The following is a 57,671-nucleotide window of genomic DNA, read 5'->3' as shown; positions in this document are numbered from 1 at the left end:
TCCATGCCGATATGACAGCCATAACAGAACTGGTTCCTGTTGGTATAGTCCATCGTCCAGTGAAAGGCTGCCATTGCGCCTATACCCAGAACGAAAGCAATGAACGCCCCAACAGGGATGCCCCATAGCAATTTACGCCAGAGTGAGCTGCTGGGTTTGTTGGAATCTGTCACGGCCTGTCACTCCTGCTTATTGCTGGCTGGCATAAAACTCAACCAGTGCTGAAATATCATCAGCACTAAGGGCTTTGATTGCATCGACCATACCTTTGTCACCTTGGCGCTGGCCACCCTTGTACTCATTCATAGTGCGCAGGATGTAACCTTTTTGCTGGCCTGCGAGGATAGAGGCCTCGTCGAATGGGTCGCTGCCACCTTTCGAATGGCATTTGTCACAGCTGGCCATATGTACCTCTTTGCCCGCAGCCGCTTTGTTGCCATCGAACGTTTGTTTGGCTTTGACAAAAGGTTTGGATGAATAATAGTTGGCAAGATCGTTGATTTGATCCTCGCTCAGCCCTTCGACAACGGTTTTCATATTGCCACTTTTGCTGGTATCCCCAAGGACATGGTTAACGGTTTTGGCCGGGCGGCCATCGAGGTATTGCAGCATCTGATCGCTGAGGTTCCATTCGGCAATCCCGGCAATGGAAGGGATGTTGGTATTCTTACTGACTCCGTTAGTACCGTGGCAGGCATCGCAACTTTTCACTAGCTCATCACTGACCGCAGCAGCATGGCTGCAATAGCCACCGATAATAATGAGGCAGGATAGTGCAAAGGGTTGTTTCAACACTCTCATGATGTACTCCTTCGAACGCGACACTGTCACGATGGTTTTTTGTCATCAAAGATAGGACAGAAGCTCAAATCCCGCCAATGACTACAGAGAGTGAGAGTAAGGGGGAAGCTGAGAAAGCTGTTGCGATTAATGGATTGTTCTTAAAATTGAGTCAGGGTTATTTGTAATTTTTATCAGACACTTGCTTCTATTTTCGGGGGATTAACCCTGATGTCATCAAATTCTCAGCCAAACACACAGCGATAAATAGCTATATTTTTTATTTGCTTGCCAAGCCTTGCGAGAAGTTATGGACCCAGGCTATCTCCCATGGAGTGCAAGTTAACCCTTCAATCCGCTAGTGTGAGTTAATCTGATGATTGTTATAAGATTTATATTAGCTTTTATTTGTATCTGCCTGATTCAAGCTTGTGATAACCAAGGAAGCGATCAGAATTCTCCACCGCCGGATCCGAATGATATAACCATCGATGCCCAGACACCGGTTCTGGATGAGAACGGCATGCTGTCGGTTGAGTTTACAGCGACAGACGGTACGGGAGCGCCATTTGAACTCGACCCTGAAAGCGGTTTGAGTTTCGCCGTCCTCAAGGTCAGCGAGGGGCGTAGCACCGGTGACAATAGCTTTTGGCAAACCTTTATCTTTGGGAGCCAGTCTCCAGCAGCCGATGCCAAGCCAAACTTTGAATCCAGCGGGGTCTTTGAGGTGCTGGCGGCAGGCAGTTATCGCTATACCTTCTCGGTAGACGTTACCCAAGTGGTTGACCCCGCCCAACTGTCGGCAGAACCAGCACCCGCAGAAGCGGCAGTGATTGAGTGGGAGCCGGATGTTCTTCACCGCTTTGCCATTCGCTATGGCGATGCGCTCTCGGATATTCCTGTCATTAACTATACCCTGGACTGGGTTCCTTCCGGTGGCTCGGCACCGCTGTCGCGGGATATCCTGGATAATTCAAGCTGTACCACGTGCCACATGGGCGAGGCCCCTTTTCATGGCACTCGCGCGCCGGCAAACCGGGTAGAGCCGCAAATCTGTTCAGCCTGCCACAACGACAGTAACCCCAACTCAACCCGTCGCTCTTTAGCGGTCATTGTCCATGACAAGCACGGTAATGTGTTTGAGATCCCGGATGAGGGGGGCGAAGAGACTGAGCCAGAGCTGGTGGGCTCACCGTATCCGCAGGATGCCAGGAATTGCGATACCTGCCACAAGGATGTCTCCGATACAACGGCCGATGCCGATAACTGGTTCAATCATCCAACTGCTGAAGCCTGTGGGGCCTGCCATACGGTGCGCAACTCACATTCAAGTGCTTTCCCATCTAATGACCGCTGCGAAGGCTGCCACGGAGTTGATGCCGGTGGCAGGTCGGTGCAATCTGTCCATGGAGGCCGGCTGGCGGCGATGCAGGCAGGAAGGGATACCTTGGAATTGGCGATTAATTCGGCCCGCTACAGCGACCCGGACTTCGAAATAGAGATCACGCTGACGCGCAACGGGGAGGGCGTCGCGTCATTTGCAGATATCGCCCCGTTTATCCGCCACGGTTCTGCCTACTTGTTGGTTAACTGGAATAACGGCAACGGCCTTGAGATCAGCTATACCGCCAATCGCGTCCGGATCAATATGACCGAAGAATGTAGCGCGATGGGGGATGGACAGTTTCTCTGTAAGAAGGCCTTCCCGAACGGTGAAACAGCGCTTAAACCTGCCGCTGGCTCGGTATTGGTCGTGACAAATGCTGAAATGCCGCTGTGTACCGACAGAAAAGCCGAGCAACCGGCGCTGATCGCTTGTGATGACAGTTCGCTCGAGAATGACAGGGACACCGAGTACCTGCTAGCGGCCAATGCGGTCTGGGCCGCTTTTGATATCGGTGGCGGCGCCGTCAATGAAAAAACCGCGATTGGCGCAGATTTAGCATCGTGCAACGGTTGCCACAAGGATCTGACCGTACATCTCTATGGTCCGGCGGGACAAGCGCATTCAGCCAAGGACTTCGAGCAGTGTGCCAGCTGTCATAACGCCACACGAGCGGCATTCTACCCAGGGATCCCCGGCGATCTGAAATACCATGTCCATTCATTCCACGGATTTGGCTCGCAGCGCAGCGGGGAGTCTAGTTATCCCGGCAATCTCGCTAACTGCGAAGCGTGCCATACCGCCTCGCAGTACAACCTGCCGAATCAGGCAAACATCCGGCCTTCGGTTGCTAGCGTGGCGGCCGGTGATGCGAGAGAAAACAAGTTCTTCAGCCCTGCCTTGGTGGTATGCGGTAGTTGTCACTTGGCATCCAATTTGGGGGATGTCAATCCCGATAGTCCGGCTGAAGGCGATGGCGCGATTTCGCATATGCTAAGGAACGGTGCCGTGTTTGCCGCAGACAGTGCCGCTGATGCAACCGGCAGTGAGCAGTGTGCGACCTGTCACTCGGTCGGGCAGGATGTCGGTGTCGACGTTGTCCATGATGTCTACCGGTTCCGCCAGTAAACCAGATTCGCTGAGAACGCCTTGGAAGGATTATAAAATGAATAAGAGAAAGTGGTGGTCGTGGGCAGCAAGCGGGATCCTGATCATGCTGGTCAGCATGATGGCTTTTGCCGACACTGAAAGCCGAGATCCCCGTGAAGCCGTTGAGGCTGAGCTGGATAAAAAATTCCAGGATGGACGCTATTCACGCGATGGCTCTGAGACGTGTCTGCGTTGCCATGACAAGGATTCAGAGATCCCGGCGACGGGGATCTTCGACAATGTTCACGGCCGCCTGGGGGTTTCCCATGGCCCGATGAGCGATCGCCAGTGCGAAGCTTGCCATGGCCCGCTGGGAAACCATCACCGTAACCCGAGGGGGAATAATGCGCGTGAGCCCATGATCACCTTTGGTGACGATTCCCCCGTTCCTGCCAGCAAGCAAAACAGCGTTTGCCTGTCTTGCCACCAAGGTAGTGCTCAGAGGAACTGGCACTCGAGCGTGCATGCGTTCGAAGATGTCAGTTGCTCGAGCTGCCATAAGCTGCATCAGGCTGAAGACCCCATGTTTAACCAAGCAACGCAGGTAGAAACCTGTACCGGCTGCCATAGCCAGGTTAAAGCTCAGCTGCACAAGCGTTCCAGCCATCCGATACGGGATGGGGTCATGAGCTGTTCGAGCTGCCATGAGCCGCACCAATCAGTCAACGAAGCCAGTTTGAAGCAGGTGGATATCAACGAAAATTGCTATCAATGCCATGCGGAAAAACGCGGCCCCTTCCTGTGGGAGCATGAGCCGGTGTCTGAGGACTGCAGTTATTGCCATAACCCGCACGGCTCCATCAATAGTGCGATGTTGGACAAACGCATGCCTCAACTGTGTCAGGACTGCCATCGAGTGCCGCACGCTCAAGTGGACATTCCAGAAGGAGACCTGCGTGTGCGTGGCGGCAGCTGCATGAACTGCCATAGTCAGGTACACGGTACCAATCACCCTCGCGGCTTAACGTTGAGAAAATGAGAGCAGAGCAATGAAGATTGTATATCCAATTTATTGGCTGACTGCATCGATGACATTCTGTGGTTATGCCGAAGAAGAGAGCGTGCCCGCTGACAATCCGTACCAGGATTACTCACTCAAAGCGGCGAAAGAGGTCGATACATCCGGCTGGGAGTGTAAAGCCTGCTCAAGTGATGGGCAATGGCAGGGAAGTGCCGCATTGGGCGCGGGCTATTCAGATAATGGTGGCTCGACCCGGTTCAACAATTGGGTGCCGACCCACAGTGATGTAGGGGCCGTGGGAACACTCAATGCCGATTTAGGGCAAGTCAATGATGACGGGGAATACACGCGGTTTGAGGTCGAAGACCTTGGCTTGAAGCGGTTTCGGATCGGCACCGAGCTGGGTGATTACGACGGTGTGCGGGCAAGCCTTTACTACAGCCAGTCACCGTATTACTGGAACGATGATAGCCTTTCTGCATACCGTGGTGATGGCACGACATTGACCGAAGGGGATCTCAGGACTTTCGACAAGGAATCGATTCGGGAAAAAATCCAGATCGGGTTGAAGTATACGCCGCCAAGCCCCTGGCAGCCCTATGCGGACATGACGTTCGAGCAAAAAGAGGGGACATATTCCTTCTATGACAACCGGGTGCCTGGCGTGGGCAGTGTTCCCGGATATATTCAAAAACCGCTCTCGCATGAAACCCTCAATACTGCTGTTGGGGTGTCCTATCTCGAGGAAGACTGGCTTATCGATGCGGCATACCGGGCCTCGGTCTTTCGTAATGACAACCAGGCCTTGTATTTCGGCCCTGCCAGCGATCCCTTTGCCGACTCCCGGGCCTACGAGCCCGATAATGAATTTCACCAGGTTGCTGTCTCGGGAAATTACAGGATGGACAGGCAGACGATTGATGGCCGGGTACTTTGGCAGGAGTCGACATCTGACGGTGGGTTGAATGTCTTTCCGGGATCACCGAACCAAAAGGCCAAGTTCGACGGTAAGGTCAATACGGTTCAGGTCGATGCGGGCTACAGCAATCGGCTGACCAGCAAAGCTGCGCTGAAGGTGCGGGCAGATTACCGGGATCGCGATGACCGCTCGGATAAGGATGCCGTCATAGGCCAGACACGGCCAACAACCGACAGAACTCGAAGCGGTCTCGAAGTGGTGGGGGATTACCGTTATAACCGGTCATGGAAAATTCAGGGCGGATATGACTATCGCTATCGCTCGCGGGAAGAGGCGAACAGGAAGCGCACCAATGAAAGCACGCTGTATCTTTCAACACGCTACAAACCGGTCGATGACTGGAGTGCCGGTGCCAAAGTCTCATGGCAAGACAGAGACGGCTCGAGCTGGAGGAACGACAGTGCCAATAGCCCGAATTTGAGGCAGTATTATTTGGCCGATCGGGAAAGGCTGGAACTCCGTGGGGATATTCGCTATCAGCTTAATGATTCAACCCAATTGTCTGCCGCCGCTTGGTACGGCGATGAGGATTATCCCACCCCGGATATAGGCCGCAGCTCGGGTAAAGATTATGGCTATGATGCCACCGTTGATTACCAGCATGATGAAAATACCGTGGGCTATGCCTACCTGAATTATCAGCAAATTGAATCCAAGCAGCAGAGCGCCAACAGCAATTCCCCTGATTTTTCCCGATATACTTCAGAACTGACCGATGAAGCTGTGGTTGTCGGAGTTGGAGCCAACCGGAACAATCTGATGGATAAGCGGCTGGATATCGGGCTTGATTACAGTTATAGCTATGGCAAGGGAAAGACATCCACCACGTCAAATGCCGACTTTGATTATCCGGATAATCGCTCCCAGGGGCATCGTTTGGAGGTCAATGGTACCTATCGTGTCGATGACAGACAGAGTATCAAGCTCAATATCAGGTATGAAAACTATGATGAGGATGATTATCTGTTTGCCGCAGACGAGGATAGCCTAGGCCGTGTCAATCAAGACTATGATGGCTACTTCGGTATGGTGTCGTGGGAATATAAATACTGATAGCAGGTAAACCAGCAGGTTTGAGGGGGCTCAAACCTGCTGCTAGTGTTACTGGAGCAGTTCGTGATCCGGCGGTAATAGCCGGGTAATCCACAGGATGAGTCTGTGTTTCATATTCGGTCCGTCTTCCTTGTCTTCAGGAAGCGGGGTAATTTGCTTGAATTGAACCAGCAAGCGGTAAATACATTCGACCTTATCCTTCGACGAGACTGATTTGTCTAAATCATCAAATCCTTGCTTCTTGGCAAAGGCCATACCTAGCTCTAGCGCTTTTTTTAAGAGTTTTGCATCGTTTTTGTTCTTCTTCATATCAGCTCCAGCCAGATGGTTATTAATTCATCTTAGAGCCTGTTGTTATGCATTTATAGCAATACAGGGCAATTCTTTGCGCTGAGTCGGTGAATTAATAATACCAGGCGATAGATGGCCAAAGTTTAGGCTAACGGGTGCCGATTTTGATGTTGCACCGCTTGAACGTCCGTTGCCAGAACCCGACATGCTGGCGTGTCGCCTGCCTGAAGCGATTATGGAGCTTACCGTTGAGGTATTGCTCGACGTAGGGAGTGGTGGCTGATTTCCTGGCATGTTCCAGCGTGAGCAGTGTTGTTAGAGCAGGAGATATTTGGCGGTATTGGGAGTCGAGCTCGGCAAGGTAGGCCTGCAGCTCGCTGGCAAAGAATTTGTTGAAAACGTTACTGAGGTATTCGGCTTTCTGTTGGTTGCGGTTAGGGCCGCAGATGAGCCGCTGTTCATGTTGTTCCAGCATGTCGGTAATCGCTTCTAACCACAACGTCGCGAGGTGTATCGAATAGACCAGCTGGCCGAAGTAGTGGTGGGTATGTAGCTGCTCTTGATGCTTTATCAGCCGGTCAGCCTGTTTCTCTTCTACACTGGTGCCCTGAAGGATGTTTTTCTGAATAAAAGTTAGAAAGTTAAAGGCATTTAAGCTTTCATCAAAGCCATAGAATAGGCCTAGCTCGAAAGGTTGGTGGTATATGGTGAGTTGCTGCCGCCACTCCTTTTCTGTGGTGAGCATATTCCACAGGTGGCTGGCGAGCTGGGCTTGTTTCTGCTGCTTGAACCCTTCAAGCATCGGCAGGACCTCAGAGTCTTGCGGGAGTACCTGCTGGCAGTGGTTGAGGCCACTTAACAGGATGAGCTCATAACGCAGTTGGCGGGTTTTGTCCTGTACCTTGCCCAAAATGGAGTTGCGCTCGGCGATCAGGTTGAACAGTCCGCATTTTCTCAGTTCATAGGCATCGAGTAGATCAATTCGAATATCTTCGATAGGCTCTAGAAGCTCGCGGGGTTCTGGAAAGGCGATGAGATCTATGTCATCGACGGCCACTGGCGAAGTGTCGAGGACATTGGCGAGCCGCTCATTGTAGCTGTTGAAGCTGCGTGTAGCGGTGTTGGGCTCGCAGCCAGTCAGTACCAGGAGCAGCAGAAGTAGTAGAGGATGGCAAAACAGGTTCATATGATTAGTATATCCAAGTAACCTGGTGTCACTGGGTTTTATACGTCGCGAAACAAAAAGGCGACCAACGGCCGCCTTTTAATTCGCGCAAGCAAAATCACCGTAGTGACATCTGCAACTGTGAGTCATCATCTTGCTTCTGTACCCAGAGCAGGCGGTATGCCAGCATGATAGCGGCGGCGGTTAGGCCGACGATGTTCCCTATCCAGAAGCCGTGTGGGCCCATCGGGGAGACGATCCAGTCGGTGATCCCGAGGATATAACCGATTGGCAAGCCAAGGATCCAGTAAGCAATGAAAGTGCGAATAAATATAGCCCGCATGTCCTTATAGCCCCTGAGTGCTCCGGCTGCCACTACCTGGATAGCATCGGTACATTGGTAGATGGCTGCGAGGAAGAGCAGTTGTCCAGCGATGTAGATAACCTCGCGGTTATCGGTATACATCTCGGCAATAGGCTCGCGCAGTACCACTGTCATGACCGCCGTCACCGCTGCGATACAAAAAGCCACAATCAAACCACTGCGGCTGGCGATTTTGGCCTCGGTAAAGTCTTGGCGTCCTAGCAAGTGACCGACCCGGATACTCAGGGCGGCACCTAGGCTCATCGGGATCATGAAGATCAACGAAGAAAAGTTACTTGCGACCTGATGGGCGGCGACGATCGTCGAGCCTAACGGAGAGATCAGCAAGGCAATAACCGCAAAAAGCGAGACTTCGAAGAAGATCGAGGCTGCAACCGGGAAGCCGAGGCGAAATAGGCGAATAACCGCTTTCAGCTGGGGTGGGTGCCAACGGTCGAAAATACCAATAGCGCGCAGCTTTTTGTTGAAACGGATATAAACCAGCATCGAGAAGAACATCAGCCAGTAGACGATAGCGGTTGCTACACCGCAGCCGACCCCGCCGAGCGCTGGTGCGCCGAATTTGCCGTAGACGAAGATCCAATTGAGTGGAATATTGGCGGCAAGGCCGATAAAGCCAATCACCATCGACGGGACTGTCATCGATACGCCTTCAGAAAAACTCTTCAGGGTCTGGAAAAAAAGAAAGCCGGGAACGGCAAAGAGTACGGCATGAAGATACCCAGTGGTTTTTTCTGCCAACGCCGTTTCGACATCCATAAAATCAATCAGGGTGCCGGCATTGTACAGCACCCAAATGATCGGTACGGAAATCAACAGCGCCAGCAAGAAGCCATGTTGGACCTCAAACGGAATGTTATCACGCTTACCTGAACCATTCAGGGTGGCGACAATTGGAACCAGGGCAATCAGCAAACCGACACCAAAAAGGATCGCCGGTAACCAAATGCTTGCCGCTACAGATACCGCCGCCATATCCGTTGCACTGACGCCTCCGGCCATAACCGTATCTACAAACCCCATCGAGGTTTGGGCAACCGATGCAATCAGTACCGGGATCGCTAATTTGAGTAAGAGGCGGGTCTCGCGCCGATAGTTATGCACAGAAGTGCTCCTGGTTGAAGAGAGGAATGACGCGAGAATTATAACGGTTCGCCAAATTGGCACAATTCACATCGAATAAAAATTATCATTTCATTCTCTAGATTTGATATCAATAGCTTAGCGAAGTATTTATCTGCCGCTCTCTTGCTGCCTGAGCCACTGATTTAGACCTCGTGATCATCAGCTGTCGGCTCTATCACAGCGCGATTCTTGCCCTCTTGCTTTGCCTGGTAGAGTAGCCTGTCGGCAACGGCATAAGATTTTTGCGGCAGGGAAGTGCAGCGACTGACACCGATACTGGTCGAAACTACCACTGAGGTAATGCCATTTGTATAAGGGTGACGTTCAAGCTGCGATAGCAGCTGATGGGTGATTTTCTCGATTTCTAGTCGAGGTACATCTGCCATCCAGACGGCAAACTCCTCGCCACCAATACGGCCAAACAGGCAATTCGCAGGCAAAACAGCCTGACAAGTCGCCGTGAAATGCTTGAGGATATTATCGCCTTCGATGTGACCGTACGCATCGTTAATAAGCTTGAAGTTGTCGATATCCATAATCAGCAACCAACCGTCTTGCTCTCTACATTTTTCATCAAGCTGCTGCCAAAAATAACGGCGGTTGGCAATTCCCGTGAGGCCGTCGAAGTAGGCCATCTGTTGCAGTTTGGTATTGGCAGTGCTAAGCGCTTGAGTTCGTTCTTTTACTCGTGCTTCAAGCTCTTGGTTTTGACGTTCTAAGAGGGCATTGAGGCGTTTGGTCTCCTGCTGTTGGCTATCGAGTTCATGAATGGTCAACTCGAGATTTCGCTGCATCTTATTGAACGATTTGGCCAGTGTCCCTAATTCGTCATCCCGGGTGATGGTAATCTGGCTTCCCCATCGTCCCTTGCTGATTTGCTCTGCCGCTTGGGTCAGGGCTTGAATTGGTTGATGGAGCTGCCAGGCAGCTTTCTTGCCGAGCAGGATGGCAACGAGCACTAAGACGGCGGTCAATAGGATCGCGGCTCGCTGGGAGGCACCGAGTTCAGGGGCAAAGTCAGTCAATGGGGAATAGAAGGCAATTTTGACAAGGTGATCTTGGCCGATATTGTAGTCGCTGATAAATCCAGCCCATTGTTCACCATTGTGGTCAACCAGCAGCAAGCTGTTGCCTTTGTTGCTATCTGCTTTGATCAGGCTATCAAGGATTGGGGCGGTGGATTGGTTGATGGCAGGAAGCTCACCGTTGCTCGGTGTATGAGCGGGAGAGGTACTGGCAAGAATAGCTTGGTTTTTATCGTACAGCACGACATCACCATGCTGGCTCAGTTTGCTCTTGTTCAGTTCATGCACAACCGTGTTGAGTGTTAAATCCAGTCCCCAGACACCTAACAGTTTGCCGCTATCATCGCGTTGCGCCTGCGACAATGTAATACCTAGCAGGGTTGGGTCAAAGGCACTGGCGTAAATGTTGCTCCAGACCGGCTCATTGCTGTCGATGGCATTTTGAAACCATGCTTTTTCTAGGGCATCGAAGTTTGTTGTTGTTTCGAGTAGCTGGCCTTTGTGACCATCGTGATCGGAGGAAAAACGATTCAAGTTACCAGCTTGATTAGAATCAGTTTCAATCAGGAAATACTGGTTATTTTCTTGATGGCCCATAGAGAGCAATCCACCGTCGACATTCGCGAAATAGAAATAATCGATTTCATTGTGGTGGTTTAACACGGTTAGTAGATGGTTGAGCAATGTTTCCCGGTTTTGCACCTTGCTGTTGAGGGCTTTCTGAATACGGTCCTGATGCTGATAGACTTGGTGCGCATCAGTGAAAAATTCCCTGAGATGGGAAATTACCCCTTGGCTGGCATGTTTGTAGATGTGCTCAATCGTCAGGTGGACAACACGCTCGGTACTGTTGTGCCAGAGCAAGCCGATAGGCAGCGCCGTTAGGACAACCAACAACGCCATCAACACCTGAATTTGCAAATTAAGATTTTTTCTTAGGTGTCTTAGCATGCGGAGTCCAACTTAGTACATTTTGCTGTAACCTTCTAAATATGTGCTGAGGATATAGGGTTAAGCCTGATAGTGCAATTTTGCTTGCTTTTTACACGGCCGATTTATTGTTAACATACTGAAAGTTATCTGATCATCAGGAGTCGATATGTTTACCGGAATTGTTCAGGGTACAGCACAAGTTATTGCTATCGAAAAAAAAGAAGCGTTTCAAACTCATGTTGTCCGATTATTCGGCAAGATGCGGGAGGGGTTGGAAATCGGTGCTTCAGTTGCCCATAACGGTTGTTGCCTGACGGTCACGAAACTGGAAGGGGATAATGTTTCTTTTGATCTGATGCAGGAAACACTGGCTGTGACTAACCTCGGCGAACTCAGCGCCGGTGATAGTGTGAATATTGAACGGGCGGCCAAGTTTGGTGATGAAATTGGCGGTCACTCAATGTCGGGGCACATCAATGCGGTAACAACGATCGTTGACATTGAAGTATCGCCAAACAATACAACTATTTGGTTCGAAATCCCCGAATCCTACAATAAATATATCTTGCGCAAGGGATACATTGGTTTGGATGGCTGCTCGTTGACGATAGGTACGGTAGCTGAGGATCGTTTCTGTGTGCATTTGATCCCTGAAACCTTGCAACGAACCCTATTTGGTGTGAAGAAAGTCGGTGCTAAAGTCAATATCGAAATCGATCCTCAAACCCAAGCCATAGTCGATACGGTTGAAAGGGTATTGGCTGAAAAAGGCTTAGGATAATTGACTCAAGTAAAATAGAAACCCCTACGGTTCAGTAGGGGGTTTGAATATCGGATACGGCATCTAATAACAGCCAATGGACTAGAAAATCTGCTCATCATCGGCATCGACAAATAAGTTGATGGTCTTATGTAGCTCATCAACTTGCATATTTAGATGGATGGCGTGGCAGCAGGCAGGACAGTCATCATAGAACTCTTGGCTGCCGGCACTGGCATCAAGAGTAATAGGGATGTTGTGGCCACAGTGTGGGCATACTACTGTCTGCTCTGTGTAATTCTTCATAGTGTACTCCTTGCAAACTTAAGCCAAGAATTAGCATCCAAGTTGCAATAATTCCCGAGAACGCGACTGGTTCAGTTCAATGATTTAACTTTAGCGTTAAGCATTCGTTTTCGCCTCAAATTATCTATAAAGTTTGAACTCACAGAAAGTTATGACAAAGAAGAGAGTTGCAGCGATCAGATATTAAAAAAAGACTGGACGTATAAATTTCTGTTTATATTGGTGAAATAAATATTAGGTCAGAAATGGCACATTTTGCGAGTGCAAGGACAGAGTAAAAAGGTGTAAACAATATCATGGTTACATTTACACCTTTGTATCTAAGCAACGGTATCAGATGATTGCAATTAATTGCTTATTTACTTCGGGTAACGAGTTAAGTTTGCGGTTGGCAGTTGACCAGCGTGGACCATTGGCATATACGGCATCAGGGACGGCCACCCTTTTCATTTGGGCCGCTTTCGCGGCCAGCAGGCCGGTTACCGAGTCCTTGACGGCAATAAATGACTGTGGGCTAACACCGAGCACATCAGCAGCGTTGATGGCGAGAATAATTGGGCCTATTTCAGCCCTAGCTCTTCCATCATATGTTCTGCCTGGGTGATGTAGCTACCGCCGAACAGGTTGCAGTGGTTGAGCACATGGTAAAGGTTGTAGAGCGTTTTGCGCTTTTCATAGCCGTCTTCCAGCGGCCAGACAGACTGGTATCCTTCGTAGAAGCTGGGTGGGAACCCACCAAACAGTTCGGTCATAGCGATATCACATTCACGATCCCCCCAATAGCTGGCAGGATCATAGATGATCGGGCCAGTCACGGTAACGGCGGTATTGCCATGCCAGAGATCGCCATGCAGCAACGAGGGCTTGGGTTGGTGGTGTACCAGAAGATCGATTACTTTACTGGTGATCGTATCGATATTGCCAAAATCGATGCCTTTTTCCGAACAAAGCTGCAATTGCCAGGCAATGCGTTGTTCAGCGAAGAAGCGGCACCATTTGCGGCACCATTGGTTGGGCTGCGGGGTCAAGCCAATGTAGTTATCGAGGTCAAAGCCATACTCCCCCTGTTCGCCCCAGGCATGCATCCGAGCCAACTGCTCCCCAAGCGTATAGGCAGATTGGTTATCGATCACTTTCGTCGGCAGGTAGTTGAGGACAATAAAAGCCCGGTCTTTGGATGTGCCGAGGTGGATAAACTGGGGTACTTGGATACAGTCGGTTTCGTTGAGTAGCCTCAGGCTCTCCGCTTCTGTCTCGAACATGACAAGCCGTTCGCGATCGTTGAGCTTGACGAAGTAACGGTCGGTACCGTCTCCGATGCAGTAGCATTCATTAATGTCACCGCCTTCAAGTACTTCCTTTTCGCTGATTTTGAATGGTCTATCCAATACCTCAGAAAGTTGGTGAGAAATTGCTTGCCACATAGCATCCTCCACGAAACATCAATTTGCAGTTGGGCTTATTGCCTCTTCAACATAGTAGTCTATTTATTGAGCTAATAACTGGGTATTTATCAAGGTTTTAATGTTCTCAGACGAAAAAGAATGCGATTTTGTACGGGAAGCGCACGTATTCCCTGCATAACAGGATAGAAAAAGTGCAAGTAATGAATAGTCTACTGGCCGCAGTATGAAAAGTAAGCCGGCAGTGTTTGCCAGCTTAAAATAGGATAGCGGCAAGTTGGTTACAGGCTCGGAAGCAGTTGCGAAGGCATTAGGCTGTTGTAATGCGCTTCCAATAGTAGCTCATTGGCTTTTTCGATATCCGGAGCGAAGTAGCGATCCTTGTCGTAGAAGCTCACCCGGGCGCGAAGCATTTCCTTGGCTTGCTCAATACGCTCTGAACTGCGGTTTGGCGTGCGGAAATCCAAGCCTTGTGCCGCGGCAAGAAGCTCGACAGCCAAAATCCCGCGGGTATTTTCTGCCATGTCTTTGAGCCTGCGGCCGGCAAAGGTGGCCATCGAGACATGATCCTCCTGATTGGCCGAGGTAGGCAAACTATCGACCGAAGCCGGATGGGCAAGGGTCTTGTTCTCGCTGGCCAGTGCAGCTGAAGTGACCTGCGCTATCATAAAACCGGAGTTTACCCCGCCGTTATCCACCAAGAATGGCGGCAGTTTGCTGAGCCCGCTATCGATCAACAGGGCCATACGACGCTCCGACAGGCTGCCAATTTCGGCAATGGCCAGCGCAAGGTTATCAGCTGCCATGGCAACCGGCTCTGCATGAAAGTTACCACCGGAAATGATGTCGCCATCATCAGCGAATACCAGTGGGTTGTCAGAAACGGCATTGGCTTCGATTTCCAGAATATCCGCAGAATGGCGGATCTGCTGCAGGCAAGCCCCCATCACCTGAGGCTGGCAGCGAAGCGAGTAGGGGTCTTGGACTTTTTCGCACTGCTGGTGAGATAAGCCAATCTCGCTTTCTTTGTCTAGCAAATGGCGGTAGGCCATCGCGGCATCAATCTGGCTGCGGTGACCACGAACGCGGTGGATACGTGGGTCAAACGGACGGCGGCTACCAAGTGCAGCATCAACCGACATTGCACCACAGACGGTGCCCGAGGCATACAGATCTTCTGCGGCAAACAAGCCTTCCAGCGCAAATGCGGTGGACGCTTGTGTGCCATTGAGCAGTGCGAGACCTTCTTTCGGGGCCAAAGTGATAGGCTCTAAGCCAGCAATCTTCAATGCTGCCGCGCCGCTGATAACCTCGCCATTGTGACGAGCTTGTCCTTCACCCAATAGTACCGTGCTCATATGTGCCAACGGGGCAAGATCCCCCGATGCACCAACCGATCCTTTCTGTGGGATGCAAGGGTAGACTTCGGCATTGACCAGGGTGATGAGCGCATCAACCACCTTGGGGCGGATCCCCGAGTAACCGCGGGCAAGGCTATTGATCTTCAGTGCCATCATCAGCCTGACCGTATGATCTTCCATGAACTGACCAATGCCAGCGGCATGGGAAAGAACAATACTGCGCTGCAGAGTTTCCAAATCTTCAACGGCGATACGGGTATTGGCGAGCAAACCAAAGCCCGTATTGATGCCATAAACGACTTTGTCTTCTGCGATCACCTGCTCAACGGCCTGGGTACTGGCTAACATGTCATCATAAGCTGCACTATTGAGTGACAGGGTCACCTTGTGGCGGCTGATGTGTCGCAGTTGCTTGAGAGACAGTTTCCCTGGATTGATTTCAATTTGGTACATACAACGTCCTGTTACTTCTGAGTTGATGGGATCATCGGCAAGTCAAGGCCTTGCTCTTCGGCGCAGTTAACCGCAATGTCGTAACCGGCATCAGCGTGGCGCATCACACCGGTCGCTGGGTCATTGCGCAGCACACGGCCAACGCGTTCAGCAGCTTCATCGGTTCCGTCACACACAATGACCATGCCTGAGTGCTGCGAGAAGCCCATACCCACGCCACCACCATGGTGTAGTGAGACCCAAGTCGCGCCAGATGCGGTATTCAGTAGGGCATTAAGTAGTGGCCAGTCTGACACAGCGTCGGAGCCGTCCATCATGCCTTCGGTTTCACGGTTAGGGCTGGCAACAGAGCCAGAATCGAGGTGGTCTCGACCAATGACAATCGGTGCTTTCAGTTCACCGTTCTTGACCATTTCGTTGAACGCTTGGCCCAAGCGAGCGCGATCCTTCAAGCCAACCCAACAGATACGTGCTGGTAAACCTTGGAACTGGATACGGTCACGAGCCATATCGAGCCAATTGTGCAGGTGAGGGTTGTCAGGGATCAGCTCTTTCACTTTTTGATCGGTCTTGTAGATATCTTCCGGATCGCCAGAAAGCGCAGCCCAGCGGAAAGGACCTACACCTTCGCAGAAGAGAGGGCGGATATAGGCTGGAACAAAGCCCGGGAAGTCGAAAGCATTCTCCACGCCGACTTCAAATGCCATTTGGCGGATGTTATTACCGTAATCAACGGTGGCAGAGCCGGCTTTTTGAAGGGCTAGCATCGCTTCGACTTGAACAGCCATCGACGCTTTGGCAGCTTTTACGACCTCAGCTTCGTCGCTCAGGCGCATCTCGGCAGCATGCGCCATGGTCCAGCCTTGTGGTAGGTAACCATTTAACGGGTCGTGGGCAGAGGTTTGGTCGGTGGTGCAATCAGGCACGATGCCACGGCGAACAATTTCAGGGAACACATCGGCGGCATTGCCAAGCAGACCAACAGAGACAGGCTTTCCGGTTTGTTTGGCTTCTTCGATAATCGCCAACGCTTCATCAAGAGAAGTCGCCTTGCAATCTACATAGCCGGTACGTAGGCGGTAGTCGATGCGGCTCTCATCACATTCAACGGCAATCATTGAGAAGCCGGCCATGGTGGCCGCCAACGGCTGAGCGCCCCCCATTCCGCCCAAGCCTCCCGTTAGGATCCAACGACCAGAACTGTCTCCACCGAAGTGCTGTTTTGCCATGGCAACAAAGGTTTCATAAGTCCCTTGCACGATGCCCTGAGAGCCGATATAGATCCAGCTGCCTGCGGTCATTTGGCCGTACATCATCAAGCCTTCCTTATCGAGCTCGTTGAAATGCTCCCAGTTAGCCCAGTGCGGAACCAAGTTTGAGTTGGCAATCAATACCCGCGGCGCGTTAGTGTGGGTTTTGAATACACCGACAGGCTTGCCGGATTGAACCAGCAAGGTTTCATCTTCTTCAAGGCGCTTTAGCACCTCGACAATTTTGTCATAGCACTGCCAGTTCCTTGCAGCACGACCAATGCCGCCATATACCACCAAAGCGTGTGGGTGTTCCGCAACATCGGGATGCAGGTTGTTCATCAACATCCGAAGTGGGGCTTCGGTTAACCATGACTTGGCATTTAGCGTTGTGCCCGTCGGGGCAATAATGGTACGGCTTTCGTCCAAGCGAGGTTGGGTATCTTGTGTCATGTTGCTCTCCTTGCAATGCTGTCACTGTAATGTTTTATAAAGACAGCGGCGTTAATTAACGTAGGGCACGGGCGATGGTCCAGGCCAATCGCGCAGCGAGTCGTGCTGTTTGGTTGTCGATATCAAATCTCGGGTTATATTCCGCCATATCAGCAACCAGAACTTTCTTGTCTCCTGAGGGAGTCTCGGCAGCTAATACGGTATTTATTAATGGCTCAATGATGTCCTGCGGTACACCGCGAGCTGCGGGTGCGCTGACGCCCGGTGCGGTACTGGCTGGGAACACATCGATATCTATGGTCAGATAGAGGTAATCACATTGGGCGATAAAGTGTTCCAGTGACTCTATCACCAGTGGTAAGCGCTGGTGGGTGAGTTCACAGTCATCGAAATAAAGTACACCAAGCTTGTCGGCTTTTTTATACAGTGCTTGGGTATTAGCTGCGCGGCTCAAGCCGAGGCAGGCATAGTTGAACGGCCAGCCTTGCAATTCGCAAAATCGTGCAATTTGCTGGAATGGCGTGCCTGAACTGCCTTGCTCGGCAGAACCACCTGATGGCGGGTTCCGAAGATCAAAATGGGCATCGAAATTGATGATGCCAATTTTGGGAACCGGAAGTGGGGTGTCTAACTCGTCGGGTTCAATAACACTTTCTTGAGCGTGCTGCTTTTGTAGTAGATGACTGCCTATCCCCTGAAAAGTGCCCCAAGCCACCTCGTGACCACCACCGAATACAATCACTTTGTGTTTCTGGCGCAGTGCTCGGCAAACATCTTCACCTAAGCGTTTTTGAGCCAGCTCTAGGTTGCCATCGTTGCAGGAAATATCGCCGCCATCGTAAACGGGCTCGGTATGGTGCCAGGCTAGGTTTGCCAGGGCTTTTCGAATCGTGATAGGGGCATCATAGGCACCAGTACGGCCTTTGTTGCGAGAAACACCTTCATCACAAGCAAAACCAAGCAGCATAATACCTGCATCATTCACTTCATCCGCAGGCTTGATCACTTCATGCCAACGTAACCCGAGGTTACCATCTTCTGGATCACTTCGACCTTGCCAAACACTCATATCTACCGACATAGGATTATCCTTACTGCCCTGTTCCAGTTTGGTGAAATAGCGGTTGATTAAATAGCTCACCATTGACTATCCGCGATTTGAGATCTGGCACACCAAGGCGGTATGACAGCTCAGCAGGGTGAGATAAATTCCAAATGGCTAAATTCGCTTTCATACCCGCGCAAATTTTCCCTTGTTGCTCCTCTAGTCCAAGTGCTTTGGCGGCATTGACAGTGACACCACGCAGGCACTCTTCAGGTGTTAACCGGAACAAGGTACACGCCATGTTCATCATGGTGCGGATAGAGGCGATGGGTGATGTACCAGGGTTAAAGTCAGTGGAAATCGCTAAAGGCACGTTCAGTTGACGTAGCTGATCAAGCGGTGGCATTTGGCTTTCACGAAGAAAATAAAATGCGCCAGGCAGCAAGGTAGCCACAGTGCCACATGCGGCGAGTGCTGCCACCCCCTCGTTATCGAGGTGTTCAATATGGTCAACAGACAGGGCCCCCATCCGTGCAGCCATGGCACTGCCGCCCAAGTTTGAAAGTTGCTCTGTATGTCCCTTAATGGCAAGGCCATGCTTTTGTGCTGCTTGGAATACTTGCTGGCACTGGCTGGTGCTAAAACCAATGCCTTCACAGAACACATCGACGGCATCGGCTAAGTGCTCTTGGGCAGCTGCTGGAATGATTTCATCGCAGATGAATTGGATATAGCTATCAGGATCACCCGCGTATTCTGGTGGGAGAGCATGGGCTGCGAGCAAGGTCGTCGATACATTGATATCAGGCATTTCTCCAATGCGGCGAGCTACCCTGAGCATTTTCAGTTCATCTTCAAGGGTGAGGCCATAACCTGATTTAATCTCGACGGTGGTTACCCCTTCATTCTTCAGGCCTTGCAGGCGCTCGCACGCTAACTTGAAAAGGGTATCTTCTGATGCTTCGCGGGTTGCACGTACCGTTGACAGGATCCCACCGCCTGCTTTGGCGATTTGCTCATAAGGCACACCATTAAGGCGTTGTTCGAACTCTTCTGCGCGGTTGCCGGCAAAGACGAGGTGAGTGTGGCAATCGATCAATCCCGGTGTCACCAGCGCGCCTTGGCAGTCAATGACTTCAGGGTGACCGTGACAGTCAAAATGCTCCTTGTGGCCGGCATACATAATCATGCCATCTTGAATACCAATCATGGCATCGCCGATGACTTGGTAGCCAGCTTCGCCCGCAAGGGTGACCATATTGACGTTTGTCAGCACTCTATCCATTTCGTGACCCTGAAGTTATTTACTATCACTAGCATTTATTGCTAGTTGCGTTTATGTATATACAAATTAATAGGCAATTAGAGGTTAAAGTTCAAGGCGGGATGTAAATGAAATGTGATCGTAATTGTAATTAATTGCTGACAATCGTTGGGTTATGAGAGGGATCGCACGTTTGAAATGCGTTTATGCAGAGAAAGATTTTGAGGAGTGAATAGATCCTAGTTCCTAGAATACGAACCTTGGTTGTCAGGAAAAGTAATTAAAGCCAATGCCGATATGCCATGTTTTTGTAAGGCCTAGGCTTTTAGGATCTAGCAGCTAAATCCCTACCTGTGTACGCGAGCTCAGCTTGTATTTATTGCCCGGATGATAGAGTAGGGCTGTGCTGATCAGGTGTTGGTTGCTCCAGGTACGGCGATTAAGCAGCAGGCAAGGAGCCTGCGGGCTGACATTAAGCAAATCGGCCACATGCTGGGGAGGAAGAAGCGCCTCGACCGTATGCTCAATATCACTGAGCGGGCAGGTTTTGACCAGGTATTCATTGGGGGTCTGTCCGGTAAAGTCCTGTTGGATATAGCTGGGCGCATGGCGTGGGTTGACCCATCGCTCTTCGAGTTGGATGGGTATGTTATTTTCGAAGTGGACGATTTGGGTGAAATAGACTTCTGTGCCTTGGCGTACGCCCAATCTTAATGCGATATCTTCGGTGGCATGAATAGTCGATTGCGAAATTACCTCTGAAGAATAGCGGTGGCCGCGGTTTTTTACTTCTTCGGCAATGTTGCGGATCTCCATCAAGGGAGATTCGGCTTTTTTGTTACAGACAAATGTCCCCAACCGTGGCGTTCTTTCAAGGAAACCCTCTTTAACCAACTCCGTGATGGCTTTGTTGGCTGTCATGCGGCTTACTGAAAATTGGTCAGATAGCGCCATTTCCGTCGGGATCTTGTGGCCCGGTGGCCATTGGCGGGTATGAATCCTTTCTAACAGGTAACTTTTGATCTGCTGATAACGAGGTGACTGAGCCATAACGCTTTTCCTAATTGCCTATACAAATCAAAGCAACATTTGTTGTTCATTTCAAGTTTCTGGGTGCTTTTGCGTGAGGTGACTACAGTAATGAAGGGCTTGGGCAAGTTAGAAAATAAAATGTGAGGTGGCTTTGCAATCTGTCATAGGCGTTTGTTATAGTTGCTGCTTCGCTTAGCGGTTTTGGTCTGCTCAGTATTGCAGCGCCGGATCTCTGAGCTTTCTTTTATTTAGCTCTCAAAGCTTTATATTTTTAATTCAACATGTCTTGCTTGGTGTGCAAGACCACTGTGAAAGGATATTTACATGCCTGTAATTACTCTTCCTGACGGCAGTCAGCGTCAATTTGACAACCCAGTTTCTACAATGGAAGTCGCGCAATCGATCGGTCCTGGTCTTGCGAAGGCAACTATTGCCGGTCGTGTTAATGGTAACCGCGTAGACGCGTGTGACCTTATCGAAGAAGATGCTAGCCTTGAAATCATCACGGTTAAAGACGAAGTAGACGGTCTTGAAATCGTACGTCACTCATGTGCTCACCTTCTTGGCCACGCTATCAAACAGCTTTACCCAGAAGCGAAGATGGCGATTGGTCCAACTATCGACAACGGCTTCTACTACGACATCGATCTAGACGAGTCGCTTACGCAAGAAGATCTAGAAAAGATCGAAAAGCGTATGAAAGAGCTGGCGAAGACCAAGTACCAAGTTATCAAGAAAAAGGTCAGCTGGCAGGAAGCGCGTGATGCATTCGAATCACGTGGCGAATCGTACAAAATGGAAATCCTAGACGAGAACGTATCACGTGATGACCGTCCGGGCCTTTACCACCACGAAGAATACATCGACATGTGTCGTGGGCCACACGTGCCTCACATGGGCTTCTGTCAGCACTTCACCCTGCTGAATGTTGCGGGTGCATACTGGCGTGGTAACAGTGACAACAAGATGCTTCAGCGTATCTACGGTACGGCTTTCCACGATAAGAAGGCACTTAAAGCTCATCTTACTCGCCTCGAAGAAGCGGCTAAGCGTGACCACCGTAAAATCGGTAAGCAGCTAGACCTGTTCCACATGCAGCAAGAAGCACCGGGTATGGTGTTCTGGCACCACAATGGTTGGTCTATCTTCCGTGATCTAGAAGTATTCATCCGCGAGAAATTGAATGAGTACGGCTACCAGGAAGTGAAAGGTCCACTAATGATGGACCGTGTGCTTTGGGAACGCTCTGGTCACTGGGACAAGTACGCTGATGCGATGTTCACGACGTCTTCTGAGAACCGTGAGTACGCGATCAAGCCGATGAACTGCCCGGGCCACGTTCAGATCTTCAACCAAGGTCTGAAGTCTTACCGTGACCTACCGCTACGTATGGCTGAGTTCGGCTCATGTCACCGTAACGAGCCATCAGGTGCGCTACACGGCATTATGCGTGTACGTGGCTTTACTCAGGATGATGCCCATATCTTCTGTACAGAAGAGCAGGTACAGGCTGAAGTAACTAGCTGTATCGAAATGGTTTACGATACCTACAAGACATTCGGCTTCGACAACATCGTTGTTAAGCTGTCTACTCGTCCAGAAAAGCGTGTAGGCTCGGATGAAATGTGGGATAAAGCTGAGTCGGATCTAAAACTTGCGCTAGAATCAATGGAGATCCCTTACGAGATCCAAGAGGGTGAAGGCGCGTTCTACGGTCCTAAGATTGAATTTACTTTGCACGATTGTCTAGATAGGGCTTGGCAGTGCGGTACAGTTCAGTTAGACTTCGCACTTCCTGAACGTCTAGGTGCAACTTACGTTGGTGAAAACAACGAGCGTCATACGCCAGTTATGATCCACCGTGCTATTCTTGGTTCACTAGAGCGTTTTATCGGTATCCTTATCGAAGAATATGCTGGCTTCTTCCCAACTTGGTTGGCGCCTCAACAGGCGGTTGTGATGAATATCACTGATGGCCAGGCAGAATATGTTCAACAAGTAGTCGAAAAACTTCAAAAATCTGGAATTCGTGTGAATGCGGACTTGAGAAATGAGAAGATTGGCTTTAAAATTCGCGAACATACTTTGAAGCGAGTGCCTTACATGCTTGTTTGCGGCGACAAAGAAGTTGAAGCAGGCGAAATTGCAGTTCGTACTCGCAAGGGTAAAGATTTGGGTAAATTTAAGATTGACGATCTTGTTGCTTACTTGCAGCAAGAGATTAGCAGTCGCAAGCTCAATATTGTGGAGGAATAAGGTATTAAAGGCGGAAGAAGAACCCAAGCACCAGTTAAGCAGAATGCACATCGTCTGAATGGTGAAATTCGTGGCGTACGCGAAGTACGTCTTACTGGTCTTGACGGTGAGTCAATTGGTGTTGTTTCTATCGAAGAAGCAATGAATACTGCTAATGAAGCTGGTGTTGATCTAGTTGAAATCAGCCCTAATGCCGAGCCACCTGTCTGTCGTGTGATGGACTATGGCAAGTACCTGTTCGAAAAGAGCAAGGCTGCTAAAGAGCAAAAGAAAAAGCAGAAACAAATCCAGGTTAAGGAAGTTAAATTCCGTCCTGGTACAGACGAAGGCGATTATCAGGTAAAACTGCGCAACCTGACTCGCTTTTTAGAAGAGGGCAACAAGGGTAAAGTCACACTGCGTTTCCGCGGTCGTGAAATGGCCCACCAGAGTCTTGGTATTGATCTTCTAAACCGAATTAAAGAAGACCTAGGCGACCTAGCGGTTGTTGAAAGCTTCCCTAATAAGGTTGAAGGTCGTCAAATGACGATGATGCTTGCCCCTAAGAAGAAGTAATTACGGCATTCAAGTAGCACAAAGCGCTGCTTACCCGCAGCGCTTTTTGTTCGCCTGATTACTATGTTATTAACTATCAACAATGCGGAGTCTCATCATGCCTAAGATGAAATCCAACAAAGGTGCTGCTAAGCGTTTCAAGAAAACTGCTGGTGGCTTTAAGTTTAAGCACGCAACTAAGCGTCACATCCTGACTAAACGTACTACTAAGAACAAACGTCAGCTTCGTCCAAACGCTATCCTTCCTGCATGTGAAGTGGCAGCTGTTGCACGTATGCTTCCGTTCGCTTAATCGTTTTTAGTTTTATATTTTAATTTAGTTAGGAGTCTCCTATGCCTCGCGTAAAACGTGGTGTACAAGCACGTGCACGTCACAAGAAAGTTCTTAAACAAGCTAAAGGTTACTACGGTGCACGTTCACGTGTTTACCGCGTAGCTTTCCAAGCAGTAACTAAAGCTGGTCAGTACGCTTACCGTGACCGTCGCAACAAGAAACGTACTTTCCGTCAACTATGGATTGCACGTATCAACGCTGCTGCTCGTCAGAACGGTATGTCTTACAGCCGCTTCATCAACGGTCTTAAGAAAGCATCTATCGAGATCGATCGTAAGATCCTTGCTGACATCGCTGTATTCGACAAAGCTACTTTCACAGTACTAGTTGAAAAAGCAAAAGCTGCACTGTAATTTCAGTCAGTTTTGATGTGGAAAGGAGAGCTTCGGCTCTCCTTTTTTCGTTTTCCCACCTACACCAGACAACCACTTTCATCCCTTCGAATTAGTCAGACTTTCAGCCCGCTTATATTCTCTAACCTTATGAATCACATCATCGATTTTACTGATATTTAAGATGACAAATATCAAAAAAATGATAGGTAATTGTGTGCATAGCGTGTTGCGCGTGATAGTATCTGTTTTTTTCAATATATTCATTAAAAACAGGAAGTTAAAATGAAAACTCATTATATTAAGGTTGGTGTGGTTGCAGCAGCGGTAGCGCTTCTTTCGGGGTGTGAAACGACAAATGCTATTCCATACAAGGCTTCTGCTAGTAATGTCGCAACGATTCAAACCACATTGAATGACGACTCAAATTTAGCAGTGGGCAAGGTTACCATGAGTGATGATGTGTCTTTGCTTTGTCGCCTCAATGGGGATGTGGTGGTTTACCCTGGTAAGACAATTCCTGAGTATGTCCAAGATGCATTCCTGGAAGAGTTAATCATGGCCCAGAAGTATAACGCCAAAGCATCTCAGGTGAATATTGACTTAGAAGAGGTATCGTTTAGCTCTGTGACACCCGCTAATTGGCAAATAACAGCCAATGTGGCATCCAGCAATGGTGAAAGCTTCATTGTTAACGTTAAGCATGAGTTCGACACCAGCTGGTCAGCAGCCGGTGCCTGTAAAAATGTTGCAGATGCATTTGGTCCAACAACTCAAGCGTTGATCAAAGAAATTGTGAATAACGAAAAATTCGCATCTCTTTCGCAATAAACTGTATTCAAACAGGTTCGTCAGTTATTGAAAGCCCACAAGTTGTGGGCTTTAATTTTATGCTTATAACACTATGGCCTAAGGCTGTATTGGCATAATTTTGGTAACGGTGAGTTTCCCGCCTGAGCGGCAAATTACAGCGGAAATCATCAATTAGCTCAACCTAAAGAGTAAATGGTGTTTTTTTCACACAATCCAACGGTTTTCTTACGATTGGATTTGGATTTAGACGCATGTTTCTTTAGTATGTATCGTTACGCGAATTTATATCTCCCTAAAGGACGCCACCTGTAGGTGGATGAGGAAACGATGCAACATCTAGACGAGATTATTGCCAACGCAACGGCAGCTATCGAGCAGGCTGATACATTAGTCGCTCTGGACGAAGTCCGTGTCCAGTATCTGGGCAAAAAGGGTGAATTGACCCTTCAACTTCAAAGTTTGGGTAAGCTTCCACCAGAAGAGCGCCGCTCTGCTGGTCAGGAAATCAACAAGGCTAAAGGTGTTGTTCAGCAGGCGATTGTCGCTCGCAAAGACGCACTGCAGCGCGCTGAACTAGAAGCGAAGCTTGCGGCTGAAACTATCGATGTGACCCTACCTGGTCGTCGCATTGAAAATGGTGGCCTGCACCCAGTAACGCGTACGGTTGAGCGTATTGAGCAGTTTTTTGGTGAGCTAGGCTTTAACACTGAGTCTGGCCCGGAGATCGAAGATGCATTCCACAACTTCGATGCGCTGAACATTGCTGAAGATCACCCAGCACGTACCGACCACGATACTTTCTTCTTCAACCCTGATCTAATGTTGCGTACTCACACGTCTGGCGTTCAGATCCGTACGATGGAAAATGGCAAGCCGCCTTTCCGTTTCATCGCTCCGGGCCGTGTATACCGTAACGACTACGATCAGACGCATACGCCAATGTTCCACCAGGTGGAAGGTATGCTGGTTGATGAGAACGTTAACTTCGCGCAGCTAAAAGGCATCCTTCACGACTTCCTATGCAACTTCTTCGAAGAAGAAGTGGAAGTGCGTTTCCGTCCTTCTTACTTCCCGTTTACAGAGCCTTCAGCTGAAGTTGACGTTAAAGGCAAGAACGGTAAATGGCTTGAGGTACTAGGTTGCGGTATGGTTCACCCGAACGTACTTCGCAGTGTAGGTATCGACCCTGAGAAATACTCTGGTTTTGCATTTGGTATGGGCGTTGAGCGTCTAACCATGCTTCGTTACGGCGTAAACGACCTTCGTGCGTTCTTCGAGAACGACCTTCGTTTCCTAAAACAATTCAAGTAATCCAGAGGTTCATACACTATGAAATTTAGCGAATCTTGGCTTCGTGAGTGGGTAAACCCTGCGGTTACAACTGACGAGCTAACTCACCAAATCACTATGGCTGGCCTAGAGGTAGACGACGTACTACCTGTAGCAGGCACTTTCACTGGCGTTAAAGTGGGTCAGGTTGTTGAGTGCGGCCAGCACCCAGACGCTGACAAACTGCGCGTAACCAAAGTTGATGTTGGTGAAGAAGAACTACTAGACATCGTTTGTGGTGCTTCTAACTGTCGTCAGGGCCTGAAAGTGGCTGTTGCGACTGTTGGCGCAGTACTACCAGGCGATTTCAAAATCAAGAAAGCCAAGCTACGTGGCCAGCCTTCTCACGGTATGCTTTGTTCATTCACAGAACTGGGTATCGACGTTGAGTCTGACGGCATCATGGAGCTGGCAGAAGACGCGGTAAACGGTACTGATTTCCGTGAATTCCTAGGTCTGGACGACGTTACTGTTGATGTTGACCTAACCGCAAACCGTGCTGACTGTTTCAGCATTCGCGGTCTTGCGCGTGAAGTTGGCGTATTGAACCGCGCTGACGTAACTGAGCCAGCGGTTGAAGCGGTTGCTCCGTCTATCGATGACACTGTATCTATCGAAGTGAAAGCACCTGCAGCGTGTCCGCGCTACCTTGGCCGTGTGGTTAAGAACGTAAACGTTCAGGCAGAAACACCACTTTGGATGCAAGAGAAGCTACGTCGCTGTGGTATCCGTTCAATCGATCCGGTTGTCGACATCACTAACTACGTTCTACTTGAGCAAGGCCAGCCAATGCACGCGTTCGATCTTGCGAAGATCGAAGGGGGTATCGTGGTTCGTTTGGCAGAGCAGGGCGAGAAGCTAACACTGCTAGACGGTACTGAAGCTGAGCTAAACGCTGATACCCTAGTTGTTGCTGACCATAACAAAGCACTAGCTATCGCTGGTATCTTTGGTGGTGAAGAGTCTGGTGTAACTACCGAGACTAAAGACGTGCTGCTAGAGTGTGCATTCTTCGCACCTGACCACATCCGTGGTCGCGCACGTAGCTACGGCCTGCACACTGATTCTTCAATGCGTTTCGAGCGTGGTGTGGACTACGCACTACAGGTAAGCGCAATGGAGCGTGCCACTCAGCTGCTAGTTGAAATCTGTGGCGGTGAAGTTGCACCAGTTGTTGCACAGGAGTCAGATGCTGATCTTCCTAAGCCAAACACAGTTGCACTTCGTCGTACTAAGCTAGACAACCTACTAGGCCACCACATTGCTGATGCAGAAGTGGTAGAAATCCTAGAGCGTCTAGGCCTGACTGTTGAAACTACAGAAGCAGGTTGGACAGCGACTGCACCAACATGGCGTTTCGATATTGCTATCGAGCAGGATCTGATTGAAGAAGTTGGCCGTATTTACGGTTACGACAACATTCCTAACCAGAACCCAGCTGCAGCACTTAAGATGCACGACCACGTTGAAGCAAACCTTCCTCTTAAGCGTGTTCGTAACTTGCTTGTTGACCGTGGTTACCAAGAAGCGATCACATACAGCTTCGTTGAGCCAGAGCAGCAGAAACTGATCGTTCCTGGTGTTGAGCCGCTAGTACTGCCGTTCCCAATCTCTGCGGAAATGTCAGCGATGCGCCTTGGCCTTATCCAAGGTCTGCTTAACACGGTTGTTCACAACCAGAAGCGCCAGCAGCCACGTGTTCGCCTGTTCGAATACGGCCTACGTTTCATCCCATGTGAAACGGCTGAAAACGGCATGCGCCAAGAGCCAATGCTGGCTGGTGTTATCGCGGGTACTCGCAGCGAAGAGCACTGGGACATCGAAACCAACACTGTTGATTTCTTCGACCTGAAAGGCGACCTAGAAGCTATCCTTGAGCTTTCTGCTAACGAGAAGGCTTACAGCTTCGCGGCCCTTTCTTCTGCAAATAAAGAGCAGCACCCAGCTCTTCACCCAGGTCAGTCTGCGGCGATTATCGTAGATGGCAAAGAAGTGGGTGTGATCGGTACTGTTCACCCTGAGCTAGAGCGTAAGTTTGGCCTGAACGGCCGTACTATCGTATTCGAGATCGAATGGTCTGCGATCAACACTAAAGTGATCCCAGAGGCTGTTGCTCTGTCTAAGTTCCCTGCAAACCGTCGTGATATCGCGGTCGTGGTTGATGAAACCGTAGCTTCTGGCGACATCGTTAACGCTTGTCTTGAAGCGGGCGGCGAGTTCTTGACTGACGCTAAGCTGTTCGACGTTTACGTAGGTAAGGGCGTTGAAGATGGCAAGAAGAGCTTGGCAATTGCCCTGACTCTACAGTCTGTTGAACGTACATTGGAAGATGCGGACATCGCGGGCTCTGTTGACGCTATCGTTGCCCACGTTTCTGAGAAGTTCGGTGCGTCACTGCGTGACTAATCGATCCGCTTGACGGATAAAAAGCCCTACCAATCTGGTAGGGCTTTTTTTTGCCTTAATGACACGTATTGTCCCATCACTTATTGCAGCGTGACTTCTGAAAATAACCCGCCAAGGTTGAAAGTACAGGGGCTTTTTTAAGTCATTGTTTTACAAATTCGTCTATAGGGTTGTAAATTTTTTGATCTGAATCTAAATACTGTAACTTTCTGATAAGTAGAGATATTTTCTATTTAAGTCTGAAATGGTAGCGGAATATGTTGAGTGTTCGGTGTTTTTTAGAAATATTTACCAGTAATTATTCGAAATAAGCACAACAGGGTGCATGAAAGCCGTTCAATTCCACTCGCGAAAATCAATTATTTAAAGATAAGTTGACATAAAAAAGTTGGCGGAAATCAGCTAGTTGGCATAAACTTGTCTCTAGTTAGGATTGAGCGTGCTGAAGCCGGCTATTTCAGCGGTTTCTGGCTTCTGCCTGACTCGACTAATTCGCTGTGGGAATGGCTTACGTCTTCCTGCAATCCATTCAATATAGTCTTGAGGGAATTATCTATGGCGCTCACAAAAGCCGATTTGGCTGAGAACCTGTTTGAAAATGTTGGATTGAGCAAACGGGACGCCAAGGATACGGTGGAAGTCTTCTTTGAGGAAATCAGAAAAGCGCTTGAAAGTGGTGAACAGGTAAAGCTATCAGGTTTTGGTAACTTTGACCTTCGCGACAAGAACGAGCGTCCGGGAAGAAATCCCAAAACGGGTGAAGATATTCCAATTTCTGCTCGCCGTGTTGTGACTTTCCGTCCAGGTCAGAAACTTAAAGCTCGCGTAGAAAATATCGAAATCGAAAAGTAATTGCGAACTTATTGACGAAAACAGAGCCCGGGTAAGGTGTGTAGAACTTACCCGGGTTTTTTATTATTACTCAGCTGACTTACCAGCGAAGATACGGTGCTCATGTGTTACAATTTGCACGGGTAATGTTAAATTTATGTTTTAATGAGGTTTCTGCAGCGGTAGAATGAACCTGTTCCATTAGCTCGGGATTAGCTAATAACATGGAGGTAGGTAATGGGAATGCTACAGCGAGTAAAAGAAGGGAAGTTTCTTGAAGCAACACTGGACATGGCCTTGCCCGAAGAGCAGGGACATTGGCTGACAGAGTCCGGCATGGAATGTGAGTTGCTAGGAAGAGGCCTTTTATCGTTCTCACCTGCTTTTAGTTCGTCTCAGGACGAACAGCCAAAAGACATCGTCCTTTCCTCGGGGGTGCATGGGGACGAAACTAGCCCAATTGAGTTGTTACAACGATTGGTTGAGCAAATTTTGTCTGGCGAAATTAAACCTGCTCATCGGCTATTGGTGATCATTGGCCATCCTGAAGCGATTAATCGGCACCGCCGTTTTGTCGATGAAAATATGAACCGGCTGTTCAAGGCCGAAAACCCTGCAACCAATCCTGATTGTATCCGAGCTAACACGCTTCAATCCGCAGTGAAGTCTTTTTTCCAGCAAGGTGAAAAGCATCAACAGTCTCGCTGGCACCTCGATTTACACTGCGCAATTCGAGATTCTGAGCACTACACATTTGCGGTTAGCCCTTTCTCCAGTCACCAAACCCGGCAACGCGATCTGTTTGCCTTTTTACAGCGCAGTGACATTGAAGCGGCACTATTGTCAAACTCTCCGTCGCCAACCTTTAGTTGGTATAGCGCAGAGTTTTTTGGCGCACAGGCCCTAACGTTGGAGTTGGGCAAGGTCGCCCCTTTTGGTCAAAATGATCTGCAGCGTTTGTCTTCGTTTTACCAAGCCATCGTGGATCTGGTTACACACTTATCGCCGAACTATCAATGGCAGCAAGATAAACTTACTGTATATAAAGTGACGCGAACATTAATAAAACAGAGCGAACACTTCATGCTGAATTTCCCGGATGACCAAGCCAATTTTACTATGTACCCTCAGGGGACTTTGCTGGGACGTGATAGGGATCTTGAGTACTACGTATTGGAAGAAGGTGAAGCAGTGGTCTTTCCTAACGCCAATGTGGCAATAGGGCAGCGAGCTTGTTTGTTGGTGCAGCAGGCTAAGGTCTTGGTAGGTGAGCAAATTGTAGCTCAGTAGCTGGCTGTGAATGTGCGATTTAGGGTTGTTTTTGTCATATTTATCATGAAGCTAAAAAGCTGGCTTTCTATTTTATGGCTGAAAGAGTAAGGTTAGTCGTTCCTCTTTACCGTGATAATAAGATGCAACTACAAACGTTAATACGCCGTCGACAGCTTAGATGGCGTACAGGATTTATTACCTCAGCCTTGTTGCTGGTGTTCGTCTGTTTTCTCTCTCTTGCTGTAGGTGAAATCTTCATATGGCCGTGGTCTGCTCAACCGGGTCTTGAGCAACAATTGTTGCTGCAGCTAAGGATGCCCCGGTTGCTGGCCGCTGTCGCGGTTGGTGCTTCGCTGGCAGCATCAGGTGCCGTTTTGCAAGTCTTGCTGGGGAACCCATTGGCAGAGCCGGGTGTGTTGGGGATATCCGGGGGGGCTAGCCTGGCCCTGGTTATTTTGCTCTTTGCGCTCCCCTTTGTGCCAACCCCTATTGTAATGATGGCCGCGGCGATGGCTGGTGCATTCTTGTTTACCCTTATTCTTGTTGGATTATCTCGACGAAAGCGGGTTTCTACCGCTCGTTTGTTACTGATCGGGGTTGCTTTGGGGATCTTGTCCGGTGCCGTAGTGACTTGGGCGTTTTATTTCAGTGATGACTTGAATCTTCGCATGCTGATGTATTGGTTGATGGGAAGTGTGGCCGGGGTTAGCTGGCAGCAGCTGACATTGCTGTTGTTTGTCTTGCCGGTATTGCTCTGGCTATGCCTCCAGGGGCGCAAGCTGGATTTACTGATGCTAGGCGAACACCAGGCCCAGCAACTAGGGTTGGATGTAGCGGCCAGCCGCTGGCGGTTAATACTCGTGGTATCGCTGTTGGTGGGAGCCTCGGTAGCCTTAGCCGGTGTGATTGGGTTTATCGGTCTTGTGGTACCGCATCTACTGCGTTTGGCGCTGGGTACCGAAAATCGCTACTTGCTCCCTCTATCGGCACTTTGCGGTGCCTTATTGCTAGCTTTGGCCGACACGCTAGCAAGAATCATGCTGCCTGCGGCCGAATTACCGGTTGGTGTGGTGATCACCAGCTTGGGTGCACCGGTATTTATTTGGATGCTGTTGCGTTCACAAATCGATTAAGGAGGTTGTGAATGGAGACGTTACGAGAATCACAACCTGTGATCCTTTCAGCGCAAAACTTGGCAATGCCCCCCCGACTATTACCGGTTTCATTTTCGGTTCGGCGCGGCGAAATTGTTCACCTCATTGGTCCCAATGGCAGCGGGAAGAGTACGGCGATATCTATGTTGTCTGGACTGGTCGAAGCCCAGGGCGAGATAAAGTTGTCTGGTGACGATATTGCGAACTTAGATCTACCTCGGCTCGCTCAGATGCGTTGTTACCTTGCGCAACAGGACAAGCCGGCGTTTGCTGTCGGGGTATACCATTATTTGTCACTAGCTCTGTCGCCGCTAGGTGAGCTGGACGCAGACCGAGTTCAAGCCGCGTTAGACGAGATTTGCGGAGCGTTGAAAATTGCCGATAAGCTCAACCGAAATATACAGCAGTTGTCCGGGGGAGAGTGGCAGCGCGTGAGGTTAGCGGCGGCCTGTCTTCAGGTATGGCCGAGATTGAATCCTGAGGCCCAATTACTATTATTGGATGAACCGGCCTCGGCATTGGATATCGGCCAGGAAGCCATTATGTATCAACTCATCCGTCGTTTGGCGAGTCAGGGGGTCGCGGTAGTGATGGCCAATCATGATCTGAACCGCACACTGAGAGAGGCAGACAAGGTGATTCTACTGAATAATGGTTCTTGTGTGGCGAAAGGCCGGCCGTACGAGGTCATGACCGTCGACACTTTGGAAACTGTCTTTTCCACTCAAGTTCAGCGTATTGAGCACGAAGGCAAATCTTGCTTATTATTTACAGATTAAAGTGAAGGCCGACACCCGAATTATTGGTTCCGACCCTAGCCGCTCGGTGCTTTCGGGTAAGTAATAGACCAAGGAGAACGAATGAATATTCCGAGCTGGGATTTAACGATTGCCTACCAAGGTTTAAATGATCCAAAAATAGAGCAAGATCTGGCAGCGGTTGAAGCGTTGTTCCCTGAGCTGGCAAAATTAGACGCAACCTCCTTGGCGGGGGTGGCTGCCGCACTTACCAAGCAGCAGACCGAACGTGTCAAAGTGATGACGCTCGGGACGTATGTCAACTGCATCTTATCGGTCGATGCTGCCGATGAACAAGCGAAAAAATTGCTCGGTAAGGTGAATGTGCTGCAGTCCCAGCTTGATCAGGCCATGACCCCGTTTATGCAAGCCACTGTTAACCTTAGCCTTGAAGACTTCGACGCATTGCTTGAAATGGGGGAGGGGGAAGAAGGGCTATCTTCATGGCGTTTTCTGCTTGAGCGCGAGCGCTTGCTTAAACCCCAGCAGTTAACAGTGGCGGAAGAGCAACTGCTCACCGCACTGGATGTCGATGGCAAGCTGGCCTGGGGGCGGTTGTACGATAATATCACCGGTAGTATGAAGGTCACCTTGCAACTGCCTGACGGGCAACAGGAGAGAATGGGGTTGTCTCAGGCAGCCAGTCTACTCTATGGGGGGGATAGCATGCGCAGAGAACCTGCCTGGCGCGCCATCTCTGAAGCGATGACTACCCATCAGGAAAGCTTTGCTGCCATCTTGAATGCGCTGTCCGGTGCGCGTCTGACGGAATACCAAAAGCGCAGTCATACCCAGCCGGTGCATTATCTTGATCTTAGCCTGCATACCAGCCGAATCGAAAAAGCGACCCTCGATGCCATGATGGCGGTCGCCAGAGGCAACCGTCATATTGGCCAAAAAGCGGGGCTACTGATGGCGCGACTGTTTGGTACCGATAAGCTTAAACCCTGGGATGAAATGGCGTCTATGCCCGCTTTGTCTGGTGGAGACGCCAGTACGTACAGTTTCGCGCAAGGCATTGCTATCATCCGCGAAGCTTTTGCCGGTGTCGATCCTGAAATGGCTGAGTTTGTCGATATGATGGTAGAAAAGCAGTTGATCGATGCAGCCCCGCAGCCGAATAAACGCTTGGGTGCCTACTGCACAAAGTTTGCCGATAGCAGGCTGCCACTGGTATTCATGACTTGGGGCGGCAGTATGTCGGATGTATTGACATTAGCCCATGAACTTGGCCATGCTTTCCATAACTGGGTCATGCAAGATATGCCATTGGTTCAAACCCGTTACCCGATGACGTTGGCGGAAACCGCGTCTATTTTTGCCGAAAATGTAGTGCGTGATGCATTGATGGAAAAAGCCAGCAATGAGCAAGAAAAGTTATTGATGCTGTGGGAGGAAGCGCAGTCAGCCCTGGCACTGATAGTCAATATCCCGGTGCGCTATGAGTTTGAAAAAGCGTTTTACGAACAGCGCCAAGGCGGGGAGTTTACCCCTGAACAGCTTAAGACACTGATGTCGGAAACCTGGCAGGAGTGGTACGGCGAGGCCATGGACGAAACGAACGAGATGTTCTGGGCCAGCAAGCTTCACTTTAGCATCGCGGAAATCAGTTTCTATAACTACCCGTACTTGTTTGGCTATCTATTCAGCAAGGGGGTGTACGCCCAGCGTGAGGCGAAAGGCGACAGCTTTTATGCGGACTATAAAGCCTTGCTTCGTGATACGGGTTCGATGACAGCAGAAGAGGTGGTTGCAAAACACCTGGGTATGGATATACGCCAGTCGGAGTTCTGGCAGCAGAGCGTCGATATGGTCGCCAAGCAAATTGAGGAGTTTGAGTTGGTGCTCGGCAAGTTTAATGGCTTCCGTCACTGATTAGAACCATATATTTTGCGCGGAACCAAGCTAAAAAAACGGCCTGTAGGTAGTGATACCACAGGCCGTTGCTTTAACCTAGCGAAAGCGAATGTAAATATTTTAATTCAGCAAGAGTGTCTAGCTAGACACTTAGAAGCTGTAGCGCGCACCCAGCTGGAAGTTGGTTTCAGCGAATGCATCGTAGTCATTGCGAGACAGGTTCGCTTCAAGGCTAACATGCTCGGTCATTTGCACGTTGTTGCCTAGGCGAAGCTCGTACATAGTGTCGTCGTAAGCGGCAAAGCGAACAGCAGGCTCAACCGTCCAGCGCTCCATAACCTGGTAGCGGGCACCGAGTTCACCGGTAAAGCCTGAATTTTCTAAACCGGCTTTAATGCTCTGCCCCATAAAACTAGCGTCGATCTCGTAACGAGATTTTGCAAAACCAGCAAGCCCGTATACCGTAAAGTCATCACTAACAGGCATGAAGTAGCCAAGGCCCAGTAGGCCATTTGACAAAGTCATGTCGTCTGCCCCTACTGCATCACCACGCATTTCGACGAAGAAGTTATCGGTGAAGTTCCAGCTACCGCGCAGGTAAAGGCCAGCGCCGCCGTCTGTCGTTGAAAAAGGACCAGAGATTAGATCTTCACTGAATTTACTGATTTGCAGACCACCAGAAATGTAGTCGAAGTTCTGGGTCATCGGTTGTTGAGCGTTGGCAGCGAAAGAGGCACCGACAAGTGCAGCCAAAGGAAGTAGCATTAACTTTTTCATGATTTTCCTAATTATGTTATCGAGGCTTAGAGCCTGTTATCTGGTGAGCTAGGCTTTACCTGCTCACTCATTGTTGCGGTGAATGCTACCTCTCAATAAAACATCGTTCAATAGCAAAATTGTGATCCATACATTTTGATACATTGGCTGACACTGTCGTTACTGACGGGCCTTACCTATCGAGGAGGTAACTATAGCGGGAGGAAATTGCAGCTTAGTGCCGATGGAATGGGGCGAGTGAATAGGTTTGGGATCAAAGCATTATATCGTAACCGTTCATGAATTTTTGGTACTTTACTTCCAGAAAATAATGACTCTCCTCGTCAATTAATGCCTCTCAATCATTATTGAGAGGCATTGATAAATATATAAATAAAAAATAAGGAGAGGGAGAGCATCGTGGCAAGCTCAATCTATCAACCGGAACAGGCGGCAAAATTCCTGTACCGGGCAACATTTGGTCCCAAATCGGGGGACGTTGATGACTTTTTGCAAATGGGCGTTGAGGCGTGGCTCGATGATCAGTTCACTCGAAACTGGCGTCTGCACCGGCCTTTGGCCGAGCGTTATGCCAATGCGAGCGGTGATACGCTAAACGAAAATGCCCGATTGAGTGCGTGGTGGAATCGTAGCTTGAACGCGGGTGATCAGCTAAGGCAGCGTGTGGCGTATGCATTAAGCCAAATTTTTGTGGTATCAAACAGCGGTGGCCCTAATGCGGAAGGGTTGGCTGAATACTATGATGTATTGCTAAAACATGCCTTTGGAAATTTCCGTGACTTGCTTGAAGCCGTCACGCTAAGCCCAGCAATGGGGAAATATCTGACGTTGGAAGGCAGCCGCAAAGCTAACCTGGACAATAATACTTTTCCAGATGAAAACTATGCCCGTGAAGTGATGCAGCTCTTTAGTTTGGGGTTGTGGCAGCTGCAAAATAACGGCATGCCAAAGCTCGATAGCCAGGGAAACAAAGAACCGACGTATACCCAGCAGGATGTCGAGGAACTGGCAAGGGTGCTGACAGGTTGGCGCCGCGATACTTATCTCAAACCTATGTATGCCGATGACAGGCGCCATGACTTTGGTGAGAAGCGGGTGCTGGGCCAGATTTTCCCTGAGGGGCAGTCACCCGAGCAAGACTTATCACAAGCGATGGATCTGCTGTTCAATCATCGCAATACCCCGATGTTCATTTCTATTTTGTTAATTAAACGATTGACCGTCAGTAACCCTCGTCGTTCCTATATTCAGCGCGTAGCCGATGTATTTAAGGATAATGGCCAAGGCATTCGGGGTGACATGGTTGCCGTGATCAAAGCCATTTTGCTGGATCAAGATGTGATTGATGGCAAAGCGATGGCCGATCATCAGGCCCACGGCAGCAATGGGCGTAACTTCGGCAAAGTGAAAGAGCCCATTATCGCAATGGCCAACCTATGTCGTGCTTTTAATGTGAAAAGCAATGATCCCGATCGCTGGTGGGATTTCGCTGCCACCCAGAACAATTATGGTCAGGCACCATTGCGTGCTCCGAGTGTCTTCAATTTCTATGAGCCTGACTATGCGCCGAAGGGGGAAATTACAGACAAGCAGCTGACTGCACCTGAGTTTGCCATTTTGTCGATGGATAGTATGCGCCGGATTTCCAACCGGATGTGGACCATGATTTTGGCTCACGACAGTACTGACGTAAAACATTGGTCTTGGAACCGTAGACAGTTCGAAAATAGGGTAAACAAGCCTGATGAGTATATTGAGCTGCTAAATGAACGCTTTTTTGCTGGTTTGATGTCAACAGAGCTGGCAGGTTTTATTCGCCAGATGCTTGATGAGCTAACTGCAGATAACCGCAATGACGATCGTAAAATCAACGATACGTTGTTTGCCATCCAATGTTCACCTGAATTTCGCTGCCAGGAGTAAATCATGAAATTATCACGACGTCATTTCTTGAAAGGAACGGCAGCGCTTGGTGCCACTTCTGTTGCTCCTGCTTTAACGGGGCTCAACATGGCCCATGCCAATCAAGATGATTACAAAGCACTGGTTTGTATCTTCCTGTTTGGCGGAAACGATGCCTATAACATGGTGATCCCAACCGATGACGATGCTTATCAGAAGTACGAGCAGGCGAGGCGCAACTTGGCGATAGCGCAAAGTGATCTGGTGCCGTTGAATATCGCGAGCGATAACGGTGTGAAGCTGGGTCTGCACCCGTCGATGGCAAGCTTGAAGTCGGCTTTCGCTGAGGATAGCGCGACAGTGATCGTTAACTCTGGCCAGTTGGTTGAGCCGATTATTGGCGCGAACACCCCAAATAGCCGGGTGCCTGATTTTTTGATGGCCCATAACCTGCAACAGACGATGTGGCAGTCGGGTGCCGAAAACATGAATGACAAGTTGGGTTGGGCGGGACGAATGGTTCAGGATATGAACCTGTCGGGCAGTCTGTCTCCCTTAATGTCATTGAACGGTGAGCAGAAGTGGTTGCGCAATAACCATGTTGAACCTCTGGTGATGACAAGCGAAGGGGCCGGCGACTATACCGGCTTGAACAATAGTGATCGTCTCGGTGCCATGAGGCGCCATTTCGATGAAAAGTACGCCAACCTGTTTGCCGATAATTATTCGACGGCAATGGCAAGTCGTTATTATGAAAATGATGCATTGGAAGAGGTTTTGACATCAGTCGGCGATTTGGATGGGTTCCCGCAAACTGGTTTGGGTGACATGTTGCATACGACTGCCAAGTTAATCAAGGTGCGAAACGCGGCCTCGTTGCAGCATAATCGTCAGATTTTCTTTGTGGGTTTGGGAGGCTTTGATACCCACAAAGATCAGGCTGGTACTCATGCGGCACTGCTTGGTCAGGTGTCGGATGCGCTGGCGGCTTTTTATCAGGAGATGAAAGCGCAGGGACTTTCCGACAAGGTTACAGCCTTTACCATGTCGGACTTTGGTCGCCGTATTATGGCCAATGATTCAGGTACTGACCATGGGTGGGCTGGGCACCAGATAGTCGTGGGCGGCGCAGTTAAAGGTGGTAGAGCCTATGGTAACTGGCCGGATCTAACCCCAGGCAGCGAATATGATTATAACAATGGTCGCCTCATTCCAGAAATCGCCGCTGATCAGGTCAATGCGACCCTTGCCAACTGGTTTGATTATCAGGGAGATTTAGAAACGTTATTTCCGTCGTTGAAGATGTTCCCCCAAAATACCTTAGATTTTATTTAAGTTGTTGAGTCTGTAGTAATGATACAAAGAGCTAGCACCTTGCTGGCTCTTTTTATATGCCTTTATATTTATAACAGCAAAATTTAATATTTTTTATCATGGCAATATCAAGGAAGTGTTAATTTCTTAAACGGCAAATTGTAAAAAAATCTTATCTGTTATTTTCTTCCCATTTTGTTTATCCGTAAAAAAAATTGACGAAAAATAAACATTATTTGTAATCACAGCAAATATTATTCTTCCGTTTGTTGCTTTATGAATAAAGAAAGCAGAATTAACCTTGAAAGGAAGAGCAGTGGTAACAACAATAAACGATCCGGAACAGGCAGCAAAATTCCTGTACCGAGCGACATTTGGGCCAAAGCACGGCGATGTCGAAAAGCTTCTTGATTTTGACGGTGGTATTGAAGGGTGGTTTGAGGATCAGTTTGCCCGTCAAAATATGCACTTGAATCTTGCTCGAAAAGTGGCAGAAGAGACGGGGGAGCCACTTAACGAAAGTGCACGAATGAGTGCCTGGTGGCAACGCACGCTTGCGGGAGGAGATCAACTCCGTCAGCGAGTTGCATTTGCTTTAAGTCAGATATTTGTGGTGTCGAATAATGGTGGTCCTGGAGGCGAAGGTCTGGCTTCATATTATGATGTCTTGGTAAGGCAAGCATTTGGACGCTTCGATGAAATATTAAAGGCCGTCACTTTACATCCTGCGATGGGACAATTCTTAACTCTGGCTGGAAGCCGGGTTAAAAACGAGCAAAACAATACTTTTCCTGACGAAAATTACGCTCGTGAAGTCATGCAGTTGTTTTCTATTGGTTTATGGGAGCTGAAAATCAATGGACAACCAGAGCTAGCTGGCGGGAAACGCAAGCCAGCGTATACCCAAGAAGATGTTGAAGCGTTAGCTTGTGTATTAACAGGGTGGCGAAAAGATAAAGATAGCGATGGCAAGGACAGTAATACCAAGCCGATGGTAAATCAACGCGACTGGCATGACTTCGGACCTAAGACGGTGTTGGGAGTTGATTTCCCGGCCGGTCAGAGCGCTGAGGAAGATCTGAATATGGCGATTGATCTTTTGTATCACCATCCTAACACACCAGTGTTTATATCCCGGCTGTTAATTCAGCGGCTAACCATCAGTAACCCCCGCCGTAATTATATTGAGCGGGTGGCAAAAGTTTTTATTGATGACGGCCAAGGTGTACGGGGTAATATGAAAGCCGTGATTAAAGCCATTCTGCTAGATGAGGATTTAATCGCAGGCCTGGCAATGGCTGACTATCAGGATTATGGGTCCAGCACCCGCAATTTCGGCAAGGTCAAAGAGCCAGTCATTGCGATGACCAATTTGTGTCGTGCTTTGAATGTAAAAAGCAATGATCCTCGCCGTTGGTGGGATTTTCCTGGACTACAAAGTAACTTCGGTCAGGCGCCGCTGCAGGCTCCGAGTGTTTTTAATTTTTACGAGCCGGATTACGCCCCCAAAGGCGAGGTTGCCAATAAAGAGCTCACAGCTCCTGAGTTCAATATCCATAGCATGGATTCAATGCGTCGGATCTCAAATAAAATGTGGGATTTAATATTATCCCATCGCTATACCAACGAAAGGCATTGGACTTGGGATCGCTCTCCACTGGAAAACCGGGTTGATAAGCCCGACGAGTATATGGCGTGGATTAACGAGCGGATCTTCTTTGGCTTGATGTCAGATGAACTTCATCATTATCTCAAAGATCTATTGATTGATATGACTGATAAAAACATTGGTGACGATAGAAGAACATTCGCTACTCTGTTTGCTATTCAATGTTCCCCTGATTTTCGTTGCCAGGAGTAAGCCATGAAAATGTCACGTCGCCACTTTTTAAAAAGCTCTACTGCACTTGGCGCATTATCAGCAGTACCGGGATTATCACTGAGCAAGCAAGCCGTTGCTGGGGATGATGGTTTTAAAGCTCTCGTATGTATTTTCTTGTTCGGTGGCAATGATGCTTACAACATGGTGGTACCGGTTGACCAGCATTACCTAACCTATGAAAAAGCAAGGCCGACACTGGCGATTGCCAAGCATGAACTGGTTGATATTGGTATCCAGTCAGAGCCGGGAGACACCAGCCCGGCGGTGAGTCTGGGTTTGCATCCTGCAATGTCGCGGCTGGAGTCGGTATTCAGAGATAACAATGCCACAGTCATTGTCAATTCGGGCCAGTTGGTAGGGCCAATTATCGGAGAAACAGATCCGCATCCTGTTCCTGATTTCCTGATGGCGCATAACCTGCAACAAACCATGTGGCAGTCAGGCGCACTTAACATGGAAGATAAACTCGGCTGGGCGGGGCGCATGGTCGACAGTATTTATATGTCCAATGATTTATCACCGATGATGTCTTTGAACGGCGAGCAGAAATGGCTGCGCAATGATATCTATGAGCAAATGGTGATGACCGGGAGTGGGGCTGGCACCTATAACGGATTGAACCAGGAAGAGCGCATTGAGGCGATGAATTTTCATTTCGGTCGCCAGTTCAATAATCTGTTCAAAGATAATTACGTGGATGTGATGTCCAGTCGATTCTATCAAAATCAAAGGCTTGCCGAATTGCTTGGCACCGATGGGGATGACGATACTGAGCGTTCATCATTGGGCGAGCAATTGCATACAACCGCAAAGCTGATCCAAAAGCATGCCGAGATGGGGCATCACAGACAGGTGTATTTTGTTGGTCTCGGGGGCTTTGACACGCACCATAACCAAAAGAATGTTCATCATGCATTGTTGGAGCAACTATCTAATGCGATGGCAGGCTTCTATCAAGAGTTGAAAGATATCAACATGCTGGACAACGTCACTGCCTTTACCATGTCTGACTTTGGTCGTCGTTTGATGGCCAATGATACCGGTACGGATCATGGCTGGGCAGGCCATCAGCTGGTAATGGGCGGAGCGGTTAATGGTGGTAAGGCATACGGTCAATGGCCTGATTTAACACCGGGTAGTGAGTACGACTACAACAATGGTCGCCTTATTCCGGAAATTGCGGCAGATCAAGTCAATGCCACGCTGGCTAAGTGGTTTGGCTATGAAGAGACCCATTTAGAAACTCTGTTCCCCACGCTCAAAGCGTTCGAGGATAATACGCTGGATTTCCTATAGTTAGCGTAGGGATAATATCGTCCTGCTTGAATTTAAAACAGCCAGGTTAGCCTGGCTGTTTTTTATAGGATTTAGGCTGTTTTTATCCAGCCTTAGCCAACGATGACGCCGATACTGAGCAGCGCCATGATCATTAGCGTCAGGATACCAATTAGCGGTCCGATAAAGCGTAACCAAGAAGAATAGGCGACTCGGCCGATGGCAAGCCCACCCATCACGACACCGGAGGTCGGTGTGACAAGATTAGGGAGACCGGAGGCGGACTGGAAGGCCGTTACGACAAGTTCTCGACCCACACCGGCGAAGTCAGCAAGCGGCGCGAGCACAGGCATGGACAGCACGGCCAAGCCGGATGACGAAGGCACCACCAGACAAAGGATGGCTTCAACCCAGTAAATGGCATTGATAAAGGCAATCTCATTTAGCCCACCAAGCAGGCCTTCGGCATAATGAAGAATTGTGTGGGTGATGTTGCCATTGTCCATGACAACGACCAATCCCCGTGCGATGGCAATGATCAATGCGACACCGAGCAGATCTCTGGCACCGTTGACAAAACTGTCGGTGATCTCAACTTCTGATAAACGGCCGACAAAGCCAACCAGGATACTTGAGCCAATAAACAGGGCTGATAGTTCAGCCATCCACCACCCAGCAACGGAAACGCCCCACATCATGACGATAAACGTCAGGGCAAAAATGGCTAGAACGGCCTTACGGGTATTGGTAAGTTCAGGGGTTTCCTGCTGCTTGCCGTGCAGGAAGTGGTTGAGGTTTTCGTCACGCTGGTGGGCGACAATTGAGCAAGAAGGGTCTTGTTTGACACGCTCGGCATAGCGCATGACATAAAACACACACAGTAGCCAGCCTAGGATAAGGATCACCGCGCGAAGGGCAAAGCCTTCCATGAAGGTGATCTCCGCTGCGTTTGAAGCAATGACGGTGGCAAAAGGGTTGATGGTCGAGCCCAGGCAGCCGATACCGGCCCCAACCATGATAATGGCGACACCGACAATGCTGTCATACCCGGCAGCAATCATCACCGGGATCAGCAAGGCATAGAAGGGGATGGTTTCCTCAGCCATGCCATATACGGTACCGCCGAGGGCGAACAGGCCCATCAGGATAGGGATCATCCATTTTTCTCGGCCGGCCAGACGTTTCATGGTGCCGGCGATACCGGCATCAATGGCACCGGTTTCGGTCACGACAGCCAGGAAGCCTCCGATAACCAAGACAAACAGGGCGACATCAACAGCCCGTGCAACATAGTCCGATGGGTTGTAAAAGCCCTGGATAGGAGCCATCAGGATATCAATGATGCCCTGGGGATTCGCTTCGACGGTTTGGTACGAACCCACAACCGGGACAAGCTTGCCCAGTGTCTCATTGATTTCCATTTGGTATTGGCCTGCCGGGATCATCCAGGTCAGCAGTGCCATCAACACCGTTAGCAGCATTAAGATGGTGTAGGCAGAAGGGAATTTCAATTTGCTCATTGTTCAGTCCTTTATGGGGCCTGTGGCCCCATATTTGTCAATTGCGCTTGAGTTACGCTACAAAGTCCATGATTTCTTGGGCAGAAAGGTTATCCAGCCCCATTTTTTTCAATGTGCGGCCAGTGGTGAAGTAGTTGGTATCGTTATAGGCGTTGTCAATGTGTAGGCAGGCGGTGATCATCGGGGTCTCCACCCCGGTCAGTTGGCCAAGCTCATAGCAAGGCACCAACAGGTAGGCGGCATCCTCAGTGATATAGCGATTGCTTGCCGAGTTCGGTGCGCTGTTGAGCTTGCCGTGGGTTTCTGAAGTGCGGTTGACTTCATACACGGTTTTGCAATCCATGTCGTAGAGCGCGTTCATGGCATCCAGTTCGGGCTTGAGTGTCAGGCCCAGTAAGCGACCGATGGTAAGGCGCTCGTTTTCCATTGCTGCCGCAGCCTTGGCGGTGGACACCGAACAGCAGTCTTTGTAGTAATTGAACTGGCCGTCGAAGTTTTCCAACAACCCCATGTTCAGCGTGGTGAGCAGTGGATGGCCCCCGAAGTTGATATTTTCAAGGCCGGCTTCAATCACATTGCCCAAGGCGGTGAGCGGAAGCGGCATGACCGGCTGCAGGGCGTCAATAGCTATTTGCGAGCGCTTGGCTGGGAAAGCCGCCACGGGCAGGAACTCTTTCATGCCGAGGATTGCCAGCTGCGCTGGCCCCACAATACGTGTGGCCCACGGAATGGAAATGGCATCGACAAAGGTAATATCAAGCTGGCCGTAACCTCTTTCGTGTTTGATTCGATTGAGCACCAAGGAGCCGTAATTACCCGGCATCAGCATGATGATCTGGCCATCGCGCAGGTGCGGCAACATCTCGATAAACAGAGGCTCCTGGGCAAAAGATGGCACCGGAAGTACAACAAGGTCAGCATAATCGAGCGTCTCTTTGAGATCACGGCTGATCTTGTCGATGGCTTGAAAACCAGCGAAAGTGAGTTCCACGTCGTTGAAGTGGCTGAGGGCTTCAATTCCACCACGTTGTTCAATATCTTGAAGAGGCTGATCAAACCCCTTGCTGCCATATAGGCAGACATCTGCACCATGCTTGGTAAAGTGATAGGCTGCTGTTAATCCGGCGTTTCCCGAGCCAATGATAGAGACACGATTTGTCATGATTATTCCTTTTCAGTGTGTGTCGTTGTTTTGGCTACAGTAAGGAACCTCCCAGTTATCTCGCCAATGCTAAAGGAACAAACAGCCATGCAAAAAAGTAATGCTAGTGAGTGATGGCGTTATTATCTTTCTGATTTTTAATGGGTTATTTTCCCATCTCATTGGCCGCCCATACGCGGTTCAAGTGTGATGTCGTCCCGAAGGTTACTCATCAAGATCTCTCATCGGGCCAATTTTCAACTGCACATCAAGGGCGTCGGCCAGCAGCATAAATTGTTCGATAAAGTGCTCGGCATGACGGTGGATCGGCTTAAGGGCTGGGTAGAGGATGTCAAATTCGAACGGCAGGCTAAAGACCAGTGGTCGCATGACCACGTTCGGGTGTTCGCTGTCGATAACGGCGGTAAACGGGTCGGTGATCGCAATGCCAACCCCTTCCTTGACCAGCGCGGCGGCAGTACTGGCCAGGGAGACTTCGATATGCTCGATAGTCGAGAGGCTGTAACGGCGTAATAATGCATCTATACGCCGTTGGGTGGCATCTTTTTCATGGCGTATTAGCACTTGATCGGCAATATCATAGATATCGATGACCTTGCGTTTTGCCAGCGGTGAGCTGGCTGGAACCAAGCATACGCACTCGCATTCGACCCGCTGTGCTTTGGCCCCGGCCACAATGTCGTCGACAAAGGCAAAGCCGATATCGGCGGTTTGGCTTTGTATCCGGCGGATCACATCTTCCGAGCGGTACGTTTTGAAGCCCAGCTTGAGTTTAGGCGTCTGGGATAGGAAGGTCGCAACGACCCGGGGTAAAAACGCATTGGAGAGCAGTGGCATTGCCGCGATATTGAGGCTGCCAAAGTGATTGGAGCGGATGGAGTTGGCGGCTTGATCCAATCCAGCGACGGCATCGAAGACTTTGGCGACCTCGAGGTAAAAAGCCTGCCCCTCGTCGCTGAGCTCCAATCGGTTGCCTTTGCGGATGAATAATTTAAAGCCCAAGCGTTGCTCTAATGAGGACAATAATCTGCTGACGGCAGGCTGGCTGAGATGAAGGCGATCTGCTGCGGCAGTCACGGTTTGGCATTCAATAATGGCTTTGAACGCATTCAGTTGGGTTAATTTCATGGTCGTGCAGGGTTGTTCGAGTTTGCGCTAAGCTAGCAAAATCATGACTTGGTTTCTTTGAACTCACCGTGAAATTCAGGGCAACAGATTATTGTTGTCTAAAATGTCAGCAGCGTCATCAAAATTACTTATTCTGTGCAGAAATAATCCAAATGGTGCTTTTCGGAGAAAGGAATAGACTAGCGCTTTTCTTTATTACCCGTACCACCATGCAATGTTCTCACTTTGATCAGCAGCGCTGCCGTTCCTGTAATTTATCGGGTATGCCTTACCTACAGCAAATTCAGCAAAAAGATGACACGCTAAAACAGTTGTTTTCAACGGTAATGCCATTGCAATGGTTGCCCGCTGTTTACAGTGAGGAAAGTGCATGCCGAAACAAGGCCAAGATGGTAGTACTTGGTGCTGCCCACCAGCCAGTGTTGGGTATAGAAGGCTGTGATAATCTGCCTGTAAGCTTATGCGACTGCCCGCTTTATCCTAATGATATGCAGGCATTACTGGCTTATCTCGAAAACTGGATTCGAGGCGCGGGTATTCCGCCTTATAACAAGACGAAAAAGAAAGGCGAGTTGAAATACATTCTGCTTACTCGTTCTCAATGTCAGGGCGAGTATATGCTGCGGTTCGTGATGAAAAGTAGAGATGCGATTGCCCGTATTGAAGCAAACCTTGCCAGGCTGCTTGGCGATTGGCCGCAAGTGAAGGTGGTTTCGGTGAACCTGCAGCCTATCCATATGGCGCGTTTGGAAGGGGAAGAAGAGATTTTCCTCACCGACGCTCAGCATCTGGTCGAGCAGTTCAGTGGTGTCCCCATGGTGATTCGACCAAAGAGTTTCTTTCAGACCAACCCGCAGGTTGCTGAGCAACTATATGCGGCAGCACGTGACTGGGTCAGAGAGTTAGCACCGAGCTCGATGTGGGATTTGTTTTGCGGCGTGGGCGGCTTTGCCTTGCATTGTGCAAAGGATGTCGAACGGGTTGTTGGTATTGAAATTGAGCCTGAGGCGATTGCCAGTGCCAAGTTTTCAGCAGCGACGTTGGGGATCACTAACCTGGAGTTTGATGCGTTGGACTCTGCTCATTTCTCCCAGTTGCAAGACCGTGCACCTGAGCTGGTGTTGGTTAATCCGCCACGCCGCGGGCTAGGACAGGCATTAACCGAGCAACTTCTCGCATTGGCACCCAAATATATTATCTATTCCAGCTGCAACCCAGAAACACTTAAAAAGGACTTAATGGATTTGCATCTGTATGAGGCTCAGCGGCTGCAGTGGTTTGATATGTTTCCTCATACGGAGCATGCGGAAGTGATGGTGTTGCTTGAGCGTAGTGAATAGCGACCTCATTCAATCAGTGATCTTGAACATCAGTTATGCTGATTGATTTAACGACAAGCAGGGCCTCTTAGTGAGGGGCCTTTTTAGTACGGGCGGGGTAATGTGAGTTTAATTATATTGCGTTTTATGCCTGGCACATTGCCCGACATCCTCATAGGTTTCAGGCCTTGTTTCTGATAGCTCTCTGGCGTTGGCTCCCCACAACAGAGCTTGCTCGCCGTATTGTGACGTTAAGCTAGAGATAGCCAGTGAGTTTCTTTTGTCGGATTTTGCCCCGAGAATGATGACTTTTATCGACTCCATAGAAAAGACATCTTCCAAGGTACGTTTGTAATATGGCGTGATAAGGTTACGGTTCACGCGATAGCTCAGTTCGTTCAGCGGAACCAGCGCAATGGCGCGTGATTCATCTTCGTTAATAAAGTCATGATGTTTCCAGGCAAACAGGGTTTTGAGCAAGGAAAAGAGCGAGGACTTGTAATGTGGCGCCAAGGTTTCCAGGACACTTTGCTGCTCATGTTGATGCTGCATGTCAATGGCGTTCAAATAATCAAACAGCTCTTTGAACAGGAAAATGGTTTCCTCAATATAGTTATGTAGTGGGTCATAGCTACACTTGAATGTCTCACTCAGCATCAGCGTTCCGCTAAAGTAGTGAGCAGAACAGGTTAGTGAGGGACTATCACTGGTGTTGTTTTTCAGTACATCGGACCGAAAACCGATACAGCTGCCGCGGCAATCATCACCATAAAAGCGCCATTGAGTTAAAGAATCGCTGGTACCGGAAAATGAGCAGACACACATGGAGTGCTGGGTTTCGATTTGGTGCAGGAGCATTTCCAAGATCTTACTGCATGCGGTGTACTCCGAGTCACGCAGCCGCCCGGTCAGGGCATGTAACGCTTTTTTGAATTCCCCTTTGTCGTTTAGAAACTGGTAATCGGTAAACCATATCTCTTTGTTGAGCATAACGCCAAAGAGTCCGTCTGTTGAGGTGTAATGAAACAGTGTATTTCCGTCCACGATTAGCGCCTACTTTTTTGTTATGTGTTCATTAAACAGTACTAGAGCTCTCAAATTTTGGTCAAATTAATTCATTGGAAAGTGTTAACAGCAGTCAATATTACTAACTTACTCATACACATTACTGCAGAAGCATGAACCTATATACGATCAATATGCGGTAAAAAATGCTGACGTTAGTTCATTTTTGATACAGCGTGCTGCTCTACCATGAACGCGATCACTTCATCATTTAAGCAAGACTTACTGACATATTGGCGCTGTTTACCCATATGAAGGATAAAACCTAAATCGCTTTGTTGAAGTTGGTCGATTTCACTCCAGGCGATGTTACGGGTGTTTTTACCGCTTTTATAACTCACATCGTTAGATGTCAACGTGAAATACCACTTTGCTGCCAGAGCTCATGCTGAGAGTTTGTCGCCACAACCACCAGGTTCTCTTAAAATAAACACTAAGCGCCTCAATAATACTCAAAACAATAAAGAACCAACCAACGTAACCACTGGGTAGCAGTTCAAATTTTACTAAAACCACCCCAAAGAGAAGAAAAAGTATTCCTTTTAAATAGGCTTGTGGAAATACAGCAGGACGGCTAGTTTGATCATAACATTCTGCTAAAAAGGCCTTGTCGATGGTGTATTCTGTGGTGAAATCAAAGTCTTTAGACATAAGTGGCTACTTTGAGGGTTTCTGTGAGTGAGTATCCCATGCTGCGACCTCGCAACTCGCGTATTGTACAGCTTCTCGGTGCTTTTCTTTAGTTTGTTTTAATCCTCTTTTGTAAATCAATAATACCGACAGGGTCTACTCTCACTATAGCCAGTTTGTTATCCAAATTGGTATTAGATGATGCATCAACCAGCTAAAAACCTAGGCGCTCAGTAATGCAATAAAGCGCAAGTAAAATAACTTATGCACGCAACTGACAAATCAGGTGGTATCTACGGTGCCACCTGATTTGTGTTTTTGAGTCTGTTACTTATTTGTTAATTTAGCTCTGGAGCTGAAGACTGCAACGTCGACTCATTGAGCAATCCTGCGTAAATACCATTTTGGGCAACCAGTTCTTGGTGGTTCCCCCGCTCGACAATCTCGCCTTTTTCCAGAACCAGGATCATATCCGAGTGGCGCACTGTGCTAAGGCGGTGGGCGATTGCGATAACGGTCTTTTCTTTGAACAAGCGCTGCATGGCTTTTTGGATCAGGTCTTCGGTGATGGAATCAACTGAGCTGGTGGCTTCATCGAGCATCATGACTTGTCCGCCTTGTGCCACTGCACGGGCAAAGGAGATTAACTGGGTTTGGCCAACGGAAAGGTTAGCGCCGTTTTTATCTAACGGGAAGTCATAGCCTTGTGGCAGTTGCTCGATAAAGCTATTGGCGTAAACATAACGCGATGCCTGCTCAACCTGCTCGCGTGAGATGCCTGTTTTGCCCAAGGCAATATTGAAGTGAATGGTTTCTTCAAACAAGTGGACATCCTGCATCATCAATGAAAATAGATGGGCACAATCTTCAATGGCAACTTCAGAAAGCTCAATGCCATTTAGTAGGATGCTGCCCTCGTAATCTTGATAGGTTTTCGAGATCAGGCGCATAATCGTTGACTTGCCTGAGCCGGTTGAGCCAACCAGCGCGATCTGATGGCCTTTTTCCAAAATAAAGGACACGTTTTTCAGCACGTAAGGGGCGTCATCTTTGTATCGGAAGCTGACATTTCTGAACTCAAGGCTGACAAACTTTTTAAGCTGTTGTTCCACTTTGTGTGTCGGCTGCAAATCACGGCCTTCCTCTTCGATTGGCTCGACGAATAGTTCTTCTATATGGTCGAACGCAGCAAATGAGCTTTGGATCGAGGCAATTTGCGAGGTGAAATCTCGGATAGGTACAAACACTTTCTCCAATGTGTTGATAAACGCAATCAGCACACCCAAAGTCAGTGACGCCTCCAAGACTTGCCCAGAACCGTACCAAATCATCAGTGCTACGGTGATAGAGGTAATACCGGAGATGAAGGAAAACAATACGGCATCGTATTTATTGACCTTCTTCTGCGCTTTTAAAAACTCATCGGTATAGCCTTTGTATTTTTGCTCGACTGCTTCTTCAGCACGGTATAGCTGAACGGTTTTAACGCCTAAGATCACTTCCTGCAAATAGCCGATACCACGGGCCAATGAAGAACGGGTGGTCAAGTGCAGTTCCCGCAGGCGGTTGCGAACATACATCGTCAGGTACATCACCGGTGGCATGATAACCAAGACAATCAGTGTCAGTTGCCAGTCGATAAAGAGCATCATCACTAATAAAGCAATGGTATTGAGGCTATCTCGAACCAGCCCAACAACGGATTGGATGAATGTCTCGCCAATGGTTTCAAGATCACTGGTAAGTCGAGAAAGCGTCACGCCGTTTGGTGTGTTATCAAAATAGCTGCGGGGTAGTCTCAATACGCGGTCAACAAGCACTGAACGCATATCCGTAATAGTGTACTGGCCTGTTTTGCGCAGGTTGTAAGAATAGGTGGTATCAACAATGTAGTCGACAATCAAAACCCCAACAAGGGCCATGATATATAGCCACATGCCGTTGGTGTTTTCCTGCGATAGGTGAGTATCAATCACCTGGATAATCAGCCATGGGAACAGCAAACTGGTTGCAATGGTGAGCGGCAACATGGAAATACCCAGGATGGCAGAGCCTTTGTATTTCTTGGCAAATTTAAAAAAGTGCTTTAGGTATTTAACATCAATGCCCTTTAACATGCTGCTGCCTCCGCTTCGCTCTGTTGCAGTTTCCAGGTATCAAAATAGTAAGGGCAAGTTTGGAGCAGGGTAGTGTGATCACCTTTGGCAATCACCTTTCCTTCACTGAGAACAATGATTTCATCCATATATTCGAGGGCGTTAACGCGATGGGAGACGACGAGGACGGATTGATTCTGCAAACGGTCAAACAAGCCTTCCAGAATCTTGCGTTCTGTCTCGTAATCAACCGCAGACAAGACATTGTCCAAGATGATCAAATCACTTGGCTCAAGCAGGGCTCGGGCAATGCTCAAACGTTGTTTCTGGCCACCGGAGAGCATGATCCCTTTTTCGCCGACCAAGGTTTGATCGCCGTTCTCAAAACGGCCAACATCACCAGAAAGTTGGCTAAGTGACAACACTTCATCGACTTGAGTTTTCGCAATGTCCGGGGCGTGGCTGCCGAAGCGAATGTTATCCTCTACCGTTGCCGAGAATAGATACGGGTCTTGTGTGACCGTTTTGATATAGCGGCGCAGGTCGGAGCGGGCAAAAGTGGTGATGTCTTTATCGCCGAGGAAAACGCTGCCTGCCGGTACATCCAGATGGTGATTGAGGCAGTTGACCAGAGTGGTTTTTCCTGCCCCGATGCTGCCGAGAACACCGATTTTTTTACCCGGGGGGATATCGAAACTGACGTTATCCAGAACTAAAGCCTCGTCACCCGGGTAGCTGAAACTCAGGTTTCGTACTGATAACGTTTCTGCCTGTAAGGCATCAAGCTCATTGTGCGTCAGAGACGTTGCATCTTGCTCTGGGATCTCAGCATTGAGGATAGTTTGCACGCTTTCGATCCCAACCATGCCGCGCTGATAGATGGTCGCAATTCGCCCTAGTTGCATCAGCGGCATAGCCAGTAAGACAGAATAGCTGAGAAAAGCCGTTATCTCGCCTAAAGTGAGCTGCTGGCTCATCAGCATATAACCGCCAAGTCCGAGGATAACAATCTTCATGAGGTTGTTGGCGTAATCCAGCACAGGCATAAAAAACACCTGAATACGGGTGATCTGCATCCGGCAGTGAAGCAGTTGTTGGTTAAGCTTTTCGACTTCGTCTTTTACCCACGGAGACATCTGCTCGCTCTTAATAAGATCGATCCCGGACAAGTAACCCATCAGCTGGGCAGAGAGGTTCTGCAACCGGCGCATATGTTCCATATGCAGTGTTTTCATTTGTTTAAAGCCGATACGGAAAATCACAAAAGCGATGATGATAGGAATCACGGAGTAAAGTGTCAGCTCGGGTGAAATGCGCCACATCCAGAGAGGTGTGAGAGATAGCGCAAGTAAGACATTGAAAAATTGCAGGAAGCCAAGGCCAAACAGCAGGCGGACGCCACCTAAATCATTATTGATGATCGAGATGAGCTTTCCTGATGCAAATTGGCTATGAAAGTTATTGGGTAAGCGGGTCAACTTGTGCAGCAGTATATTCTTGAGGGCTGCCTCTGTAACGCGGCCAGGATTAAGTGCGTACATGCGTGACCAAATGCGAACCACAACCATGGCAATAGCCATGAATACCACGATGCTCACATAGGTTGTCAGCTGCTGGTGGCCATCTGGTGAGCCGTTGTCGATAAGATCAATGGCCAACTGGATATAACGGGGGATTTCGACTTGGAGCCAGTTAACGAGAAAAATGAAAAAAATCGCCAGTATGTATGACTTGCGATTCATACGCAGAAAGTGCGCAAAAAATTGTGTTTTAGTCATGAAACGCGTTCTTTAAGGGGGATTCAGTATGGCCTTGTTCAATGCTGAAACCGACAAAACAGTAAGAAAGCACGGCAGGTTATCCCAAATTGTTAGTGAAATTGATTATCGTTTACTGAGAATAACATATTGGCTTCTGCTATGCAGGTTGCAAAGCGAGCGAGCTGATTCAGTGCCAGCTGGCGACACATATTCAGTTATCTAAGGTAGGGGCCGCTCACCTACTTGGCAGGTTCAAGTGAAACAACCGTCTGCTGGCCGTCAACCGTTAGGTGAAATGCGTTAGCGAGTGAGTGAACTATAGCTTCGGTGGTAAAGAGGGAGAGGGAGATTTCAGCCATTGCGCCCGTAGCCGATTTGATCAAATAGGCCTTGTGGTTGATATATTCACTGCTTTCAACCGGTAGAAAATACACCAAAGCGAACTCCTGTTTGAAATCTTCATAGATAGCGACACAAGAACGGGTGTCGGCCTGGCACTGGGAAATCGATTCCGGCCATTGAGTATGGTACTTATTGCTCACCTCTCTCATGATATGGATATATTGGCCCTCATTATGAGGCATACCATAAAAATGGCTGTCGTCGTGACACAAAAGAGAGGTGAGTTCTCCTTTGTTTTCATGCGATACGGTTAACGACTTGTTGATCGTATGATGTGACAAGCTATTTTCATTCAGCCAAGGTACCTCGTAGCCACGATGCTCCAGTTCTAGCATCAAGTAGCTTGCATCATTGTTGCCGTATATTGCGTCGGTAAAGCTATAGTGGTATTTGCCGTTCATTGCCTGGTATTCGGATGCGGCACCTCGAGAATAAGACTCACCGCTCAACTGCATCGTACCGGCTTCAGGCTCAGTGACGGCAAGCTCCACCTGTCCGGCACGGCCATAACGGTAAACAGTCAGCCCCTCGCTGCCGGTGCAAAAGCTCACGGTTTTTCCATTTCGAAGCTCACAACCCGTAATATAGTCCTCATTGGGTTGGCACAGGGATTGCGCATAGCTAGGTGCTGCTATTAGCATGAATACAAGAGAAAAATATTTCAAATCGGGCCTCGATATGTTCGATAAAAACGAGCAAGCACTAATGTGCTTGCTTGCGGGGAGTCTAACACAGCTAGGGTTAAGAGTAATGTTTGCTTTGTAAGTTAATGATATAAATGATTATATTACCTCTTGCTTTCAATACATCGATTTCACGCAAAGTAACTATCCCAACCTCGCTATTTATCTTTTGCTCTAATAGGCGTTCAATGTCGACAACCAACAAGCAAAGGTAGGACAGCAGGTACTTTATATGCAGAACCATAACCCAAGCCTCGCTTCTATTTGCTTGTTCCTTTTGACCGTCTGATATGTCCGGTTATCAAAAATCACCGATCCCAAAGGAAGAGGAATCATGTTTACCCTACTGAAAAATACGAATCTCTATAATCCCAATAAAGTCGGCAAGACCGATATTTTAATCGGACAAGGAAAGATACTCGCCATTGAGCCCGACCTAAATGTCTGCGGGCTGCCGAGTCTCACGACGATTGATTGCTGCGGGAAAATCGCCACGCCGGGATTGATTGATCAACATGTTCACCTTATCGGCGGTGGCGGAGAGTCCGGTTTTGGCAGCCGAGTGCCGCAGGTTAGCCTTAAAAAACTGCTGCAGGCCGGCACTACCACGGTTATCGGTGTGCTGGGAACCGATGGTATCTCGCGCTCGCCTCGAGATTTGTATGCCAAAGCCGCCGCACTGACGGAAAGTGGCATGACTGCTTACATGTATACCGGCTCCTACGAGGTCCCAACCAAGACCATTACCGGGGCGATTCGGGATGATATTGCCTTTATTCCGTCTGTTCTGGGTGTAAAAATCGCTTTGGCTGATCACCGCTGTTCTTTCCCAACAACACAGGAACTGGCTCGCATTACCTCAGATATCAGGGTTGCCGGGATGCTATCTGGCAAGCGAGGTGTACTGCATATTCATATGGGCGATCTGCCCAACGCATTTGACAAGATCAATGAGCTCCTCGATATGGGGATACCGATCAAGCATTTCTCGCCGACCCACCTCGAGCGCAATTCAGGGTTGTTTGACGAAGCGATTGGCTTTGCCCTGAAAGGCGGGAAAATCGATATTACGTCTGCGCCTGGCAATTTTGCTGATCAAGAGCAGATGATAAAACATGCCCTCGAATCTGGAGTCGCTGCAGACCGAATTACCACCAGCTCAGATGGCAATGGCAGCCTGCCGGAATTTAATGAGCAAGGCGAGCTTACCGGTATTGTTGCGGCAAGCTGTGATAGCAACCTGGAATTTTTACCGAAACTAATCAATGTAGGTATTGAACCAGAGCAGGCTATTGCAATGATGACAGCTAACGTTGCCGATACATTAGGAATAAATAAAGGTCGAGTTGAATTAGGTTGTGATGCAGATATCTGCATTTTTAATGATGACTTCTCGATTCATTCCGTAATTGCCAAAGGAAAAACAATGATTTTGGATGGTGACGTATTAATAAAAGACAACTTTGAATAATGCTATGAATTCTTTTTCCCAATAACGATTTCTATTCAGTGTTTGGTACATAGAGTGACCGTTTTCTACTGGCGACAGTAGCAAGACAAGGAGATAATAATGACGACCCAAACCGCGACAAAAGAAGAGAAAACTGGCTTTTTTGCTAACTTCAAATTTCCTTCAGCCTACACCATTCTTTTTGCCCTTATTGCGTTTGTAGCATTGCTGACTTGGATAGTTCCTGCAGGTCAGTATGAGCGCGTGATGAATGAGGAGCTTGGTAGAGAAGTACCTATAAGTGGTACTTACCAACCCATAGACAGCAACCCGCAGGGTTTCGTGGATATCCTGCTGGCACCGATAGACGGTTTTTATGACCACAACAGCTATGAGGCGGCAGCGATCGACGTTGCCCTGTTCATTCTGGTGATCGGTGGCTTCCTCGGCTTGGTGACCAAAACGGGGGCGATTGATGCCGGTATTGCGCGTGTAACCGCACGGTTCAAAGGGCGGGAAGAGCTGATGATCCCCATCTTGATGGCGATGTTCGCTGCAGGGGGGACGATTTACGGTATGGCCGAAGAGACCATTCCCTTCTATACATTGCTTGTTCCTGTCATGATGCTAGCACGCTTTGACCCTTTGGTCGCAGCGGCAACCGTGCAGCTAGGCGCCGGGATCGGTAGTCTTGGCTCAACCATTAACCCATTCGCCACCGTCATTGCCTCCAATGCTGCGAGCATCCCATTTACAGATGGGATCGAACCACGTTTTGCGATATTGCTGATTGGTTGGGTGATCTGTGTCGGTTATGTCATGCGCTATGCCAAAATGGTTCGTGAAGACAAGACCAAGTCTATCGTTTATGACAAATACGAAGAAAACAAAGCCTTCTTCCTTGGTAATCAGTCTGATGAACTGCTGGAATTTACCACAACGCGCAAAATCATTCTGGCGCTATTTGCCGCATCGTTCGGAATCATGATCTACGGCGTGGCTATGGCTGGGTGGTGGATGGCCGAAATTTCTGCCATGTTCCTGGCTGCCACCATCATCATTGGCTTAGTCGCCCGTATGAGCGAAGAGGAGTTAACATCCAGTTTCATCAACGGTGCCCGTGATTTGTTGGGCGTAGCCCTGATCATCGGTATTGCCCGAGGTATTGTCGTCATCATGGACCGCGGAATGATCACCGATACCGTATTGAACTATGCCGAGCACGCCGTTACGGGCCTGTCTTCTATCGTTTTCATCAACGTTATGTATTGGCTTGAGGTGTTATTGTCGTTCGTCGTTCCTTCTTCCTCAGGCTTGGCCGTATTGACCATGCCGATTATGGCACCTCTTGCTGACTTTGCCGGTGTAGGCCGTGATTTGGTCGTGACGGCTTACCAATCTGCATCCGGTTTGGTGAATATGGTGACACCAACGTCAGCAGTACTGATGGGGGGACTGGCCATTGCGCGCGTGCCGTACGTCCGCTGGCTTAAATGGGTCGCTCCGCTTATCGGTATGCTGACTGTGCTCATCATGGCCACTTTAAGCATTGGCGCAATGATGTAATTAATTAGGATTAAGGTAATAGCAAAACCACCAGTAATTAATATTGCTGGTGGTTTTTCTGTTTCAGCATAATTTAACGTGACGAATAAAAAGAGTCCTGTGTTCGAGAATATATATTTAAGCGGTGAATAGGCTGCCGGGAAATTACACGCACAATATGATGGATAAGGAAATGAACGGGGATAACAAAGAACAGTAAAGGAAAGCTGTAAATTACATGGCGGCGTGTAAAAGCGGGCATGTACGGCCCGCTCTGTGTAGAAGGCGAAACTAGATAAAATGCTTGTTAACGTATTCGGAGGTCATACACTGCAAGACACCGCTGTATGACAGGTTGAATGTAACCAAGCTACCAACCCGGTAGTTGATGTCGCTGTCACTGATGTCCAGGATCAAGTGATCACTGCTACCGCCAATGACAAGGATGCTGCTGTCTTGCGGGGTGATTTGATTGATATCGACATCTTGTTTGCCAATGGCACAGATGGCGCGTTTGCGGAGCCCGCGGTCAATAAATTGAGGTTTATTGCCAAAGGCATCCAATGCTGTGGAGTTGGCTGGTAACGAGGGTTTGACCTTTATTTCGATAATTTCTACTGACAGATCAAAAGTGTCCTGGCGGGTATTGGGAACTGGATCATCATTAAGCCCGATCCCCATTAGCAGAGAGGCCCCCAATCTCAGCTGATTGACCCCGCGAGGGAGCTCTCCGCGTTGCATGATATTCAGTCCGGCCGAGCTGGCACCCGTTACATACTTCAGCTTAATCTGGTTTTCGGTTTCTATCTTTGCGGCAATGGTGAGCAAGCTACTCTGGTTTTCGCTACTGGGCTCGACACCGCCATAGCACGCTAGGTTGGTACCAAGACCAACCAGTTCGATGCCCGGCAGGGTGATGGCCAGACGGGCAAGAGCCAACGTCTCCTCCTCAAAGAATGCGCCTTCACGAAGATCGCCCAAATCATGCATAAGAATGACTTGATGCTGCCGGTGTTGTTTGACGGCCTCAGCGGAAAGGGCTTGCAAGGTTGCCAGCTCAGAGTTCAGGGAAATATCTGCATAGCGGACAACCTCACAGGCTTCGCTGATTGCCGGTAACCGGAGTAACATCTTTTCGGCATCAAGTTGTTGCAGCTTTTTGAGGTTGGCAATACGGGAATCAGCCAGTAGGTGAATACCACCGTTGATGATGGCCTGTCCGACTTCCGGATAGGCGCAGGCGAGTTTGGTCACGCCTGCAGGGGAAA

Annotated in this window: 46 protein-coding genes and 1 pseudogene (2 of these 47 running past the window's edge); 23 read left to right on the top strand and 24 right to left on the bottom strand. The window is 49.0% G+C overall.

Features of this window, described 5'->3' with window-relative positions; genetic code table 11:
• Window positions 1-173 carry the 5' portion of a NapC/NirT family cytochrome c gene (locus C9J03_RS11105; protein ID WP_044623112.1) on the bottom strand. The gene continues 415 nt to the left of window position 1, outside the view, so the window shows 173 of its 588 coding nt (coding positions 1-173); it begins with the start codon at window positions 171-173; its stop codon lies off the left edge, out of view.
• A gap of 16 nt (window positions 174-189) precedes the next feature.
• Complete coding sequence (locus C9J03_RS11100) at window positions 190-801, bottom strand: c-type cytochrome (RefSeq protein WP_044623113.1); 612 nt, start codon at window positions 799-801, stop codon at window positions 190-192.
• Between the two features lie 355 nt (window positions 802-1,156).
• Here C9J03_RS11100 and C9J03_RS11095 point away from each other — a divergent pair, with 355 nt between their 5' ends.
• From C9J03_RS11095 to C9J03_RS11085, 3 genes are read left to right on the top strand one after another with little or no spacing between them, the layout of a single operon-like run.
• Window positions 1,157-3,292: an OmcA/MtrC family decaheme c-type cytochrome gene (locus C9J03_RS11095; RefSeq protein WP_044623114.1), complete on the top strand. Its 2,136-nt coding sequence runs from the start codon at window positions 1,157-1,159 to the stop codon at window positions 3,290-3,292.
• 37 nt (window positions 3,293-3,329) lie between these two features.
• Window positions 3,330-4,292, top strand: a complete 963-nt coding sequence (locus C9J03_RS11090) for a DmsE family decaheme c-type cytochrome (RefSeq protein ID WP_044623115.1) — start codon at window positions 3,330-3,332, stop codon at window positions 4,290-4,292.
• A gap of 10 nt (window positions 4,293-4,302) precedes the next feature.
• The gene (locus C9J03_RS11085; protein ID WP_052829745.1) at window positions 4,303-6,306 is read left to right on the top strand and encodes an MtrB/PioB family decaheme-associated outer membrane protein; all 2,004 of its coding nucleotides are present in this window, start codon (window positions 4,303-4,305) and stop codon (window positions 6,304-6,306) included.
• Between the two features lie 48 nt (window positions 6,307-6,354).
• Here the strand turns inward: C9J03_RS11085 and C9J03_RS11080 are convergent, their stop codons facing one another.
• The 4 genes from C9J03_RS11080 to C9J03_RS11065 form a co-directional block, all read right to left on the bottom strand.
• Complete coding sequence (locus C9J03_RS11080) at window positions 6,355-6,615, bottom strand: DUF5062 family protein (protein WP_039462384.1); 261 nt, start codon at window positions 6,613-6,615, stop codon at window positions 6,355-6,357.
• A 130-nt stretch (window positions 6,616-6,745) separates the two neighbouring features.
• Window positions 6,746-7,783, bottom strand: coding sequence for a DUF3080 domain-containing protein (locus C9J03_RS11075; RefSeq protein WP_044623116.1), 1,038 nt, complete (start codon window positions 7,781-7,783; stop codon window positions 6,746-6,748).
• 97 nt (window positions 7,784-7,880) lie between these two features.
• Window positions 7,881-9,251, bottom strand: coding sequence for an MATE family efflux transporter (locus C9J03_RS11070; RefSeq protein ID WP_044623117.1), 1,371 nt, complete (start codon window positions 9,249-9,251; stop codon window positions 7,881-7,883).
• A gap of 164 nt (window positions 9,252-9,415) precedes the next feature.
• The gene (locus tag C9J03_RS11065; RefSeq protein WP_052829746.1) at window positions 9,416-11,200 is read right to left on the bottom strand and encodes a diguanylate cyclase; all 1,785 of its coding nucleotides are present in this window, start codon (window positions 11,198-11,200) and stop codon (window positions 9,416-9,418) included.
• Window positions 11,201-11,396: 196 nt separating this feature from the next.
• On the opposite strand from C9J03_RS11065, the gene C9J03_RS11060 reads away from it, so the two are divergent.
• Window positions 11,397-12,011 carry a riboflavin synthase gene (locus C9J03_RS11060; protein WP_044623119.1) on the top strand — a complete coding sequence of 205 codons (615 nt, stop codon included), beginning with the start codon at window positions 11,397-11,399 and terminating at the stop codon, window positions 12,009-12,011.
• 81 nt (window positions 12,012-12,092) lie between these two features.
• On the opposite strand, the gene C9J03_RS11055 is transcribed toward C9J03_RS11060, so the two are convergent.
• The 8 genes from C9J03_RS11055 to hutC form a co-directional block, all read right to left on the bottom strand.
• The gene (locus tag C9J03_RS11055) at window positions 12,093-12,296 is read right to left on the bottom strand and encodes a CPXCG motif-containing cysteine-rich protein (protein WP_044623120.1); all 204 of its coding nucleotides are present in this window, start codon (window positions 12,294-12,296) and stop codon (window positions 12,093-12,095) included.
• 333 nt (window positions 12,297-12,629) lie between these two features.
• On the bottom strand, window positions 12,630-12,824 hold the full coding sequence (locus C9J03_RS11050) for an HAD family hydrolase (protein WP_052829747.1): 195 nt from the start codon (window positions 12,822-12,824) through the stop codon (window positions 12,630-12,632).
• Window positions 12,825-12,856: 32 nt separating this feature from the next.
• Window positions 12,857-13,720 carry a fructosamine kinase family protein gene (locus tag C9J03_RS11045; protein ID WP_044623121.1) on the bottom strand — a complete coding sequence of 288 codons (864 nt, stop codon included), beginning with the start codon at window positions 13,718-13,720 and terminating at the stop codon, window positions 12,857-12,859.
• A 260-nt stretch (window positions 13,721-13,980) separates the two neighbouring features.
• The gene (gene hutH / locus C9J03_RS11040; protein ID WP_044623122.1) at window positions 13,981-15,513 is read right to left on the bottom strand and encodes a histidine ammonia-lyase; all 1,533 of its coding nucleotides are present in this window, start codon (window positions 15,511-15,513) and stop codon (window positions 13,981-13,983) included.
• An 11-nt stretch (window positions 15,514-15,524) separates the two neighbouring features.
• Window positions 15,525-17,216, bottom strand: a complete 1,692-nt coding sequence (hutU, locus tag C9J03_RS11035) for a urocanate hydratase (protein ID WP_044623123.1) — start codon at window positions 17,214-17,216, stop codon at window positions 15,525-15,527.
• 55 nt (window positions 17,217-17,271) lie between these two features.
• Window positions 17,272-18,297, bottom strand: coding sequence for a formimidoylglutamase (hutG, locus tag C9J03_RS11030; RefSeq protein ID WP_044623124.1), 1,026 nt, complete (start codon window positions 18,295-18,297; stop codon window positions 17,272-17,274).
• 10 nt (window positions 18,298-18,307) lie between these two features.
• Entirely contained in the window at window positions 18,308-19,546 is a 1,239-nt protein-coding gene (hutI, locus tag C9J03_RS11025) for an imidazolonepropionase (protein WP_044623125.1), read from the bottom strand.
• A gap of 318 nt (window positions 19,547-19,864) precedes the next feature.
• On the bottom strand, window positions 19,865-20,575 hold the full coding sequence (gene hutC / locus C9J03_RS11020) for a histidine utilization repressor (RefSeq protein WP_044623126.1): 711 nt from the start codon (window positions 20,573-20,575) through the stop codon (window positions 19,865-19,867).
• Window positions 20,576-20,881: 306 nt separating this feature from the next.
• Between hutC and thrS the strand changes: the two genes are divergently transcribed.
• From thrS to C9J03_RS10960, 12 genes are all read left to right on the top strand, one after another.
• A complete protein-coding gene (gene thrS, locus C9J03_RS11015) occupies window positions 20,882-22,813 on the top strand; it encodes a threonine--tRNA ligase (RefSeq protein WP_039462351.1) in 1,932 nt (643 codons plus the stop codon).
• A 3-nt stretch (window positions 22,814-22,816) separates the two neighbouring features.
• Window positions 22,817-23,368: a translation initiation factor IF-3 gene (gene infC / locus C9J03_RS11010; RefSeq protein WP_082060595.1), complete on the top strand. Its 552-nt coding sequence runs from the start codon at window positions 22,817-22,819 to the stop codon at window positions 23,366-23,368.
• A 97-nt stretch (window positions 23,369-23,465) separates the two neighbouring features.
• Window positions 23,466-23,660, top strand: coding sequence for a 50S ribosomal protein L35 (rpmI, locus tag C9J03_RS11005; RefSeq protein ID WP_007469870.1), 195 nt, complete (start codon window positions 23,466-23,468; stop codon window positions 23,658-23,660).
• Window positions 23,661-23,701: 41 nt separating this feature from the next.
• Window positions 23,702-24,055 carry a 50S ribosomal protein L20 gene (gene rplT, locus C9J03_RS11000; RefSeq protein ID WP_007469869.1) on the top strand — a complete coding sequence of 118 codons (354 nt, stop codon included), beginning with the start codon at window positions 23,702-23,704 and terminating at the stop codon, window positions 24,053-24,055.
• A 264-nt stretch (window positions 24,056-24,319) separates the two neighbouring features.
• Window positions 24,320-24,865, top strand: a complete 546-nt coding sequence (locus tag C9J03_RS10995; protein ID WP_044623128.1) for a hypothetical protein — start codon at window positions 24,320-24,322, stop codon at window positions 24,863-24,865.
• Between the two features lie 309 nt (window positions 24,866-25,174).
• Window positions 25,175-26,158, top strand: coding sequence for a phenylalanine--tRNA ligase subunit alpha (gene pheS / locus C9J03_RS10990; protein ID WP_044623129.1), 984 nt, complete (start codon window positions 25,175-25,177; stop codon window positions 26,156-26,158).
• Window positions 26,159-26,176: 18 nt separating this feature from the next.
• Window positions 26,177-28,582 (top strand): phenylalanine--tRNA ligase subunit beta, encoded by a 2,406-nt coding sequence (pheT, locus tag C9J03_RS10985; RefSeq protein ID WP_044623130.1) that lies wholly within the window; start codon window positions 26,177-26,179, stop codon window positions 28,580-28,582.
• Between the two features lie 555 nt (window positions 28,583-29,137).
• On the top strand, window positions 29,138-29,434 hold the full coding sequence (ihfA, locus tag C9J03_RS10980; RefSeq protein ID WP_039462335.1) for an integration host factor subunit alpha: 297 nt from the start codon (window positions 29,138-29,140) through the stop codon (window positions 29,432-29,434).
• A gap of 216 nt (window positions 29,435-29,650) precedes the next feature.
• On the top strand, window positions 29,651-30,703 hold the full coding sequence (astE, locus tag C9J03_RS10975; RefSeq protein WP_052829748.1) for a succinylglutamate desuccinylase: 1,053 nt from the start codon (window positions 29,651-29,653) through the stop codon (window positions 30,701-30,703).
• A 122-nt stretch (window positions 30,704-30,825) separates the two neighbouring features.
• Entirely contained in the window at window positions 30,826-31,818 is a 993-nt protein-coding gene (btuC, locus tag C9J03_RS10970; RefSeq protein WP_044623131.1) for a vitamin B12 ABC transporter permease BtuC, read from the top strand.
• Window positions 31,819-31,856: 38 nt separating this feature from the next.
• On the top strand, window positions 31,857-32,618 hold the full coding sequence (gene btuD, locus C9J03_RS10965) for a vitamin B12 ABC transporter ATP-binding protein BtuD (RefSeq protein WP_082060690.1): 762 nt from the start codon (window positions 31,857-31,859) through the stop codon (window positions 32,616-32,618).
• An 81-nt stretch (window positions 32,619-32,699) separates the two neighbouring features.
• Window positions 32,700-34,511 (top strand): M3 family oligoendopeptidase, encoded by a 1,812-nt coding sequence (locus tag C9J03_RS10960; RefSeq protein ID WP_044623132.1) that lies wholly within the window; start codon window positions 32,700-32,702, stop codon window positions 34,509-34,511.
• A 132-nt stretch (window positions 34,512-34,643) separates the two neighbouring features.
• On the opposite strand, the gene C9J03_RS10955 is transcribed toward C9J03_RS10960, so the two are convergent.
• Window positions 34,644-35,270, bottom strand: coding sequence for an outer membrane beta-barrel protein (locus tag C9J03_RS10955; protein WP_039462327.1), 627 nt, complete (start codon window positions 35,268-35,270; stop codon window positions 34,644-34,646).
• 399 nt (window positions 35,271-35,669) lie between these two features.
• Here C9J03_RS10955 and C9J03_RS10950 point away from each other — a divergent pair, with 399 nt between their 5' ends.
• The 4 genes from C9J03_RS10950 (at window position 35,670) to C9J03_RS10935 (ending at window position 41,664) form a co-directional block, all read left to right on the top strand.
• The gene (locus tag C9J03_RS10950) at window positions 35,670-37,193 is read left to right on the top strand and encodes a DUF1800 domain-containing protein (RefSeq protein ID WP_082060596.1); all 1,524 of its coding nucleotides are present in this window, start codon (window positions 35,670-35,672) and stop codon (window positions 37,191-37,193) included.
• A gap of 3 nt (window positions 37,194-37,196) precedes the next feature.
• The gene (locus C9J03_RS10945; protein ID WP_044623134.1) at window positions 37,197-38,507 is read left to right on the top strand and encodes a DUF1501 domain-containing protein; all 1,311 of its coding nucleotides are present in this window, start codon (window positions 37,197-37,199) and stop codon (window positions 38,505-38,507) included.
• 295 nt (window positions 38,508-38,802) lie between these two features.
• Window positions 38,803-40,347, top strand: coding sequence for a DUF1800 domain-containing protein (locus tag C9J03_RS10940; protein ID WP_044623135.1), 1,545 nt, complete (start codon window positions 38,803-38,805; stop codon window positions 40,345-40,347).
• A gap of 3 nt (window positions 40,348-40,350) precedes the next feature.
• The gene (locus tag C9J03_RS10935; RefSeq protein WP_044623136.1) at window positions 40,351-41,664 is read left to right on the top strand and encodes a DUF1501 domain-containing protein; all 1,314 of its coding nucleotides are present in this window, start codon (window positions 40,351-40,353) and stop codon (window positions 41,662-41,664) included.
• A gap of 92 nt (window positions 41,665-41,756) precedes the next feature.
• Here C9J03_RS10935 and C9J03_RS10930 read toward each other — a convergent pair whose 3' ends face one another.
• From C9J03_RS10930 to C9J03_RS10920, 3 genes are all read right to left on the bottom strand, one after another.
• Window positions 41,757-43,163: a YfcC family protein gene (locus C9J03_RS10930; protein WP_044623137.1), complete on the bottom strand. Its 1,407-nt coding sequence runs from the start codon at window positions 43,161-43,163 to the stop codon at window positions 41,757-41,759.
• A 52-nt stretch (window positions 43,164-43,215) separates the two neighbouring features.
• Window positions 43,216-44,325, bottom strand: a complete 1,110-nt coding sequence (locus tag C9J03_RS10925; RefSeq protein WP_044623138.1) for an NAD/NADP octopine/nopaline dehydrogenase family protein — start codon at window positions 44,323-44,325, stop codon at window positions 43,216-43,218.
• A 204-nt stretch (window positions 44,326-44,529) separates the two neighbouring features.
• Window positions 44,530-45,453: a LysR family transcriptional regulator gene (locus tag C9J03_RS10920; RefSeq protein WP_044623139.1), complete on the bottom strand. Its 924-nt coding sequence runs from the start codon at window positions 45,451-45,453 to the stop codon at window positions 44,530-44,532.
• 209 nt (window positions 45,454-45,662) lie between these two features.
• Between C9J03_RS10920 and rlmC the strand changes: the two genes are divergently transcribed.
• A complete protein-coding gene (gene rlmC, locus C9J03_RS10915; protein ID WP_044623140.1) occupies window positions 45,663-46,793 on the top strand; it encodes a 23S rRNA (uracil(747)-C(5))-methyltransferase RlmC in 1,131 nt (376 codons plus the stop codon).
• A gap of 108 nt (window positions 46,794-46,901) precedes the next feature.
• Here rlmC and C9J03_RS10910 read toward each other — a convergent pair whose 3' ends face one another.
• The 5 genes and pseudogenes from C9J03_RS10910 to C9J03_RS10890 form a co-directional block, all read right to left on the bottom strand.
• Window positions 46,902-47,816: a DUF2971 domain-containing protein gene (locus C9J03_RS10910; RefSeq protein WP_146149073.1), complete on the bottom strand. Its 915-nt coding sequence runs from the start codon at window positions 47,814-47,816 to the stop codon at window positions 46,902-46,904.
• A 176-nt stretch (window positions 47,817-47,992) separates the two neighbouring features.
• Window positions 47,993-48,488: pseudogene (locus C9J03_RS10905) on the bottom strand (YcxB family protein).
• Window positions 48,489-48,805: 317 nt separating this feature from the next.
• Complete coding sequence (locus C9J03_RS10900; protein ID WP_044623142.1) at window positions 48,806-50,584, bottom strand: ABC transporter ATP-binding protein; 1,779 nt, start codon at window positions 50,582-50,584, stop codon at window positions 48,806-48,808.
• Window positions 50,578-52,341 carry an ABC transporter ATP-binding protein gene (locus tag C9J03_RS10895; RefSeq protein ID WP_044623143.1) on the bottom strand — a complete coding sequence of 588 codons (1,764 nt, stop codon included), beginning with the start codon at window positions 52,339-52,341 and terminating at the stop codon, window positions 50,578-50,580. The genes C9J03_RS10900 and C9J03_RS10895 overlap by 7 nt, the downstream gene beginning before the upstream one ends.
• A gap of 221 nt (window positions 52,342-52,562) precedes the next feature.
• Window positions 52,563-53,276 (bottom strand): hypothetical protein, encoded by a 714-nt coding sequence (locus tag C9J03_RS10890; RefSeq protein WP_044623144.1) that lies wholly within the window; start codon window positions 53,274-53,276, stop codon window positions 52,563-52,565.
• Between the two features lie 466 nt (window positions 53,277-53,742).
• Between C9J03_RS10890 and iadA the strand changes: the two genes are divergently transcribed.
• Window positions 53,743-54,879 carry a beta-aspartyl-peptidase gene (iadA, locus tag C9J03_RS10880; protein ID WP_044623146.1) on the top strand — a complete coding sequence of 379 codons (1,137 nt, stop codon included), beginning with the start codon at window positions 53,743-53,745 and terminating at the stop codon, window positions 54,877-54,879.
• A 99-nt stretch (window positions 54,880-54,978) separates the two neighbouring features.
• On the top strand, window positions 54,979-56,424 hold the full coding sequence (locus C9J03_RS10875; protein WP_044623147.1) for a YfcC family protein: 1,446 nt from the start codon (window positions 54,979-54,981) through the stop codon (window positions 56,422-56,424).
• Between the two features lie 270 nt (window positions 56,425-56,694).
• On the opposite strand, the gene C9J03_RS10870 is transcribed toward C9J03_RS10875, so the two are convergent.
• Window positions 56,695-57,671: the 3' portion of an alanine/ornithine racemase family PLP-dependent enzyme gene (locus C9J03_RS10870; RefSeq protein ID WP_044623148.1), read on the bottom strand. The gene runs 88 nt beyond the window's last position; only the last 977 of its 1,065 coding nucleotides appear in the window; the start codon falls outside the window, past its right edge — the gene reads right to left on this strand; its stop codon occupies window positions 56,695-56,697.

This window comes from Photobacterium gaetbulicola (genome assembly GCF_003025515.1).
GTDB classification, from domain to species: domain Bacteria; phylum Pseudomonadota; class Gammaproteobacteria; order Enterobacterales; family Vibrionaceae; genus Photobacterium; species Photobacterium gaetbulicola.
Note: the sequence above shows the minus strand (reverse complement) of the source record. Positions and strands in the feature narration are given on the sequence as shown.

Bases quoted from the DNA above. Each gene is read 5' to 3' on its own strand.
- astE (WP_052829748.1), top strand. From the start codon at position 29,651: ATGGGAATGCTACAGCGAGTAAAAGAAGGGAAGTTTCTTGAAGCAACA.
- C9J03_RS11095 (WP_044623114.1), top strand. From the start codon at position 1,157: ATGATTGTTATAAGATTTATATTAGCTTTTATTTGTATCTGCCTGATT.
- C9J03_RS10995 (WP_044623128.1), top strand. From the start codon at position 24,320: ATGAAAACTCATTATATTAAGGTTGGTGTGGTTGCAGCAGCGGTAGCG.
- pheS (WP_044623129.1), top strand. From the start codon at position 25,175: ATGCAACATCTAGACGAGATTATTGCCAACGCAACGGCAGCTATCGAG.
- ihfA (WP_039462335.1), top strand. From the start codon at position 29,138: ATGGCGCTCACAAAAGCCGATTTGGCTGAGAACCTGTTTGAAAATGTT.
- C9J03_RS10895 (WP_044623143.1), bottom strand. From the start codon at position 52,341: ATGACTAAAACACAATTTTTTGCGCACTTTCTGCGTATGAATCGCAAG.
- C9J03_RS11090 (WP_044623115.1), top strand. From the start codon at position 3,330: ATGAATAAGAGAAAGTGGTGGTCGTGGGCAGCAAGCGGGATCCTGATC.
- C9J03_RS11055 (WP_044623120.1), bottom strand. From the start codon at position 12,296: ATGAAGAATTACACAGAGCAGACAGTAGTATGCCCACACTGTGGCCAC.
- C9J03_RS11075 (WP_044623116.1), bottom strand. From the start codon at position 7,783: ATGAACCTGTTTTGCCATCCTCTACTACTTCTGCTGCTCCTGGTACTG.
- pheT (WP_044623130.1), top strand. From the start codon at position 26,177: ATGAAATTTAGCGAATCTTGGCTTCGTGAGTGGGTAAACCCTGCGGTT.
- hutI (WP_044623125.1), bottom strand. From the start codon at position 19,546: ATGGATAGAGTGCTGACAAACGTCAATATGGTCACCCTTGCGGGCGAA.
- rlmC (WP_044623140.1), top strand. From the start codon at position 45,663: ATGCAATGTTCTCACTTTGATCAGCAGCGCTGCCGTTCCTGTAATTTA.
- C9J03_RS10925 (WP_044623138.1), bottom strand. From the start codon at position 44,325: ATGACAAATCGTGTCTCTATCATTGGCTCGGGAAACGCCGGATTAACA.
- hutH (WP_044623122.1), bottom strand. From the start codon at position 15,513: ATGTACCAAATTGAAATCAATCCAGGGAAACTGTCTCTCAAGCAACTG.
- rpmI (WP_007469870.1), top strand. From the start codon at position 23,466: ATGCCTAAGATGAAATCCAACAAAGGTGCTGCTAAGCGTTTCAAGAAA.
- C9J03_RS10935 (WP_044623136.1), top strand. From the start codon at position 40,351: ATGAAAATGTCACGTCGCCACTTTTTAAAAAGCTCTACTGCACTTGGC.
- thrS (WP_039462351.1), top strand. From the start codon at position 20,882: ATGCCTGTAATTACTCTTCCTGACGGCAGTCAGCGTCAATTTGACAAC.
- C9J03_RS11080 (WP_039462384.1), bottom strand. From the start codon at position 6,615: ATGAAGAAGAACAAAAACGATGCAAAACTCTTAAAAAAAGCGCTAGAG.
- C9J03_RS11060 (WP_044623119.1), top strand. From the start codon at position 11,397: ATGTTTACCGGAATTGTTCAGGGTACAGCACAAGTTATTGCTATCGAA.
- C9J03_RS10945 (WP_044623134.1), top strand. From the start codon at position 37,197: ATGAAATTATCACGACGTCATTTCTTGAAAGGAACGGCAGCGCTTGGT.
- C9J03_RS10955 (WP_039462327.1), bottom strand. From the start codon at position 35,270: ATGAAAAAGTTAATGCTACTTCCTTTGGCTGCACTTGTCGGTGCCTCT.
- iadA (WP_044623146.1), top strand. From the start codon at position 53,743: ATGTTTACCCTACTGAAAAATACGAATCTCTATAATCCCAATAAAGTC.
- C9J03_RS10920 (WP_044623139.1), bottom strand. From the start codon at position 45,453: ATGAAATTAACCCAACTGAATGCGTTCAAAGCCATTATTGAATGCCAA.
- C9J03_RS11100 (WP_044623113.1), bottom strand. From the start codon at position 801: ATGAGAGTGTTGAAACAACCCTTTGCACTATCCTGCCTCATTATTATC.
- hutU (WP_044623123.1), bottom strand. From the start codon at position 17,216: ATGACACAAGATACCCAACCTCGCTTGGACGAAAGCCGTACCATTATT.
- hutG (WP_044623124.1), bottom strand. From the start codon at position 18,297: ATGTCGGTAGATATGAGTGTTTGGCAAGGTCGAAGTGATCCAGAAGAT.
- C9J03_RS11065 (WP_052829746.1), bottom strand. From the start codon at position 11,200: ATGGCGTTGTTGGTTGTCCTAACGGCGCTGCCTATCGGCTTGCTCTGG.
- hutC (WP_044623126.1), bottom strand. From the start codon at position 20,575: ATGGCTCAGTCACCTCGTTATCAGCAGATCAAAAGTTACCTGTTAGAA.
- btuC (WP_044623131.1), top strand. From the start codon at position 30,826: ATGCAACTACAAACGTTAATACGCCGTCGACAGCTTAGATGGCGTACA.
- C9J03_RS11085 (WP_052829745.1), top strand. From the start codon at position 4,303: ATGAAGATTGTATATCCAATTTATTGGCTGACTGCATCGATGACATTC.
- C9J03_RS10875 (WP_044623147.1), top strand. From the start codon at position 54,979: ATGACGACCCAAACCGCGACAAAAGAAGAGAAAACTGGCTTTTTTGCT.
- C9J03_RS10900 (WP_044623142.1), bottom strand. From the start codon at position 50,584: ATGTTAAAGGGCATTGATGTTAAATACCTAAAGCACTTTTTTAAATTT.
- C9J03_RS11045 (WP_044623121.1), bottom strand. From the start codon at position 13,720: ATGTGGCAAGCAATTTCTCACCAACTTTCTGAGGTATTGGATAGACCA.
- C9J03_RS10960 (WP_044623132.1), top strand. From the start codon at position 32,700: ATGAATATTCCGAGCTGGGATTTAACGATTGCCTACCAAGGTTTAAAT.
- rplT (WP_007469869.1), top strand. From the start codon at position 23,702: ATGCCTCGCGTAAAACGTGGTGTACAAGCACGTGCACGTCACAAGAAA.
- C9J03_RS10930 (WP_044623137.1), bottom strand. From the start codon at position 43,163: ATGAGCAAATTGAAATTCCCTTCTGCCTACACCATCTTAATGCTGCTA.